This is a genomic window from Vibrio sp. 1641, from assembly GCF_033339995.1.
Classification (GTDB): domain Bacteria; phylum Pseudomonadota; class Gammaproteobacteria; order Enterobacterales; family Vibrionaceae; genus Vibrio; species Vibrio alginolyticus.
Genome location: NZ_JAWOVP010000001.1, coordinates 112729 through 170399, shown reverse-complemented (window position 1 = coordinate 170399; position 57671 = coordinate 112729). Strand labels below are relative to the sequence as shown.

Sequence of the window (57671 nt, the reverse complement as noted above, 5' to 3'; positions counted from 1 at the left end):
CACGTTAGCCGCAACACTATTGGCATGTTGGCAGCACTTTAAACAGCGAGTGCGCCAGCCGCTCTCCTCTCATGGTGGATTTTATCAAGCACCTGAAGCCTCTAACGAAAACCAATTGTTCTTGATAGGTGCTGCGTTAACGATTCTTGCGCTTGCGGGTTTGTGGCTGAGTGAGCACCACCGATTTACCATGGCGTGGCTCGGCGTGCTTGTGGTGTCGATTCCTTTGTATCTACCCAAAACACTCAGCGTATTAGCCAATTGGTGTGAAAAACGCACCAGTTCCGGTTTGATGCAGTATCTGTTTGCTGAGCTGCGCGAGCTGATTTCTCCGCTTTCTCTCGCCATGATGGCACTGCTACTCGCCGTTACAGCCAATATGGGCATGAACACGCTAGTTGGCAGCTTTGAGTCCACCCTAAAGCAGTGGTTAGAACAAAGGTTACACGCTGATATTTACGTCAGCCCTGCCCAAGGGGAAATCGCAGATGTAGAGCGCGCATTAGGACAGTTCGATAAGGTTGAGACCGTCTACAAGCAATACTACGTCGATGATAACCTGCAAGGTTTACCGATTTTGCTTGGCACTAAAGACAAAGACACCTTAGAGCAAACCATGGTGTTCAAATCGCATTTGGAGAACTTCTGGCCGCGCTTTTACCAAGGTGAGTTAGTCGCTATTAGTGAGCCAACCGCGGTCAAACTGGGTTTATCACTGGGTAGCGAGCTCACGCTTGATGCCGTTCCAAATAAGAACCTACTTGTGGGTGCGGTATTCCATGATTACGGCTCACCCAACGGTGAAGTCTTATTAGCACCAAAGTTATGGCAAGAGAGTGGCTTTACCGACCTGCCAACAAGCCTTGGCATTAAAGTCTCAGGTGACCCACAAATCGTCTACGACCAACTGCGCGAGCAATTGAATCTGCATCCAAGTCAGCTCTACGATCAGGCGCAAATCAAATCCATCGCGTTAGATATTTTCTCGCAGACCTTCGCCATTACACGCGCGCTCAACGGCGTGACGTTGATGGTCGCGGTGATTGGTTTGTTCAGTGCTTGCTTCATGTTGCTCGACGCGCGCAAAGCCGCCATTGCAAGGCTGTATGCACTTGGTGTCAGCCGTCGTAAATTAATGACCATGGTGGTCGGACAGATCGTCGCTCTGGTCAGTTTTATTCTGGTAATCGCCCTGCCCCTCGGTGCCATGGTGGGTTATGTACTGACAGACATCGTCACCTTGCGCGCTTTTGGTTGGAGCTTAAATTATCTGTGGAATTGGAGTGACGCCCTCAGCATTGCGGCGATCACCATCTTGGTGGCAGTGATTGCGACCTTGATTCCGCTGTGGCGATTGGTCAGCAAGCCTGTCGTATCCAGTTTGCAAAGCGAGGTGTTGTGATGGTTCGATTGGCAAGCAAACTTACTCTACTCATAAGCAGCTTATTCCTATTCGGTTGTGAAGATGCCCAACAAAAAAATATGGGCACGCAAAATATGGGCACGTTGCTGGGCAGTGGAGAAACACAAAGCGAGAGCAACCTATTCACACCCGTAGAAAAAGGGGTTGAACTCACCTTCCCAGCAGACCATCAAGCGCACCCGAACTTTCGTCATGAATGGTGGTACTTAACCGCTAACTTAATTGATGAAGATGGCAACCCACTTGGCGTCCAGTGGACACAATTTCGCTTTGCTGCTGCGCCGCCAAGGGGCGAAGATGACGTGAAGAAAACCGAGTGGCAAACTCAGCAAATCTACATGGCGCACAGCGCGGTCACTACAACGGACAAACACTACGCCGATGAAAAATGGTCACGCGCTCAAGCCTCTCTAGCCGGCGTCGACACTTCACCCTTTCGTGTTTACCTCGATGATTGGCAGTGGACTTCTTCAACCAACGACCTCTTCCCTGCCACATTGAAGGCAAACTCCGAACAGTTTGGCTACTCGCTGACGCTTACCAGCAGCGCACCTTATCAAAAGCAAGGCGAACAAGGTTACAGCACCAAAAGTGCCGATGGTCAGGTGGCTTCGTATTACTACAGCCAACCGTTTATTGATGTGTCTGGTGAGGTCACTATCGACGGCGAAACCCATCAAGTATCCGGCAAAGGTTGGATAGACCGAGAGTGGAGCTCGCAGTTCTTACTCGACTCACAACAAGGCTGGGACTGGTTTGCCCTAAGGTTGAGTGACGACACCAGCTTGGTGGTGTTCCAATTGCGGGATTCCAAAACCGGAGCAGCCAGTTACTCCAGTGCAAGACTGATGCAGCAAGACGGCTCTGGCATCGCTATCTCACAAAAAGACATTCAGTTAGAGGCGACTAAGCAAACTGAAATCCAAGGGCGAAAGTATCCAACCCAGTGGCAAGTATCGATTCCTAACCAGCAAATCGAACTTACGGTTTCTGCCCTCAACCCGAACGCGAAAATGCCCCTTTCTGTGCCTTATTGGGAAGGCCCAGTGCGTATTGATGGCTCTCATTCTGGGACTGGTTATATGGAACTAACGGGGTATTGAAATATTGCGCGGGAGCCCCAATTATTCTGCTAGAACAAATACTGGCAACCAAGTCATACACTGATTGAAAGGAAATATGATGAACCCAATTATCGCCTTGCTGAAAGAGAACAACATCAGCGATGAACAGATCAACGAAATCTTCCAGACTCTGACGCAAAACCCGCTCGCAGCAATGGCAACCATCAGCCAACTAGGTCTGCCACAAGAGAAGCTACAAATGCTGATGGCACAAGTGATGCAAAACCCTGCGCTAATTAAAGAAGCCGTAGACGAGTTGGGATTGGATTTCTCAAAGGTTGAAGAAGCAAAAGAGAAGCTTCAAAGCCAAAACCAAGGCAACTAAGTCTTAGCCATTTAGCGCTGAATATAGAAAAGGCCGTTAACCCGAGCATTTGGGTTAACGGCCTTTTTTATTGGCTACTTTTTTGTCGGCTAATAATCAGCGATTTAAAGACGCGAATTGTTCTGCGGTTATGCCATAGTAGAGCTTGTCGTCAAAGCCTTGCTCTGGTGGCGTAAAGAGTAAATGAGCACGCGGGTTTGGAATAAGGTGCGGCTTGGGGTCAATGACTTCACCCTCTGGCACTTCCAAGTACCAAATTTGATGAATAAGCCAGTTGTACTCTGGCAGAGACTGTTTCCAAGCTATCATGATTGTCCTAGCGGTTAGTAAAGATAATAAGCGCGACGTTTTTGCTTCAACATCTGTTCGTTGAGTGTGACTGATTGACGCTCATCTCGCCACGCATTTCTCACCCTGCTCCCTTGCAAGCTTGTTGGATTGCGGTAGGCTTTGAGCAGAGAAAACAAGCTGAACAGAACAAGGAAATACCACGATGCGCGTCGACTACCACCAACGACTGGTTCCTGTGATTCGTTATTTAGAACAACACTTTAATGAACCACTCAACCTGCCAGAAGTGGCCGCGCTGGCGAACCTTTCCCCTTATCACTTTCATCGCACCTTCAAAGCCGTGCAAGGCGAGACATTGGCCGACTTCATTCGACGTTTACGTTTAGAAGCCGCTGCCGATGACTTATTCAAATCCAAGCAACCGGTATTAAACATTGCCCTAGAGTACGGATTTTCTAGCTCACAGAGCTTAGCCAAAGCCTTCAAACAACATTATGGCGTTACACCTACGGCCTTTCGTGACTGTGAGAACTACCAGCAGTTTTCTGAATCAGCACGAAACAGCAAGATTGGACACACGTTGCGCAAGAATGGAAACGAAGTAACACCAAGCGATTCATATACTGGCTCTGAACTCACCAAATGGAGCACGACAATGGAAACGCAAAACTTTGAAAAAGCAAAACTGGCTTACATTCGCGTAAACGGCCCTTACGGCCAAGGCTATGAAGAGCCATCAGGTCGCCTGTATCAATGGGCAGGAATGAAAGGTTTGGCAGGCAATACCTGCATCTTCATCTACCATGACAATCCTGAAATCACGCCAGACGAGAAGTGTCGCACTGATATCTGCTTGATGGTGCCAGAAGATACCGAAGTTCCGAAAGGCATTGAGCTGCAAGACTTCCCCGGCGGTCAGTATGCGGTGATGCGCCAGCACATTACTGACCAGAGCCAATACTCAAAAGCGTGGGATGATGTCATGAGCAAGGTAATTGAATCCGGTATTGAGAACGACGACCGCCCTTGCTTTGAGCTTTACCACAGCTTCGACCCTCAAACGCACCATGCAGACGTTAGCTTCTGCACCGCCATCAAATAAACCAAAAGCCTGCATCGTTGCAGGCTTTTTCATTTCTTACTCTGGTTGCTTAAATTCGTTCTTCCAAACGCTGTTTATCTTTTAATCCAATTACTTAGAACACGAACGAATACCTCATTATTTTCGTGATCCTACTTCGCGTTTTGGCCACGCGCATTCATTCGCTCGGCTGAGTTGGGATTCATTTCACAGATTATTCATGAAGCGAACCTAGACTGAAAAAATTCCATCGACCCCGTTCGACCTGCAACGCTAGGCACAATAAAAACTAGGTACTACAACACCTCTAGGACATTCCATGAAGAAGAACTTACTTGCCATTGCTCTTGGTAGCGTGATTGCGCTGACTGCTGCCCCATACTCTATAGCGGCTAACGATGCTGCTGTCCAATCTTCCGCCGACTACTCACAGATCGTCACCAAACGTCAGGTTGTCGACCAACTGCTGAATGACACGGTACAAGCATTCAAATCCCCTGCGCGTATCTCGCATGCGGGTTTTACCGCCAAAATGCCGAGCAACATGGAGATTGTTACCGACCGCTTACTAGAAGCCTATAAACTTGAGCCGTACCGTACTGACCTACTGATTTCTGCGGCCAACGCGCAGATCTACAACAAGAATGCAGACCGCGCGATTGAACTGTTTGAACAAGCCCTTTCTGTTGCACCAGACGATGTGGATTTGCACGCTTACTTAGCGGTATGGCAACGCTTTGAGGGCAACCAAGCAGAATCAGCGAAACACATGGCGACGCTCACTAAGCTCAATGCAGGTAAAGCGGCAGACATCCAACGCATCTTCGACACCGTTGACCGCGTACTTGCCACGCCGCTAAAAGAGAAAGCCGACAAAGGCAAATTGGATGACAAAGGCGCAATCGTCACGCTGGGATACGCGCTGAACCCAGATGGTTCGATGCACCAGATCTTGGTTGAGCGTTTGGAAACCACGCTAGCCATGGCAAAAGCAAAACCAGACGCGTTGATCGTATTGACGGGCGGCGTACCAAAGAACCACAAAACCGAAGGCAAGTTAATGGCAGATTGGCTGATTGAAAAAGGCATCAGCAAAGATCGCATCATTGAAGAAAACTACGCCACCAGCACGGTAGGTAACGCCCTATTCAGCAGCTACGCGTTGGCGCGTCATAACATCAAACACGCGACCATCATCAGTTCCGCGAGCCATGTGCGCCGTGGTCAAACCTTGTTTGAAATTGCAAGCTGGCAAACTGGCCCACAAGGCATCACTTTCGACACAGTGAGCTACCCAGACAAACCACTTAAAGACTTAGCCAAAGCCAGCGATAGCGAACTGCTTGGTATCTACCGCGATGCTCTGCGTACTTACGGCATGTGGAGCTACCGCTCTTACCCGCTAGAGTCGCGTTAAGTATTCTCGACTCATACCAATCAAAAAAGCCTGCGTACTTGCAGGCTTTCTTGTCTTTGTGCAGTGGTAAGAACCGCTTAAATTGCTTCGCCGTTTACCGTTACTACCACATCAATGTTGCCACGAACTGCGTTTGAATATGGGCAAACTTGATGTGCAATGCGCGTTAGCTCTAGCGCTTGTTCTTGTGGCATGTCTAGCTCTACCGCTAGGCTAACTGTCAGTGCAAAGCCGCCGTTGTCGTTAGGACCAATGCCCACTTCCGCTGTTACGGGTGCACTTTTCAGATTTACTTTACCTTCACGTGCTACGTGCAAAATCGCGTTAGAAAAACACGCTGAATAGCCCGCTGCGAACAGCTGTTCTGGGTTAGTTGCTGCGCCTGTGCCGCCCATTTCCTTCGGGTATGACAGCTCTAGATCGAGAAGACCGTCATCTGTTTTTACTTGACCATTACGACCAGCCAAAGCGGTAGCTTGAGTTTTGTATAGAGTAGTCATGCGAGTGTCCTTCTTAATTTAAGTTGTGCGCAATTTAATTGCTTGCAATCTTATATCGAAGTAAAGATCGTTTGCAACTATATTGTGCACAATTTATTTTATGACTCTCTTTCTCTGTGAGCAGGTAGGCAACGCCAATGAGCCAGTGTTACACCGACAACACCATGACCGACGACGATAAACTCTTACTCGAAAACCAAGTTTGCTTCCCGCTCTATAGCGCAGCAAACGCAGTGATCCGAGCTTACCGCCCGTTGCTGGACGAGCTTGATCTGACTTATTCGCAGTACTTAGTGATGATGGTGCTGTGGGAGAAAGACGGTGCCAGTGTGAAAGAGTTGGGGTCACAACTGCATTTGGACTCAGGCACACTCACGCCGCTGCTTAAACGCTTAGAAGCAAAAGGCTATGTAGAGCGTGGTCGCAGTGAAACCGATGAGCGTGTTCGCGTACTCAACCTAACAGAACAAGGTCGTGATCTTAAGGAACAAGCCAAGTCAGTGCCAAACGCCATGATGTGTAAAATCACCTTAGAGCTAGATGAAATGATCATGCTGAAGAAGCTGTGTGGCAAAGTGCTCGACAATCTGAGCTAACAAAATAGAAGCATCCGCTTCCTCACTTCCTATTAGAAGGAGCCTGCCGAGATGCAGGCTCTTTCGATCTTAGCGAGAAGATCTACTCAAAGTAATCATCGGTATTCTCTATTGCTAATCCGCCTTCATCTTCAATAAAACCTATCAAAGCAAACTCACTTACATCGGATTTCCCTATCAAGTGAAATAGGAAATGACTATCAATAGGATAGTTACAAGCGATTTTCCTTAAACACACTCCGATGAGAATATACTTTCCGAAAGCAACAACAGCTCAGCTTAAAACATTCAAAGGAAAGTAAATTATGATTAATACTCAAATCAAACCATTTGCAGCTACAGCGTACAAAAACGGCGAATTCGTTGAAGTAACAGAACAAGACGTTCTAGGTAAATGGGCAGTATTCTTCTTCTACCCAGCAGACTTTACGTTTGTATGTCCAACAGAACTGGGCGACCTAGCAGACCACTACGAAGAGCTACAAAAACGTGGCGTAGAAGTTTACTCAGTATCAACTGACACACACTTCACTCACAAAGCATGGCACGACAGCTCAGACACAATCGGTAAGATTCAGTACTACATGCTTGGCGACCAAACAGGCAACATCACAAACAACTTCGGTGTGATGCGTGAAGGTCAAGGTCTTGCAGACCGTGCAACGTTCCTAATCGACCCAGAAGGTACTATCCAAGCAATGGAAATCACTGCTGAAGGTATCGGTCGTGACGCAGAAGACCTACTACGCAAAGTGAAAGCAGCTCAATACGTAGCAGCGCACCCAGGCGAAGTTTGCCCAGCTAAATGGAAAGAAGGTGAAGAGACACTAGCTCCATCACTAGACCTAGTTGGCAAAATCTAAACTACTGAAATTTAAGTTCTAATCAGGTCCCGATTTCCTTTTTCTGATTAGAACTGAATTAGAGAGCACTTCAGGTTAGATACCTTGACGACCTTCTGCCTGATTTGCTCTCTCCCCCTCAGGTTTTATCTACAGTAACCACTTTTTATTACCTATCTGAATAAGTAGGTGTGCAGTAATTGCGTAGAAAAAATCGTTTAGAACCAGGCATAGATTTTCGATAGCTAGTTCCTCTAACTACAAAATCTATAACGCAGTTATCAACGATTTTAGCTAGCAAGAATGAACAAATACTTGTTTTGATTGGTAACTATTTAATTAAGGTAGTAACAACTATGTTAGACCAAGCGATCCAACAACAACTCAAACAATATCTGGCTAATGTAAAAGAAGAAGTTCGTTTAGTGGTTAGTCTAGATGAAAGCAAAGCATCGAATGACATTTTGTCTCTAGCGAACCAAATCGCAGAGATGAGCGACCTAATCACCGTTGAACGTGACGACAACGCAAGCGCACGTAAACCAGTGATGGCGGTAACTAACCCAGCAAAAGGCACGGCACTACGCTTTGCAGGCTTGCCAATGGGTCACGAATTTACCTCTCTAGTATTGGCTCTGCTTCATTCTGGCGGTCACCCAATCAAACTAGAACCAGAAGTGATTGAGCAAATCGCAGCACTAGACAACGATCTAGACGTAGAAATCTTCATTTCACTGTCGTGTCAAAACTGTCCGGACGTGGTTCAAGCGTTCAACATGATGGCGGCGATCAACCCGAAAGTAAAAGCAACCATGATCGACGGTGGTTTGTTCCAAGATGAAGTGAAACAACGCGACATCATGGCCGTACCAAGCGTATTCGTGAACGGTGAGCTATTCGGTCAAGGCCGTATGTCTCTGACTGAAATCCTAAACAAAGTGGATGACGGCGCGAGCGAGAAAGCCGCGAAAGCACTGAGCGAAAAAGACCCATACGATGTACTTGTTGTCGGCGGTGGTCCTGGTGGTAGCGCAGCTGCACTATACGCTGCTCGTAAAGGTATTCGTACTGGCGTTGTTGCTAAGCGTTTTGGTGGTCAGGTTATGGACACCATGGCAATCGAGAACTTCATTTCGGTAAAACGCACTGAAGGTCCAAAACTGGCAACAGACCTAGCAGAACACCTAAAAGAATACGACGTAGACGTAGTGACTGAGCAACAAGCTGAGAAGCTAATGGGTGCAGCACACACAGAAGATGGTTTGATTCACATCCAACTTGAAAGCGGCGCAACGCTGAAGAGTAAGAGTGTCATCTTAAGCCCTGGTGCACGCTGGCGTGAAATGAACGTTCCGGGTGAGCAAGAGTACCGCAACAAAGGTGTCGCGTACTGCCCACACTGTGACGGCCCACTGTTCAAAGGCAAGAAAACCGCAGTTATCGGTGGTGGTAACTCAGGCATCGAAGCTGCTATCGACCTTGCTGGTATTGTAGAACATGTAACGGTTCTTGAATTTGCAGACGTACTTCGTGCAGACCAAGTGCTTATCGACAAAGCGAACTCACTACCAAACGTAGACATCATCACGATGGCGCAAACAACAGAAGTAGTGGGTGACGGTACTCGCGTAACAAGCTTGAAGTACAAAGATCGCAACACAGATGAGATCAAAGAGATTGAATTGTCAGGTATCTTTGTTCAAATCGGTCTAGTACCAAACACAGAATGGCTAAAAGATTCAGAAGTAGCCCTATCTGAGCGCGGCGAGATTGAAGTCGGTAGCCGTGGCGATACTAGCTTAGAAGGTGTGTTCGCAGCGGGTGACGCAACAACCGTTCCTTACAAGCAGATCATCATTGCGATGGGTGAAGGTGCAAAAGCAAGCTTAGGCGCATTTGACTACCTAATCCGTAAGCAAGGCTAATCTCCAAATTTCTTGGACACAAAGCGCACGGTGCTGTGTTTTCTTCCCCGGAAAACCAATCGGGGCACCGTGACAGCGATGAGTAACAAGAAATAAAATCAAAAAACTAGAAGCCCAAAGACTTTGCCAGCAGGTATTAACTGCTGGCTTTTTTTGTTTGGGGAGAGGTGTAAGCAAATCTCTCAGCGCTCCGAGTTCAAACTGGAGGGAATGGCTCTACAATCACGGATAATTCAGTTCACTCCACCAGCATCACAACGCGCTGCGAATAGATTCTGAATACTCGCTTAGGCTCCTTCAGAATGACGCGGTTCGTTTAGCTTTCTCTTCCCGTCATTCCCGCGAACCTAGGTGAGACTGGGAATCTACTCACCGTAAACTCGATCGAAAATGAGTAGCACGAACAAACAAAAGGTGAAACAAGGTTGCAAGCACCTTACCCAACATTCAACCAGCAACCCCACCTAACCTCCCCTTGTATCAAACTCCGAAGCTCTCAACACGCAGAGCTCAAAAGGGAGGAACTGGTTCTGTGCTCGCGGATAATTCAATTCACAACGCAACATAACAACACACTGAAAGTAGATTCTGAATACTCGCTTAGGCTCTTGCAGAATGACGCTGTTCGTTTAGCGTTCTCTCCCCGTCATTCCCGCGAACCTAGGTGAGACTCGGAATCTACTCACCGTAAACTCGATCGAAAATGAGTAGCACGAACAAACAAAGGGTGAAACAAGGTTGCAAGCCCCGAACCCAGCTCTCAGATTCAAAGCACCAAACCCACCGAATCTCTCAATGTATCCAGACCCAAAGATATCAACCCTAAAAAATTTTAAAAAAGCCCTTTACCTAAACTTAACTTGAGGTTTTAGCATATTCATCGTTGGCTAGAAAATGACAAAAAGGAGCACATCATGATCCAACTAGAACATATTAACTTAGTCGTGAAAGATATCCCTGAAATGCTGAAGTTTTACCAAACTGCATTTCCACATTGGTACGTGCGTGATGAAGGTAAAGGCGAATGGAGTGGCAAGCCAAGAAACTGGCTACATTTTGGCGACGAGTATCAATACATAGCCATGAGTGACCATGGCGAAGGAGAAAACCGCGAGTTGAGCGGGCACCAAGTTGGGCTAGCGCATTTTGCTTATGTGACCAACAACGTCGATGCAATCATCAAAAGACTAACCGATGCAGGTTATCCGATTGCCCAACCTGGTGCTGATGAACCATACCGCAAAAATGTGTATTTTGTTGACCCTGCCGGTTTTGAGATTGAATTTGTTGAATACCTGGCGGATGACCCAAAACTTCGTAACCTGACAAGCTAAAAGAGATGTAAATAATAAAACGCCAGCAGATAGTGACTGCTGGCGTTTTATTTTTTATCTATCGGGCTTCTTTATCGCATTAGCGCTGTTTGGCAAAAACCTGAGTCCAGTAATACCCGTAGCGTGCAGAGTGATTTTCGACAAGCGACGCGCCCATCTGATCAAAATCCGCACTCATGATATTAAGGCAGTGACCTTCACTCGATAACCAAGCATTAATGACGGCGTTAATGCTGCTTTGCCCTGCGGCGACATTCTCACCAATGGCGCTCCAAGCATAGCCCGTTGCGTTAACTCGATCTGACATCTTGCTGCCATCAGAGCCTGTGTGGCTCATGAAATCGCTGTTCGCCATGTCGCTTGAATGTCGATAAGCGGCGCTTTCCAAATCGTAGCTCCAAGTCAGGGTCCCAACAGGTGGCATGGTGGTTGCGCCACACTGCTGTGTAGTAGAGCGGGCGCTGTTGACCGCTGCAAGCATCTGCTCGGCAAATGTGCCTTGTGACGATGTGGAACCTGTGTTTTGTGAGCCGCTTTCTACTGGGGATGACGACTCCCCGTCGCCGCCACATGCGCTGAGAAGCAGGGCCAAAGCAGGCACTAAGATCTTAGTTGGCATTGTCTTTCCTTTATGAGTGACGAAGAGCAAACTGCGCTTTTCGATAATAACGCCCAATAAACTAACAAAAACCAATAAAAGCACCATATAGCTTAGGGGGTTTTAACCAAAGACTCACATGAAGTTTTCAATCGCCTTGGTTCGGTCGATAAATCGGCAACGTTTCAGCCCAAGTATGGAATGGCGTTTCATCCATATCCTGTATTGCTTGAGTGATAAAATCGATGAACACCCTCACTCGGGCAGGCACATATTCCCGGTTGGCATAGAGAAGATACACGCCATTTCCTGCTTGGCGCATACTCGGAAATATCGGCACTAAACGCCCCGCTTTAAGCCAGTCTCTCGCGATAAAATGAGGGATCTGAGTTAATCCTAAGCCTTCTGCGCAAAGCTCTGCCATGGATTCACCGTCATTTACAATATAGTTTCTTTCGGGGTCATATTCACTCGCCCCGTCTGGTTCTGGCATCCGAATCGGCAACAGTTTCCCCGTTTGTTTAAAACGAAAACGAACCCAAGAATGGTCATTGAATACATCCGGGCCACTCGGAACACCATGGCGCGCTAAGTAATCCTGACTGGCACAAATGATAAAATCGATAGGGCTCAGCTGACGCACAATCAATTGACTATCGTGAACGACACCAGAGCGAATCGACACATCAATACCTTGCTCAATAATATCAACGTAGGCGTCATCGTAATGAATATCGATAGTGATGTTAGGGTAGCGGCGACAAAACTCTTTTAATAAAGGACGAATATAGAGGCGACCGTACGAGACTGGCACATTAATCTTAAGCTGCCCTGAAAGCGCATCATTGTGACTTTTTAATGAATCCTCACATGCCGCCAGCTCCTCCAGTACAAACCTAGCAGTATTTGCGTACCTACGACCAGCTTCTGTCAGGCGGCTCTGTCGCGTAGAACGTTGAAAAAGCTGTATACCCAAATCGCTTTCAAGACGATGTATGGCTTTACTCACGGTCGAAGGGTCAGTGCCATACACTTTGGCAGCCGCAGCAAAACTACCGCCATCTAAAGTGGCAATAAAAAATCGTAGGGACCGTATCTTATCCATATAACCAATGAACTCCATTCATGAATTTTATTCACTTTAGTAAAGACCAAGTGGCTCTTCAATCACTAATTAGCCTAAATATAATGAACCTCAATAACTTGATGCTCTGTTAGCGAGGAAAAAACCATGGGTAAAAACGGATTGAAGAATGCACTACAACTATTGATAGCGACACTAGTCCTATTCTTTGGGGTGCTTCAAACAGCACATGCCGCAGATAAACGAATTGGTATTCTGGTTTACGATGGCGTACTGACCTCTGATGTTACTGCGCCTTTAGAGGTTTTTGGCGTCGCAAGTCGTCTCACCTGGTTTAGTGATTATGACGTGCTCACCATTTCCGTCTCCGATCAGAAAACCATCACCACTGAAGAAGGATTAAAAATTGGTGTGGATGCTTGGATTGGTGATCTGCCGGAACTCGACGTATTGGTTTTAACATCCAGCTATGACATGGATGCACTAATCGAAAATAAAGATCTCATTCACTTTATTAAAACTACCTCAAAGGCGGCAGATTGGATGGCAAGTAATTGCTCTGGCGCGTATTTGTTAGCCGAAGCTGGCCTTTTAAACGGCAAAAAAGCAACAACTTGGGCCGGAGGTGAAAACGACTTTCAAAGAGATTACCCAGCAGTCAAAGTACAAGTCGACCAGAATTTTGTCATTGATGATGGCGTTATCACTTCGAACGGTAGCCTAGTTAGCTATCAAGCTGCTCTTAAGCTACTTCACCTTATGACTTCAGAGTCTAAAGCTCAGGAAGTCGCAGATGCCATCCAGTACTCACGTTTTTCCAACCAACCATTTTAAGCGTGTAAGAAAGTAATCAGAGTCACCCTTCGATATTTGGAAGGTTAACTCTTCGAATTTGTCTTCCTAATCGAACAACCCTTTTTATCACTGTAAAAGCGATAAAAAGGGTTGTCGTTCATCTGGCAGACACAACGTGCTCTCCAAACTTTTTATCTTAATGCTATGGAAAAACATAAACGTTACGAAGCACTGACGAAAGAGCGATACCAAGAGATCTACCGTCTCGCGTATTGGTTATGCAAAGATCACCACCTTGCTCAAGATTTAGCGCAAGAAACCTTCCTGAAAGCGTGGCGATTCTTTGATAATTTAAATGATCCCAACGCCGCGAAGTCTTGGCTCATTACTATTTTGCGTCGTGAGAATGCTCGGCGCTTTGATAGAAAACAGTACGATTTTGTCGACATTGATGAGTGTGCAATACAGACAAAAACCTACCCTGGCAGTGACTACGACATGGCCCAAGATTGGCTTCAAAAACAAATGATGATTCTCGAACCCAAATACCGAGAGCCGTTGCTCTTGAGCTTAGTGGCTGGGTTGAATCATGATGAAATTGCCCAAGCCTTGAGGCTCAACCACAACACAGTGGCGACTCGATTATTCAGAGCGCGTAATCAGATCATCGCACAGAAGGAGAGTCATTAAGACACAAAAAGTAGTCAACCATGTAAACTAACTGGCTATGCTCCGGTCTATTTCATAAGTCGTTACACAACTCGACGCTTTAACGCTTTACATCAAGCGCGACTAGATGAACACTTCTTGTCAAAGTACAATAACAGCCGACATAGAGTAGAGTCAGTAAAACATTATGAGTAACACGACGGCGAAAAAGCCGAATCCCTTATTTGAAATCCTTTTCAACGTATTTATCCCTTCCTTCATTTTGATGAAGTTTAGTGGCGATGAGCATCTAGGGACAGCAATGGCGCTGGTTGTCGCTTTGCTATTTCCTATCATTTATGGCGGTATGGACCTTGTCCGTAACAAGAAATTTAACTTTATTTCTGCTCTGGGCTTTATCAGTGTTCTACTAACTGGTGGCATCGGCTTGTTAGAGCTTGATACACGCTGGTTAGCACTAAAAGAAGCCCTGATTCCTGGCCTGATCGGTTTAGCGGTTTTGGGTTCAACGTTTACCCGCTACCCACTGATGCAGAAGTTAGTACTGAATGACACAGTGTTGAATCTCGCGTTGATTAACCAACGTTTAAAAGAAAATGGTAAAACCGATGCGTTCGAACGTTGCCTTATGTCTTCTAACTACCTGTTTGCAAGTACTTTTGCGTTCTCATCTGCAATGAACTACTTCCTTGCGACTTGGATTGTGACTAGCCCTTCTGGTACTGCTGCCTTTAACGAAGAGTTAGGGAAAATGACGCTGTACAGTTACCCAATGATTGCCATCCCAAGTATGTTGATGATGTTCGGTATTTTTTATTACATTTGGCGTCAAGTACGTGCGATGACATCGCTCGAAACAGAGCAAATCTTCCATCTAAAATAGCCCAATCATTACAAGTAAACCCATAAAAAAGGGAGGATTTTATCCTCCCTTTTCTCAACAGGCTCACTGTAATTCACAGCGTCAAAATGATTTTTCCTGACACTGCTGACGAGCGTCGCTCAACCATTTCAATCGCTGTTTGAAAGTCCTCTAACGGCAGATAATATGCAACGTTTAACTTTATGTCGCTGCTAATAAAATGTTCTAACATTTCAGCGAACACCGTCTTTCTCCCGCCTTTACCTACCGATTCTTCCCAATACCGCAAAAAGAATGTACTAAAGTCGATGTTGTTGGCCTTCATCGATTCAAAAAACTCAGGCGTATAAGGCGTTAACGACAATGTTCCGTAGTTGATGTATTGGCCGTTTTCTTTCAAGGTACGAATAAGATCCGTGCCAGCCTCACCACCTATCGCGTCCAGAGCGACCGTTGGTTGTGGCAGTTGGCGCGTTTGCAGCTGCGCTTGTAAGTCTTTCTTCGCGTCCAACACTGGAATGGTATCGTACGGATACTCGTCTCGCTTTGAGGTCACAGCAATCAGTGCAAAACCCAGTGAATGGGCGAGCTGGGCAAATATCTTACCGATCGCTGACCCTGCCGCATTGATGATCACCACATCACTTTTGTTCAACTTAGCCACTTTAGTGGTGATCACCCACGCGGTTAGCGCGTTGATGTACAACTGGCAGGCATAGCCGTTATCCAAACTTTCAGGTAGCGGAAAAAGATTCTCAGGCGAGGCATCTATGTAGTATTGCCAAGTCCCACTCATCGCCACCAACACCTTTTGCCCAACTTGAAGGTCAGTTTGATCAACTGCACTGACTTCCACCACACGCCCAACCGCTTCAAATCCCGGCACGCGAGGTGGTACGTGAACGCGGCGGTATTGCCCAACACCATGAATGGAAAGCAAGTCACTTGGGTTAATATTGGTGGCTTCCAGTCGCACCCGAACCTTGCCCTGAGCAAGCGGTTTGAGGGGCTCTTTTTCCAACGACAGCGACGTTTTGGGTTGACCAAAACAGAATTGATTCACTCGAGTATTTATCGTTGGTGCCATTGTTATTCATACCATGTAATTGAAATTCAAAAAGGAAGTTTCGCGACTTCTACTCAAAAGCATTAAGTGAAGTCGAAGCTCTGTATTTCTACCTGCGCAATGCGCCGTTCACTCTAAACTGTTGTGGCGTCATATCAAAATAGGCTTTAAATGCTTTGATGTAGGATGAGTCGTTTTGATAACCCACTAGGTCTGCAATGGCTTGGATTGGCAACGATTCATCTAACAAAGAAAGCGAGTAAATTAGCCGAATTTGTTGCCGCCAAAGTAGAAATGAAGTGTTGAATTCCTTGGCGAACAGCCGTGATAAAGTACGCTCAGAAGCCCCAATTTTCTCCCCCCACTCTTTTAGCGAACAGCTCAACGCGGGCTCGTCGGTCAACTGCTCGAAAATCAGTTTTAGTCGTCTGTCTTGTGGCAGCAATAACTGAAATGTCTGCACGTTGCGTTTCAAAATTTGATCATGCAGCACCGCCAGCAAATGCAGCACTTCTTCGTGGCTTGTCTCACCTTCACACTGTCTGCGGATCTCTTGTAAAAGCTCATTTAAAAACGACGTTAAAGCAATGGTTCTCACTTGTGGCTCGTACGTTGCGCCAAACTCAGGGTTGAGGTAAATACCAACAAATATCGTGTTGCTTAGAGCAATCGACTCGTGTTGAACACCCGCAGGAACAAATAACGCAGAAGTGTGCGGAACCAAATGCTGATAATGCTCCGTTTGCGTTTGCAATAACCCTTTGATAGGAAAGATGATTTGATGCCAAGTGTGTCGATGCAGCGCATCAATGTAACCTTTTGGCATGTCGATGGTTTTCACTAAAACAGGAGAATGGGAATTCGCGGCCATCATCTCATTGGAGGTGACGACGCCTGACTTCGAATCAATTTGGCGAGTTAGCATTGTTAGTTGTCTTTTCATCCCTATACCGACACAAGTTTACTAGGCTATCATGCTCCGCATCGCGAATGAAGGTAAACACTTTATCTCTCATTCAAATAATAAGGAGGTTACATGAAGAAAATCGGCGTCGTAAAAGCTGTGCTAGCAGGGAAAACCGTCCCTTATGCTCATGGAGCGCAAAGCGCAATCAACAAACAAGTGCAGCCTGAGCGCCAGCATGCAACAGAGCTCGGTTTTATCAGTGATGAGCAAGGTGATCCGCGCTTTCATGGTGGCATTCAAAAAGCGCTTCATATTTACCCAAGCGAGCACTACCCAATCTGGCAACAAGAATTAGGCGAAAGAACCATTTTCCAATCCGCCGGCGGCTTTGGCGAAAACATCAGCTCCGAAGGCGTAACCGAATCCACGATTTGCTTGAAAGATAAAATTCGCATCGGCTCAACACTACTGGAAGTGTCGCAAGGTCGCATGCCTTGTTGGAAACTTAACGTACGCTTTGACCAACACGATATGGCGAGAAGACTGCAAGATACGCTTCGAACAGGCTGGTATTTCCGAGTGTTGGAAGAAGGCGATATCGGTGCAGGTGACGAGATTATTCTGTGCGAAAGACCTTATCCAGAATGGCCACTGGCTCGCATCATGGGCGCGGTTTTCACTGGCTGTTTAGATAGAAAAGAACTCACTAAGCTGTCTGAGCTGCCGTTAGTCGAGTCTTGGGGCAAGCTGGTCGAGCGCCGTCTAGAAACTGGTGAAGTCGAAGATTGGGAAATGCGCTTGATTGGCCCAACTGCCGTTAATACTCAAAAGTAAAATTTGTAAGCCACGCTCTGAACCGACTATGCCGTCAAGAGCGTGTTTTTTGTTTTACTTCGCACTCGGGGCTGGGCGTTTCGACTTACCTTGAAACTGCTTAATGCTCTTCTTAGCATGAGTTCGACGGTTGGCTTTTTTATCACGTGGCGCGCGTTTGCTCTCGCCAGTTGATGGCTTATCCGTTACTGGAAAACCTGCCATATCTTGCACTGGTAATGCACGTTGAGTCAGGTGACGAATCGCGCTTAGTGCGTCCATTTCACCATGACAAACCAATGACACCGCCACACCTTGTTCGCCTGCGCGAGCGGTGCGTCCTACCCGGTGAACATAGGTTTCTGCATGCATTGGCAGTTCAAAGTTGATCACTACAGGCAATTGCTCAATGTGAATGCCGCGCGCTAGTAGATCGGTGGCAATCAACACCTGAATTTGCCCAGATTTAAACTGCGCCAGTGCTTCTTCTCGCTCATCTTGACTCTTATTGCCATGCAGCGCATTGGTTGAGATGCCCGCTTTATTCAGCTTCTTCGCTAAGCCATCGGCGTTCTCTTTCGCACCAATAAAGACTAATGCCTGAGTCCACGCGTTTTTTTGAATCAGTTCAATCAATGCCTTGGTTTTACTGCCTTTGTTAACGAGGTACAGCGTTTCAGCAATATCTTGGTTGGTGCTGTTTTCTTGATGCGCTGCAACTTGCTTTGGTGCCGGCATAAGCAGCTTCGCTTTACCCTTCAACTCATCTGAAAACGTTGCCGAGAACATCGCGGTTTGACGCTGGTTTGAAATAAGCCCCGCAATATTTTGCACGTCAGGCCAAAAGCCCATATCCAACAGACGATCCGCCTCATCCAACACTAGGTAATGGATATTGCTTAAGTCTAAACCGTTGTTTGCCAGATCAACCAAACGACCTGTCGTCGCGACAAGGATATGAGGATTTGTCGCTAGCGCCTGCTGTTGTTGCTCTTTATCAACGCCGCCACACAAACACACTGCGTTGAGTTCAAGAACTTGACCAACTTGGTTAATTGCTTCACTCACTTGCATTGCCAGCTCACGAGTTGGCACAAGAATCAGCGCTTTTTGCTCTGGATTGACACCCAGCTTTTCCAACAAAGGCAAACCATAAGCAAGGGTTTTGCCGCTGCCTGTATTTGCCAAAGCCAATAGATCTTGACCAGCCAACAGCTCAGGAATGGCCAACGCTTGAATATCGGTCGGTTTCTTGAAGTCTTTTGGCAGGGCGTGAATCAGCTCAGAACTCAATGAGAGAGTAGAAAATGGCATTAGCGAAACCTTGTACTTTTGGTTGAAGAGGCAATAAAAACAATGAAGATGCGGTAAAACGCAGGCGCGGACTTTACCACAATCTGCTAGGTGAACCATCCTATTTTAGGCGCTTAAACCAAGCGTCGCCTACGCAAATCTTCAGAAAACTAAAAAGCGCAAAAAAGCCGTTAGTCTGTACTGCCACAGAGCTAACGGCTAAAAACCCTTGAAGAGAACGCTTCGTCAGCCTTTCACTGCGGCTGAAAAGAAATGTGCAGTTTATTAAAGCACAGCTTTACGATTCGGTAAGAACACTTCACCCAACATGCAACGAACCGAACCACCACCAATAGATTCTATGGTAGAAACGTCGAATGGCAGCAATTTACCGTGCGTTGCCAATTGGTTTCTTTGTGCTGGTGAGAATGCATCGTACGCCGATTGCGACATCGCAATCACCTTGTCGCCGTTGATCGTTTCCAGTTGCAGAATGTTACCGCAGAACTGGTTCATCTGTTCAAGCGAAATTGAGATGACTTGCTTGTCTTTGGCGAGTGACTTCATTACAAAACGACGCTCAAATTCTGGGATCACTTCGTCACAAATCACGCAAAACTGTTCGCCAACCGCCATCATCACATTGGTGTGATAAATCGGCGCACCAGACGGCAAACGAGTTTGGAAAGAAATCACTCGTTCATAGCCAATACGATCGGCGTAATCTTCTAAAACCAGACGATCACAACGTTGTGAGAGTGCGGCATAGACCGTTTTATTTAGGTGGTCAAACACCATCACACCCGTGCTTTCTAAATACGCTTGCTCGTCAAGATATTCAGTTAGACTGCTGCGTCGATGAACTTCTCGCCCTGCTTGCGCTAGTGCTGCCACAAGCGCATCGGGACGTACTTCTTTTTGACGGTTTTCACAGGCCATTGGAAAGGTGTACAACGTGCCATCTGGCGTAGTGCTAAACCAATTGTTTGGAAATACCGCGTCTGGCGTCGCAACATCTGAAGTTGGATAATCAAACTCAACAACTTGAACGCCCTCTTGACGCAGCGTTGCAACCATACTCGCGAACTCGGCCATTACTCGACGTGAGACTTCTTCTTGGCTGAGTGACACTTTATGTTGGAACTCATTATCTTGTGCGGTTTCTTCATTAAAACGAAACTCTTTCGGTGGCACCATCACTACGCAGTTTGCGGTTTGGCGCTGAGCACTTTGCGTGCTTTCTTCTTTCCCATTAGCAAATTGGGTCACTGATTCGTGTAATAGCATCCAATATATTCCTTATCACTAGAATGAGGAGATTGTAAATTTATTGTTAACTTCAGTTTTGCTGTTTTGACAATTAATTTAATTGCACAAAAGTGTTTTTTGCTGCATTAAGTTTATTTTTCCCTAAATTTTATTGTCACTTTGCAGGTTTAAGATTTTATGGCACCGTGATGAACATGATAAGAATTCATCATAAGAATCAGAACCATAGACAATCACACTCATAACCAACTAGTTACATTTAAGACACAATCGGTTAGACTATTTTTTCGCCCCTCTCGTCAATCGGTCTGCTTTATCGAGGAGCAGGCAAGAAACTCTCATACACGCGGTTTCGTCCAAAGCAGCGTGAATCGATGGATTTAGCCACCCCAAATGGCACTGTTTTAACTTTAGGATGAGTTATGTTTAAACGATTTGAAGGCTTTACAGAGCCGTTCCCCAAATCTACACCGGATCAGCCTCCTTCAGGGATGTTCGCTTTTCTGCGTTATTACACTCGTGGTTATGAAAAGCCTTTGATCATCATGTCTTTGATGGCCACAATTGTGGCTGTTGTTGAGGTAATGTTGTTTGGCGCCATGGGACAACTGGTTGATTGGTTGTCTACCAGCAATCCAGAAACGTTCTTACAAGACAATAAATCGGATTTGATTTTCTACGGAGCCTTATTGCTGGTTGTCATGCCTATATTGGTGATCTTGTACTCGTTGCTCGTTCATCAAACGTTATTGGGCAACTACCCAATGTCTATCCGCTGGCTTGCACACCGGTATTTGCTCAATCAAAGCTTGAACTTCTATCAAGATGATTTTGCAGGTCGAGTCGCAACGAAAGTCATGCAAACCTCATTAGCTGTGCGCGAAACCGTGATGAAAGCTATGGATGTGTTTGTTTACGTTACGGTTTACTTCACCAGCATGATCATTATGTTAGCGACGGCAGACTGGCGTTTGATGATCCCAATGATTGTCTGGCTACTCGCTTACATCGCTATCCAAATCTATTTTGTCCCTAAGCTCAAAGACGTCGCTTCAGCGCAGGCCGATGCACGTTCGACAATGACAGGGCGCATCGTCGACAGTTATACCAATATTCAAACCGTCAAACTGTTTTCTCATAGCCAGCGCGAAACCCAATATGCCGAGCAAGGCATGAAAGGATTTTTAAATACGGTCTATCGTCAAATGCGCCTAGTGACCGGCTTCGACGTCGCTGTAGAGATCTCAAACTATATTTTGGTATTTTCCGTTGCTGCTTTATCGATTTACCTGTGGTTGGATAGTGCCATTAGCGTTGGCGCGATTGCGATTGCTGTTAGTCTTGCATTGCGCGTAAACGGTATGTCGATGTGGATAATGTGGGAAGTTGGCGCCCTCTTTGAAAACATGGGAACCGTTGTCGATGGAATGAAAACGCTCTCTAAGCCTATTGATATTAAAGATAAACCAGGTGCAAAAGACTTGGTTGTCACTGAAGGAGGCATTCACTTTGATAACGTCAGCTTCCATTACGGTGAGAACAAAGGCGTAATTAGCCATCTCGATCTCAACATCAAACCAGGAGAGAAAGTCGGCTTGGTTGGGCGCTCCGGCGCCGGAAAATCGACTTTGGTGAACTTGTTACTTCGTTTCCACGATGTCGAAGACGGCAGCATTAAGATCGATGGACAGAACATCTCAGAAGTTACACAAGACTCTTTGCGTTCAAAGATCGGTATGGTGACCCAAGATACTTCTCTGCTACACCGTTCAATTCGAGACAATATTTTGTATGGCAATCCAGATGCGACAGAAGAAGATTTGCTGAAAGCCACTAAGCAAGCGCATGCCCATGAGTTTATCGAAACTCTGACCGACCCATTTGGTAATGTCGGATACGATGCGCAAGTTGGTGAACGTGGTGTAAAACTGTCTGGCGGCCAACGTCAGCGTATCGCAATATCTCGTGTGCTACTCAAAGACGCACCATTGCTGGTATTGGATGAAGCCACATCGGCTCTGGATTCAGAAGTCGAAGCAGCGATTCAGGAAAGCTTGAATGAGTTAATGCAAGGGAAAACGGTTATTGCTATCGCTCACCGATTATCGACCATCGCACAAATGGATCGCCTCATCGTGCTAGATAAAGGCAGCATCGTTGAACAAGGTTCTCATCAAGAACTCATTGCGAATAACGGCATTTACGCCCAGCTTTGGGCGCATCAAACTGGCGGATTTATCGCTGAAGAACTAGACAATCAACACGCTTCTTAACGAGTGATAAGCTCAATAAAAACGGCGCTTTAAGCGCCGTTTTTTATTTTAATCCATGGCTAGACGCTCATATAGCCATTGTGGTTTCTCATATATGAAACACTCTCCATGATAAAGCTCACACTTTTTCTGCTAATATACCGCCTCGTTGCGTATCCATTGCAATGAACACAATACAGAGTATTGAGCCGTCTTCATTTGTCATTTCACTTTTTGAGAAACAGCTATACTCAATAGATGGCTTAGTTATTATATTAACAATAAGGTAATTAGCTTATGTGTAAATGTGGTTCAATGCAGATCGTACAACTCAAACCAAGTTGGGCTGACAAGCTATTTGGCTACTCAGAAAGATGGAAATGCCAACTTTGTTGTAAGATCTACCGCATCTAAAATTAAAAATAGAATCTTAGTTTTTCTAAGAAAAAGCAGTGGCCCGACAATGATTGTCGGGTTTTGTTTTTCTGAACATTCATTTTTTGTCCCTTCTCTACAAGACTACTCATCACGGCAAAACCTAGCATCTTAATGTGACTTAGGTATAGAATCAGGCCCACTTATTCTTTCCGATATTCATATATAACTGGTCACTATGAACAAAAGTTTGCTAACGAATGTCCTCGCTATCGCTTTGATGGCTGGAGGTCATCAATTACAAAACGACTATCTTTGGTATGCAGGGCTGTTTGCGTTCTCAGGCGCCATCACCAACTGGCTTGCCATCCATATGCTGTTTGAGAAAGTGCCTGGATTATACGGTTCTGGCGTGATCCCAGCGCGATTTGAAGAGTTTAAACTGGCTATCAAAAACCTGATGATGGAACAGTTTTTTACTGAAGCGAACATTGACCGATTCTTGAATAAAGAAATGGCGGGCGGTGTGAACATCGATCTTCAACCAGTAATTGAGAAAGTAGATTTAAATCCAGCATTTGATTCCCTAGTGGAAGTAATTGAAGGCTCTCAGTTTGGTGGCATGCTAGCGATGTTTGGCGGCTCGGAAGCGCTACAACCCATGCGCCAACCTTTCGTCGAAAAGATGCAAGAATCCATCATTGAGTTGAGCAAGAGCGATAACATCAAAGAAGCACTGAAAGAGCAATTCGAATCTCCTGCAATGATGGATGAGATAAAGCAGAACATTGAAAGTATCATCGATCAACGTTTAAGCGAATTAACACCGGCATTAGTTAAAGAAATGGTGCAAAAGATGATCAAAGAACACCTTGGCTGGCTAGTCGTTTGGGGCGGTGTTTTTGGTGGTTTAATTGGCGTTATCAGTACCTTTATCGGGGCATAATCGCTCACCGATTTATTAAAAAAGGAGCTTCGGCTCCTTTTTTTATCTTGAAAAAATAATACGCCAAGTCACGCTCAATAAGGAGACTCAACACATACCTCGCCTAACCAAGGAGCTCGGGATTAACACCAAATCCCGTTTTATGTTCTTCTATGACCACTTCACTACGAGTTTGAATCACGCCCGGAAGCGTGCCTAACTTGCTCGACATAAACTCCTGATACGCTTTCATGCTCTTAACACGAACTTTTATCATGGTATCGAAATCTCCAGAGAGCGAGTAGCACTCTTCAATTTCAGGCATCAATTCCACCGCTTTCGCAAACTTTTCAAAAATAGAAAAACTGGTTTGGTCTAAACGAATATGGATGAATACTTGCACATCCAGCCCCAACTTTTCCGCATTCAACTCTGCATGGTAACCATTGATATACCCTTCTTTTTCTAGTCGCTTTACACGATCAGAACATGGAGAAGTCGTTAAGTTAATCAGCTTTGCTAGTTCTACAACTGGAATTCTGCCTCTCGAATGAAGCACTCTCAAAATATGTAAATCAATCCGGTCCAATTGATAACTCATTAACCCACTTCCTTGTAACCACTTAGAAAGCATCACATTAATCGTTGCTCAAAAAATTGCAAACCATCAAATGCACAGCATGTGAAATTCAGCAGAGAATAACCAGAAAACAACGAAGGAGGGAAAGAGCTATGATTATTGCCGCTCACTTAGTAACCGTGATATGAAGAGAAAAAGCAACCTAGCGGCTCCCGCGGAGTCGCAAATTTGAAAGCGCATGACACGCCTGTATAGATATGTCGTTCGGGCAACGCCGCCCTATTTAGCCATTAATCATGGCTATCACTCAGAGTTAGAGTGCGGCCGATGTATGCCGTGTAGGATGTGGAACAACCTCTCCAATTGCACGATGATTACAACAACGGCAGTAGTATTGAGGCTCCATCTCGTAATAATGTTCACCTGATACAAATTTCGCCATCAGCTGTGTAAAACTCACCATTTTGCCTGTTAACGACTCAACAGACTGAGGCTCGCAACGCTTCATAATCACTTTATGTTGCGTTGATTTTCTACAAGCTGCGCAATATATATCCGGCATTTCTCTTCTCCCTACTTTTTCGTCCTACTGACAATTGACATATTTTGTTCAAAATAATTCCACAATTAAAAAGCTCCTTTAATTTTTTGTGCCCTATCTTCAAAAAATTGAACGAAAGTATCAAAAAACTGAGACATTGGTCAGACCTCAACTTTTGTACCATCAATATGAGCAAACGTGCTTATGTGTGTAATAATACGACACATTACACATAAGCAATTGTTCGGGCTTATTATTTAGTAAGGCGCATGACAACTACACGCCTGGCTAGATCGAGCTTTCGAGACGCCTTGTTATCTCGATTTACCCCGCAAACCAGTTGCTAGCAGCTATAGCCGTCTCATCAAGGAAGAAATGCATGACGATACAACCGATTCTCACTACCGAAAGACTCGTCCTCCGGCCATTCAATATCGATGACTGCCAACAAGTGGCTTTACTCGCTGGAGATAAGCGAATTGCCGACATGACAGCAAACATCCCTCATCCTTATGAGCGACCGATGGCGCAAGCATGGATAGATAGGCACGATCCGATGTATCAGCAGCATCAAGGCGTGGCGTACGCTATTACCTTGCGAAACACTGGGGAGTTACTTGGTGCAGTGAGTTTACCGCGTATCGAAGAGGGCTACGGTACATTAGGCTACTGGGTTGGTGTGCCACATTGGGGGAAAGGCTATGCATTCGAGGCCTCCAAAGCCTTACTCGAATTTGCTCGAATGCACTTTGAGTTAAACGGAATAACCGTGATGCATTTGATGGACAATCAGCGTTCTAAATCGGTGATCCAAAAACTAAATATCCCTTACATCGGTGACAAAACATTGCGCATGCAAGGCAAAGAACGAAAGGTTTGTGTCTACCAACTCACGTTCGTCGCTTCTGAATAAAGTCGAGGGATATGTCGGATGATCATCCATGAAACTTCACAAAATCTGCCCAAGAACAACCCTTTCTTGCTAGGAACTGTATTGTTGTCGCTGTTCTATTTTTCCTACCTAGCAGACAAGATCGTCGAGTTTGGACTCGTAGCACTCACAATAATAGGATTGAAACTTCTCTCAACGTACTTCACGCGCCGCGTGTTCAATCCTAAAACGCTAGATATCGATGCAAGCACCAACACCTTGAAGTACCGCCAGGGCTCAACAGTTTACTTCCGTCTACCTCTTGATGACATTGTCAAAGTCCAAATACAGAAAGAGTTCTTCTCTAGCAAAAGTTTGATGCTCTACACAGTCAACGACGCTTACCAAGTGCCGAATTCAAACAATTTCGATTCTCTACAGTTAAAGGATTTAATGAAACAACTTGAAGAGAGAATTGATGATCAATCTCGCTAAAACGAAAAGAGAAGACATTCTAGAATGTGTTGCCAATTTGGTCTCTAAATAGAAAGACAAAAAAGCCAGCAATAACGCTGGCTTTTCTCTGTGTTAGTCTTGTGCGACTTTCACGCGAATTTTGCTTTTTTCTACGTTCGTCAAATTCAGTGCTTCAAGAGCAGAAATGGCTTCTGCTTCGTCCGGCATGATGACAAAACCGAAGCCTTTCGACAAACCCGTGTCTTGATCAAGCACTAGCGAACACAGTTCTACTTTGCCGTACGCTGAGAATAATTTGCGGATATCTTGCTCGGTCATGTGACGAGCCAAGTTTCTTACTAAAAGTTTCATAATGAACCTAGTTGGTTTGATAACGGTTCGATTCTCTCAGTTTCTCTCTGGCAAACCAAGTGAATAATATGACGGCGTTGACTAGATCATTCTAAGTACATCTGTTTAAATGATTTTCCGTTCATTTTTCACCCATAGGAGAGTCGGCATGGAAACGAAACGTCTCAAACTCATCCCTGCTTGTTTAGAACGAGCCGAAGAGGCGCATCAAGCTGTCGTTCGCAGCCAAAAGACTCTCGAAGTCTATCTGCCGTGGGTGCCTCATGTGCTGACATTAGAAGCGATGATAGAAGGGACAGAGAAAGCCATCGCAAACTTTGAAAACTTCGAAGAAGAGCTGCGTTACTACATCATTGAAAAGGAAAGCGATCGCTTACTGGGTGCGGTCGGCTTGATGATTCGAGATCCCGACGTACCATCCTTTGAGATAGGTTATTGGTTAGATGATGCTGCCGTTGGCAATGGTTATGTTGCCGAGGCTGTGCTCGAAGTTGAGCGCTATGCGTTTGATGACTTGGGTGCCAAGAGAATCGCAATTCATGCTGATAGCACCAACCAAAAGAGCCGGGCTGTAGCCGAGCGCTGTGGTTATGAGTTCGAAGGAGAGCTCAGAAACGAACGTCTTACCACATCGGGAGAGCTGAGTAACACCGTTATTTACGCCAAAATTCGTCGCGACTAACATTCCAATCTAACCGAGCAATGCTAAGCTCTGATCTCAAGCTACCACCATTAACGTTAATTAAGTTTCGGATAAAACAAAGCCCGCTAAAATAGCGGGCTTTGTGTTCATATAAGGGAAGTTACTAGTCTAGTTCAACCAGTTTTTTCTCGAACGACTGGTGTTGGTCTAACACGTCTTGCGCAGCACCGCCCGTTGCTTTACTTACCACAATGATAGCAAGCGTAGAGAAGATGATGCCCGGTACGATTTCGTACACATCAAACCAACCGCCAGTTAGCTGCTTCCAAACCACGATAGTGATACCACCAACAAGAATACCTGCTAACGCGCCGTTACGGTTCATACCGCTCCAGTAAAGGCTAAGTACAACCGCAGGACCAAATGCCGCACCAAAACCAGCCCAAGCGTAAGATACAAGACCAAGTACTGAGCTATCAGGCGTCATCGCTAGGAATAGCGCAACAAGCGAAATAACGATAACACCGATACGACCAATCATTACGATTTCTTCAGAAGACGCTTCTGGCTTGAATACTTGCTTGTAGAAATCTTCTGCAAGCGCTGAAGATGAAACAAGGAGCTGTGAGTCAGCGGTACTCATTACCGCCGCTAGGATTGCTGCTAACAACATACCCGCAACGACAGGGTGGAATACTGCGTTAACCAATAGCATGAAGATCTTCTCACCGTCTTCTAGTTGAGTACCCGGATGACCCGTAACCCAAACCAGACCAACAAGACCAACAAGCATTGCACCAACCATAGATAGTGCCGTCCAAATCACTGCGATACGACGTGCAGTCGTTAGATCTTTGTTTGAACGAGACGCTTTAAAACGCGCTAGGATGTGTGGCTGACCAAAGTAACCAAGGCCCCACGCCGCTAGAGAGATAATAGCAATCGCAGATAATGGTTCGCCTTTCGCGTCATTCCATAGCGTTGCAAGTTCTGGGTTGATGTCATGTAGATCAGAACTTAGCTGACCTAAACCACCGTCCATTACCGCTATAGGAACAATCATTAGCGCAGCCGCCATTAGCAGACCTTGCACTAAGTCAGTCCAAGATACCGCTAGGAAACCACCGAATAGTGTGTAAGAAACGACACACACCGTACCGATGATAACAGCGTAGGTGTAATCTAGACCGAATACCGTCTCAAACAGTTTGCCCCCTGCGACCAAACCTGAGCTGGTGTAGAAAAGGAAAAATAGAAGAATGAAAAACGCAGAGATTGTCTGAATCAGTTTCGACTTATCGTTGAAGCGACGTGACAGGAACTCTGGCAACGTTAGCGCGTCAGTTTGGATACTGTAGGTACGTAGGCGTTTTGCACTGATGAGCCAGTTTGCCCATGTACCAAGAAGTAGACCGCCGGCTAACCAGAAGGCCTCGATACCCGCAGCGTACGCATAGCCAGGCAAACCTAGCAGCAACCAACCACTCATGTCTGAAGCACCTGCAGATAATGCAGCAGGCCACGGACCTAGGCTACGGCCACCTAGGAAGTAGTCAGATGAATTGGAAGTCCTCTTATACGCGTAAACGCCAATAGCAACCATAATCAGTAAATACGCCACAAAAGTGGACGTGATAGCAAAGCTATTTTCTATCATTAGATAGTCCTCGTTATAATTATTTCCTTCCTTGCCTGCCCTGATATTTTACCGTCTCAGCAATACATCAGAGTATAAAAAACCAATCTGGACCGGCTCTCAGTCCAGTTACTCCAGATTGGCATTACAAGTCAGGTTAGTGAGTTTCGTTCCCCAACTCGAGTAGAGTTGCGTTACCACCCACCGCGGTAATATTTATCGTTCGAGTGCGCTCAGTAATGAAGCGCAACGAGAGATGAGGATCATGAGCCAATTTCGGTGACTCTAAATCCGTTTCAGAAACTAAGCCGACGATTGCACCGTCACGCTTAGCTAGTTGAAGATTGAGCGCATGCTCAATCTGTGAACGCCCAACATAACCCACACTACGTACATCGCTCTCAAGCAACGGGGCAGACGCATCGTACGCAACAACCTGGACTAAGTTAGATGGGAAGTTTGCCAACGCTACAGCTTGCTTAACCAATTGGTTTAGCTCTGCATTGTCACTGCAAACGACCACACTGTTTCCTGCAATTAAGGCACAGGTGATCATCGCAAAAGCACTGTATAACGCATTATCAGCAGGCTCGATGTTGTTTTCACAAATCACCAAAGCCACACCGCGTCCTGCGGCATACAGTTCGTTAGTTTCCCCTGTAGGGCCAACTAACTGGTGAGTTTCTGCAAGAAGAGCTGATGCTTGTTGCAAGTGGTAAGAAACCACTTTGGCAACGGTAGACTGCTGCCCTTCTAGTGCAGATTTAAATGCCAGAACATGCTCGCATTTGTAATCAAAATCAGTCAGATTCCACTGCTCCCACGCAGAGAATGCATCTTTAAAATAGGTGATCTGATGAACCATAATGCGACTCCTTATGCGTTTTCTGCTTGAGCAAGAAGATGTTGAGTAAATCGGAATAGGTAGTGTGGACCACCAGCTTTCGGGCCAGTACCCGACAAGCCTTGACCACCAAACGGCTGTACACCAACCACAGCGCCAACTTGGTCTCGGTTGATGTAGCAGTTACCTACTCGTGCATGTTTCTCAATCCAACGGTACGTGGTTTCGTTACGGCTATGGATACCCATCGTCAAGCCAAAACCCGTTCTGTTGATCTGCGCAACCACGTTCGGTAATTCAGACGCTTTAAAGCGAACAATGTGCAAGATTGGACCAAATTGTTCTTCTTTCAGCACATCGATGCCCGAGATTTCAAACGCACTTGGTGAGACAAAGTCACCATGCTGGCACGATTCATCCAGCTGTAGCTGAGCGACTTTAGTCTGTGTTTTGCTCATTTGCTCAAGGTGAGCAAGGAGTTTTTGTTTTGCATTGCTGTCGATAACCGGACCAACATCCGTTTTGTGTAGGTAAGGTAAACCAACATGCAGCTCATTCATCGCACCTTGAATCAGGTTGATCATACGGTCTGCTACATCTTCTTGTACAAATAGAACACGAAGGGCAGAACAACGCTGACCTGCAGATGCAAACGCCGAACGAATCACATCACGCACCACCTGCTCTGGCAATGCAGTACTGTCCACGATCATTGCGTTTTGACCACCTGTTTCCGCAATAAACGGAACCGGTTTCGCGCTGCGCTCCGCAAGCGTGACGTTAATGCGTTGCGCCGTTGCCGTTGAACCAGTGAATGCCACACCAGCAATGGCATCATGAGAAGTCAGTGCATGACCGATCTCAGCGCCGCGACCAGTAAGTAACTGAATCACACCAGCAGGGAAACCCGCATCAAGCATTAATTCAATAGCGCGAGCGGCAATTAAGCTTGTTTGCTCAGCAGGTTTTGCAACCACAGTGTTACCTGCAATCAGTGCTGCCGTTACCTGACCAAGGAAGATAGCCAACGGGAAGTTCCAAGGGCTAATACACACAAACACACCAAGACCTTCACGGCTAGAAATGCGTTTCACACCGTCATAACCTTCTAGCTCAAATGGCTGTAGGTTTTGCGCTTGTTTCGCGTAATAACGACAGAAATCCACTGCTTCACGAACTTCATCAATACTATCGTGAATCGTCTTGCCCGCTTCTTTGTGACAAATCGCCACCAGCTCAGCCAGATTTTCTTCCATTAAGTCAGCAAGCTTTTCTAAACAAGCCGCTTTTTGCTCAACAGGAACACCTTTCCAATCAGAGAAAGCAGTTTGCGCCGCATCAATTGCAGCGGAAACATGATCAAGTGTTGCAAATGCCACTTTGCCGACTTCAATTCGGCGATCGTACGGTGCGGTGATGATCTCAGCCGCATTTTCCTTGATCATGCTTTCGGCAAAACACTCACCATTGATCATCGGGCCTGCAACCCACTGATTGTCCATGAAGCTTTCTACCTGCGCTTCAAATGGCTTCGCTTCACTGTCGATGTCAATGTTGACGCCATATGAGTTCTTACGCTCAGGGAAAATATCGGCAGGCAATGGAATTTTGTCGTTGTGTAGCGTGTCAAAACCCGTCAACACATCCACAGGGTGATGGGTCAACTCATAAATCGGACAACGCGCATCAACTAGACGGTGTACAAACGAGCTGTTCGCACCATTTTCAAGCAGACGACGAACCAAGTACGGAAGAAGATCAGCATGGCTACCGACAGGAGCATAAATACGTACTGGCTGACCGTACATTTTCATAACATGGTTATACAGTGAATCACCCATACCATGCAGGCGCTGGAACTCGTATTCTTTGTGCTCCGCCATGACAGCAATTGCCGTAACTGTGTGAGCATTGTGGCTTGCAAATTGTGGGTAGATATTACCGCGAACACCTTCGCTAAGTAGGAAACGAGCACAAGCTAGGTATGCAACGTCCGTCGCTTCTTTGCGAGTGTATACTGGGTAGTTTGCATAACCCGCTTGTTGAGACCACTTGATTTCGCTGTCCCAGTACGCGCCTTTAACCAAACGCAGAGGAATAACGTCACCTTGCTCTTTTGCGAGTGCATTTAGCCACACCAAGACTGGTAGCGCACGTTTTGAGTAGGCTTGAATAACCAAACCAAACTTGCCCCAACCTTTCACAAGATCGCTACGGTACACTTTCTCAAATAGCTTCAGGGAAAGCTCAAGGCGATCCGCTTCTTCTGCATCGATTGTGATTGCAACGTCGACTTCAATTGCACGTTTCAATAGCTGCATTAGTGAGTCATACAACTCTGTCATTACACGTTCTTCATTTGCGACTTCGTAGCGCGGGTGTAATGCAGAAAGCTTGATGGAAATCGAAGGCGCTGGACTAGTGTCGTTACCGTAAGTCTCGCGACCCACCGCTTCGATCGCCATTAGGTAATCTTTGAAGTACTTGTTCGCGTCCGCTGTAGTTAACGCCGCCTCACCCAACATATCAAACGAGTAGGTGAAACCTTTGTCGCGCATTGGGCGACCGTTCTTCTGCGCTTCTTCGATCGTACGACCACGAACAAACTGGTGACCCATGATCTTCATTGCCTGATACATGGCTTTACGAATCACGGGCTCAGAGAATTTATTTACCAGACGGTTTACAGCCTGACCTGGGCTCTGGGTGCCTTGCTCACCAAGACCAACCACTTTACCTGTTAGCATAAGGCCCCATGTTGATGCGTTAACAAACACAGAGTCAGAGTTTTTCAGGTGAGATTTCCAGTCTGCGACACTCAACTTATCTTTAATCAAAGAATCTGCTGTCGCGGCATCTGGGATGCGCATTAATGCTTCTGCAAGACACATCAGCAAGATACCTTCTTGAGTATCTAAGCTGTATTCCAGCAATAAAGCATCAATCATCTGGATTGACTTCTTATCGGCACGAATGGCTTCGATAAGGTGGGTCGTTTGGGTAGTGATCGCCGATTTTTCATCCTCTGTCGGCGTCGCTAGTGGCAATAGTTGCTCTAGCCATTGAGACTCGTCCACCATATATAATGGCGAGATCAGTGACCACAACTTATCAAGCGGCTGCCCGATAAATTCCGGTGTCAACACGTTCGTAGCTGTAAACATGTGTGTTCCTCAATCTCACTCCTCGAAAACCGCTTCGAGGATTATCAATGGCTGGCAGTGTATTTTGAGGCCGATAAGAATACTTGTCAAAAACTACGACATTTTTGCCAAAAACTCGCTTTTATAACAAAACATCCACATAGTCACATTCAAATAGGTAATATTTTGTGTTGTAAATTTTAATTTTTTCATTGCATTCACAACAAAATATCAAGAATATCAATAAGATTTTTGTGAAGAGCTCGTTCTAAGAGAAAATGTAGGATCAAGTGGCATATCAACCACTGCAAAGAACAGAGAATTTAAAAAAACGAGAGATAGGTCACGTGAATAAAACATAAAAAAACCATGCATAGTGCATGGCTTTATTCTGATTGATGATTATTTGACCTAAAAAAACGCGTTGTTATCCAACTTGTTTTTTATAACGGGAAGGTGATATTCCCTGTAAGCGAGTAAAAGTATGAGTAAAAGTACTCTGGCTTGAGAAGCCAGTAAACTCGGCAATTTGCCCTAAAGAAAGGTGCCCTTGCTCGATTAATTCACGAGCCATGTCGATACGCTTTCCGAGAACATATTGATGAGGTGTAATCCCCATCTGCTCTTTAAACAAGCAATGGAACTGACTTTCCCCAAGAAACACTCGCCCGGCCAATTGAGCCACACTAATCTTATGACTCAGGTGCTGCTCAATGTAACGATCAATCGCCTCCAAATCAAAGCGCGACTCTTTTCGACTGGTCTCAAATGCCGAGATATGGCGCTGCATTAATGCAATCACAGTGTCGTTACACGCACGACTTAACAGCAGGTCATCCGGATGGTTTCGCATTTCCTGAACCAACATCTGTATCAGCTTCTGAATTTGACTATCTAACTGGAAGTAGACATGGTCTCTCTCCAGGTTATTGATTTTTTGAAGCATTTCAGGATCATCATTTGTCGGTTTGGGCATATTCAGCACCAAAATATCCGATTGATTGATGACGCCACCGAAAGCATGATCAGAGCATGCGGTAACCACACAACCTTGACCAGGGCCGACAAGATTACCTCGCCCGCGCACTTCAAATTCGGCTTGCCCTTTTAAACCAATCACGATCTGCGTATAAGAATGATCGTGGCAATCCATATAAGACGGAAGTGTGATCAGCTCCGCCGGCTTTGGCAGCATAATCTCTTGATATGAAAGGATTTTTTGGTTATCTGAGTCACTCATTTTAAACAGTCGTCTTTACACGGTCAGCTTACGTCTTCGCATCATATACCTTCTTTGTTGGGTTGCAACTTTTACCCAACTCAATCGACAAGATCAAATCAGCATGATCAAGTTCATTTACATGATCATAGTTCCGGAACGATGATCATGTGAGGTTAATTTACGGTCAGTGAGCAACCAATTTTATTAACAAAAACGGATAGATAGGCAACGCCTTACGTATACATAATCAATCAATGTAAAGATCCTTATTACCGAACAATCCGTTATTTTGTAAAACATCGTGCTCCATATTAGATAGGTCGTCCCTGAAACGGATCGAAACCCACGCTTAAACTCAACATAGAGGGATTTCCCCCCTTACTAATATGCTTCTGATTCAATACATTAGTTATCGAGCTTTAAGATGCATACGATCTAAAGCTCTCGGTATCTCATTGATACCTCTAACTTACTTAGCAGACCCTCGCTAGGTAATTTAGAACCTCTTCTACACGTCGACAAGATTATATCTTGTGTTGCCAGCCCGTCTTCAGGCTGGCTTTTTTTTCGCTTCTCAACAATGAAAACAATGGCATAAGCTGATATCATAGCTTTTGTCTCACTGTCCCTCTCATATGCTTAGGTGCTGCTCTTTCACTCACAAGTGATATGAACGTCAACCACACTACAACTGAGTTGTAGGAAGCATGATCAAGGACGATACGAGTTGTAAGCCGAACATTAGGCGGACATCCGTGAGCGCACATATCTGTAATGAAACAGACCATTTTCCCAATTAAACTCTTCGTTCCATTTCGTCGTTGTCTATGACTACCTGACGAAAACATCGAACACCATGAATTTAATTGGATTGAGCGCCAATCAACGAACGTGTTCTAGCAACGTAACTGCCTACTTGGCAACATCAATACGAGCCATATAACACGGACGTCTCTGTATTGGTATAAGCAGTATGTAGTGAGTCCTTTTGTGAATATTTCAGTCGATACCATAGAACAATCCCTCCTTAAACAGCTACCAGGTTGTTGGGGATGCAAAGATAAAGATTCGGTATTCCTATACGTAAACCAGGAATACGCAGAACTGTTAGGGCACACGTCGCCCGAGGAGTGCTTGGGTAAAACTGATTTTGATATGGCCAGCCCAACCACTGAATGCGCGCAAGAATTTCAACGCCAGGATAAACACGTTCTCGAAACTGGCGAGTCACTAAAAATTCTGGATATCCACCCTTATCCAGATGGCCGCTGGCGAGCACATATATTTACTAAAACACCGTGGCGAGATGACAAAGGCGACATCGTAGGCACCATTTTCTACGGAAGGGAACTCACCGACACTGCCGTGATTGAAGTCGGGTATTGGGTTTGTCGTGCTATCAGTACCAACCCAAATCAACAATCCATCTTTCGTTTTTCTGACTTACAACCAAAACCAGAGAAGCTCACATGCCGCGAGCAAGAAACGCTGTTCCTCTTGCTCTATGGCAAAAAGCCTCAATTTATCTCTCAGGTCATGGGCATATCAACAAAAACCGTTGAAGGTCACGTCGCACGCTTACGTAATAAGTTTGCAGCGAACAGCAAGAACGAGCTAATAGATAAAGCAATGGAAGCAGGCTACGGCTCTGTTGTACCCAAAACGCTGCTTAAGCATCAATTATCGGTTGTGTTGAATGGAGAGCGATAATTCGCATCGCTTCTACCTACAAAAACACCGCCCCAATTCGGCGGTGTTTGTTTATTCATGAGGAACCATAAGCCTATGGCGCTAAACGATCAATGTCCCAACTTCCATCATGCTGGGAGAAAAGAAAACGATCGTGAAGGCGATGTTCGCCACCTTGCCAAAATTCGATGCTCTTTGGTTTTACGCGAAAGCCACCCCAAAAGGTTGGTACTGGTATTTCACCCTTAGCAAACTTCTGTTTTAGCTCTAAAAACTTACCTTCCAACACACCTCTGGCAGAAATACGGCTACTTTGTTTGCTCGCGATTGCGGCCAACTGGCTCTCTTTAGGACGAGAAGTAAAGTATTTCATATTCTCTACGGCGGTAAGCTTTTCAGCCACACCAGTAATATGAACTTGGCGCTCTAACGGGTGCCAAGGGAAGTGCAAACTAATATTGCTGTTATGCTCTAGCTGCTGGGCCTTGCGACTGCCTAGGTTGGTGTAAAACACAAAACCATCTTTGTCGACGTTTTTCAATAGAACAATGCGTTGAAACGGCATGCCATTTTCATCAACCGTTGCAACTGTCATCGCAGTCGGGTCCGTTAAACCCGCTTCAACTGCTTGCTCTAGCCACAGATTAAATTGATCAATAGGATCAGCTTTCAAATCTTTACGACGCAGCCCACCTTTGGTGTACTCACGACGAATATCAGCAAGTTCCATCTTTACTCCTTCACTCGTTTTTGTCGATTGTGCTCCCGATACTGAGGAAATACAAGGACATCATTGTGCTTGTTATCGTTGCCGCTCACAGCATCACAGTGCTTCATTTGATACCATGACACAAAAAACCAGTGAGCCGATCGTGAACTTACTCAACCCCAAAGCCCTACGTCATTTTTTACTGCTACTGTGTGCCGTTGGCATTTCAGGGCTTGCGCTTACTCATCATTACGCAACTCAATACCAACATGATCAATGGCAACAAAAGCTAGAGAGACAAGCCGCGCAAGTGTCACAAGAAGTGGACTACGAACTGGCAAAGTTTGAACAGATACCAAACCTATTAAGTCACGACCCAAGACTACTCAAAGCAGTAGAGCGCGGAACGCCCTCTCAAGAGCTCAACCTACTGTTATCAGATTGGTTGAAGCAAAGTTTGGCCGATACGATTTACGTTCATGACCGCACCGGGTTAGTCATTGCCTCAAGTAACTTTCAGCAAGAAGATACGTTTGTTGGCTCTAGCTTTAGCTATCGCCCCTATTTTAAAAATGCGCGACGCGGTGAGCCCGCTCAATACGTTGGATTAGGCGTGCGCTCGAATAAACGTGGGTACTTCTTCTCATCTCCGCTGTGGGTAAATGAGGAAGTCGTTGGCGTGATCACAGTAAAAGTGAACTTGGAGCAATTAGAACAGCGCCTTTCGCAAACCACGACTGACGTACTCATTACAGATAAACACAATGTCGTGTTTATGAGCAATTTACCAGACTGGCGCTATCGTGCACTTTTCCCACTGTCATCGAGTGCAATAATTGAACTTACCGAAACGCGTCAATATGGCGATACCTTGCCCGAATATTTTGGTGAGTTGACGGCACACAGTGGTGTCACGGAGTTTGATGACAATCAATTGCTTCTATCACCAAATTACCTCGCATACGCAACACACTTATTGGATAAAGGGTTTCGCGTCGTTGCCTTAATTAACCACAACAGCGTTCTTGCCGCCGTTTTACAGGCCGATATCGTCTTCCTGATCTTATATGCGCTCATTGCTCTAATTGCGTTAGCGTGGTTCCAAACCCTAGTTAACAAAGCACGCCTTGCCCATCTCAATGTGAGCCTAGAAGAAAAAGTAGTGCAACGGACACTAGTTCTGAGTGAAGCCAACCAAAAACTACAACAGACCATCCGCCAATATGAGCAAAGCCAACAAGAGCTTAAACAAACACAACAAGAACTGACGCAAGCCGCGAAATTGGCACTGTTGGGCGAGCTATCAGCCAGTATTAATCATGAGATAAATCAGCCACTTTCCGCACTAAGAACCTATACCGAAAACTCGCAGCGTTTGTTGGCAATGGAAAAATACCCAATGGTCGCTGACAATTTGGGCAAAATGCTGACACTCAATGACACCATTTCGGAAGTCATTGCCCGCTTAAAAGTCTTTACTCGGAAAGCCACGCACGATTCACACAATGAAATCTCAGTACTGCACGACGCGGTACATACTGCCACCAGCATTTTGAGCAACAAGCTTATTAAGCAAGGAGTAACACTAAAAGTTCCGGCCATCGACTATGATGTGAAGCTGGCCATTCACAGCGTTGAATTAGAACAAGTGCTGATAAACCTCTTCCACAACGCCGCACAAGCGATGGAAAACCACTGTATCGATCCGCAAATATCCATTGCTGTTCAGTGTCATGATGACAGTTGCGACATTCTTGTTTCCGATAACGGACCAGGGATGTCAGACGAAGCCCTAGCAAAAGTGTTCGACCCATTTTTTACGACTAAGCCGGAGGGTCTTGGATTAGGTTTAACAATCTCCAAGCGGATTATAGAGAGCTATCACGGCTCCCTCTGTGCCTATAAACATCAGAACACAGAACAACAAGCAGGAGGGATGACCTTTATCGTGACGCTACCAATAGTCAATCAGAATAAACGTCCCCCAGAAGTGGAAAACGACCATGAATAACCCAGTTTTCTTTGTTGATGACGAACCACACATTCGTGATGCCGTGTCTCAAGCCCTGCTGATTGAAGGGATAGACGTCACCTGCTTACCAAACGCAGTAGAAGCCTTACGCGTAATCGACTCAAATACGCCTGCGATTATCATTACCGATATCCATATGCCCGTGATGGATGGCTTGGAGTTTATGCGAACTTTGCGAAGCAAAAACGATCACTTTCAATTCATCGTACTTACTGGACATGGAGATGTGAAAACCGCGGTAGATGCGATGAAAAGCGGCGCGTACGACTTTCTAGAAAAACCGTTTTCAACGGAACAGCTCATGAAATCGCTCAACAATGCCAGCGATAAACTGAACTTGTTGCAAGAAAACATCTGGCTTAAGAAAGAGCTCGACATGCAAACTCATGTTGGTCCGAAAATGATTGGTCACAGTAAGGCCATGGTGAGCATTCGTCGCGCCTTGATCAGTGCGCCCACAAGCCAGCCGCTCATTTTTGTAGGTCAAGATGGTACGGGTCGGCGACTCGCTGCACAATTTGCCCACGACATACATGCAACACCGGATAGTGAGCTAATCGCCGCTTCTGGTGAAGACCTCTATGAGCTTTCATTAGAAGCGCTCGACAAAGCCATACACCGCTTAAGTGAAGGAAAACGCCACTGCAGTTTGTACTTACATAGCGCAGAGCATGTATCATTTGAGCAATGGGAATACTTATTCAAGCACCCAAAACTTGAGCGTGTTTTTGGCGCGACCACCCAAGCCGAGCCACCTCTAAAATCCCTGGCGACTCTAATTCACTTACCGACGCTCGATGAAAGAAAGGAAGATATAGGGCCTTTATACAAGCACTTTGTGCGCCACACAGCGAGTCGATATCAGTTACAGCCGCCACATATCAGCCTAGAAGAGGTCAAACACCTCACCAGTCTCGAATGGCCAGAAAACGTTAAGCAGCTACGCCAATTTGCTGAACTTCGTGCCCTCAAGCCAGATACTTTTAGAATGGAAGATTGGAACAGTGAGAAAAGTCTTGAAATTCAGAGTATGACTCAGCGCACAGAATACTTTGAATATTGCTTGTTATTCGATGCATTGCAAAGACATCGCGGCAGACTCAAAGAGGTTCAACTAGAATTACAGGTATCACGCAAAACCTTGTACGACAAACTAAAAAAACATCAGTTGGATAAAGCCAAGTTCAAGGCGTAATAGCTATACTCCGGCGCTAATTATGCTTTTGTTTGATTTAGAAAGTGTAAGAAAGCTCATTTGAAGAGAGAATAACCCTCTTCTCATATTTTATTAGCCGAGCATGCTGACATGATCGGTTAATAATAATAAGATCAAAAAGATAATCCGTAATTATATAAGCAGGGACTGTGATGAGCCGAGATAACTACAACAAACTCAACGATGAAGAGTTGGATTTTGTTGATGACAAAACTGCAGCATTGCTCCTCAATACCCCCAACAGCGCGCGTTTTATGCTCTGGGTTATGGTGCTATTTTTCATTGCAGCAATAGGTTGGGCATCTTGGGCTGAAATCGACAAAGTCACGGTTGGTCAAGGCAAAGTGATTCCCTCCTCACAGATACAAGTAGTCCAAAACTTAGAAGGTGGCTTAGTCAAAGAAATCTTGGTCAAAGAAGGTCAGTTGGTTGAAAAAGGCCAACAGTTACTGCTTATCGATGACACCCGCTTTCGCTCAGATTTTCGTGAACGTGAGCAACAAGTTGCCAACCTTACCGCATCTGTGCTGCAACTATCCGCTTCTATTAACAGTGTTGCCGTTAATCGTGATTTTGAAACGGAAAACTGGCGTCAAAGTGTACTACTTGATTACGGTAAACTGACCTTCCCACCAACCTTGGAAGAGACTCGACCTCAACTCACACAGCGTCAAAAAGCAGAATATCGCGAAGATCTAGATAATTTACGCAACCAACTTTCTGTTATTGACCAACAAGTGCAGCAAAAACAGCAGGACTTGGTAGAGATCCAAGCGCGAGTAAGGAACTTGCGTCAAAGCTACCAATACGCGAAAAAAGAACTCGATATCACCAAACCTTTGGCAGACGAGGGCGTTGTTCCTCGTATTGAACTGCTCAAATTACAGCGCCAAGTCAACGATACCCGTCGTGAAATGACGTCCAGTGAGCTCAAAATTCCCGTATTGCAATCAGCGATTCGAGAATCCATGCTCAACCGTATTGATGTTGCACTCAAATTCCGCTCTGAACAGCAAGAGAAACTCAACAGCGCCCAAGACCAGTTATCTGCTTTGGTTGAATCAGCGGTGGGCTTGGAAGATAGAGTAAACCGAACGGTTGTGAATTCGCCAGTAACAGGCAAAATCAAAACACTGAACATCAATACTGTCGGTGGTGTTATCCAACCTGGTATGGATATCGTCGAGATCGTACCAACAGAAGACACACTATTGGTAGAGGCGAAAATTGCGCCAAAAGACATCGCATTTTTACGCCCAGATCTTCATGCTATCGTGAAATTTACAGCTTACGACTTCACAAAGTACGGCGGTTTAGAGGGAGAGTTGGAACATATCAGCGCGGATACCACTCAAGATGAAGAAGGCAACAGCTTCTACATTGTTCGTGTACGCACCGAAAAAACAAACTTTGGTCAAGATGCAGATTTACCAATCATTCCAGGAATGACAGCATCGGTCGATATCATCACAGGGAAGCGAACCGTTTTGGAATATCTACTTAAACCGATTTTAAGTGCCAAAACGAACGCCTTGAAGGAGTAAACCACATTAAGATACTCGCGATAGGGAGTATTGAGCGATAAGTGATTAAATAAAAAGCACTTATTTCTCACTGACGAACTCTCTAGAAGAGTATACTTGTGATACGAGTCGAATATGCGATCCAATTTGCAGCGTAAAGTTACATTATTAATCAGCTTAAGTTGTTTGTCGTTCCAACTTGGTGCGCTGAACAGTAAAGAACAACGATGGGTCAATACGGTCACAGCGGTGTACGGCGAACGTGCGGGATTGCGCGTAAATACATGGCGAAAGAACCTCGACTTATTTAAACAATTAGAGACTCATGAACAGCTCGCTGGCGTTAACGACTTTTTTAATCAGCTGTATTTCGTTGACGACATAAAACTGTGGGGAAAGACAGATTATTGGGCTACGCCACTCGAATTTTTAGGGAGTAACGCAGGAGACTGTGAAGATTTCACTATTGCTAAGTACTTCTCTTTACTCGAGCTAGGAATACCAGATTCAAAGATGCGGTTAATATACGTAAAAGCCATCGAACTGAATCAGTTTCACATGGTATTAGCTTACTACCCTACCCCAAGTTCTGAGCCGCTCATTCTCGATAATATCAATCCTGACATTGTCCGAGCCTCTAAGCGTAGCGACTTGCTACCGATATACAGTTTTAATGGTACAAACCTGTGGTTGATGAAGTCATCTGCTAGCACTGGAGAGCTGGCAGGGAAAGCATCACGGTTGAGCCTTTGGAATGACTTACGCTCGCGCGAACGTAAGTTGCAGTTAAATAAACCTAAAATTAACTATGACGAGTGAGAAACATGACCCTATATAAGAAGCTTGTGGTGGGGATGGTTACGGTCTTTATACTCTTGTTGGCATCAGTATTCGTAATCCAATTCAACACGACTCGAGACAGCTTGGAGCAACAGCAACGTTCAGAGGTCAACAACACTATTAACACCGTAGGTTTGGCATTGGCTCCTTACCTAAAGGACAAAGATAAAGTCGCGGTTGAGTCCGTGATTAATGCTCTATTTGACGGCAGCACCTACTCAGTTGTTCGTCTTACAGCATTAGATTCTGACTACCAGATCGTGCGTACTTACCCAGTTAAACCAAGTACGGTGCCACAATGGTTTATCGACATGAATCTATTTAAAGCGATTCACGATAAGCGTGTTGTGACCAGTGGTTGGATGCAGCTCGCCGAAGTAGAAATCATTAGCCACCCAGGCGCAGCTTACGAGCAGCTCTGGCAAGGTTTTATTGGCTTGCTGTCTGTATTCAGTGTCATTTTTCTGGCTGGTTTAGTGGCAATTTCATACATCCTACGTCGCTCGCTAAAACCATTAACGGCCATCGTGAATAAAATGCATGAAATCGCGAATAACCAATTTGGTGAACCGCTTGCTCGTCCAAGAACCAAAGATCTTATCGCGGTGGTAGATGGCATTAACATGATGTCTGCTCAAATCGAGCTATCATTCAAAGAGCAAGCCAAAGAGGCGCAACGTCTGCGTGCTCAGGCTTACCTCGATCCTATATCTAAATTGGGTAACCGCTCATTCTACATCAACCAAATCGACCAATGGCTTGCAGAGCAAACGCAAGGGGGTATCGCGCTACTCCATGCTGAATACATTGGGGACATTTACGAGACCAAAGATTACCAACGCGCAGATGCCCACGTTAAAGAACTGTCTCAACGTTTGAAAAACACCATTGATGTACCGGGAGCCACTATTGCTCGCTTGTCTAGTGATGAGTTCGGCTTGCTTTTCCCTCATATGGATGAGAGCGAGTTACGCATTTTATCGGACAGCATCGTCAATTGTGTGAACGGCCTAAATACTGACCCAACAGGCTTAGCAAAACCTAAAGCGTCACTAGGGGTTGCACACAGCAAAGATCAGAAAACGCGCTCTGAAATCCTCTCGATGGTGGACAACGCACTATCGAAAGCCAAAGCGCAACCAGACAAGCCATACGGCTTCATTGGCAGTGATACACCTTCTAGTTTGATGGGTAAACAGCAATGGAAAGCGTTGGTTGAAGAAGCCATTCATAGTGATTGGGTTAAATTCCGTTTCCAAGCTGCGAAAAACACATGGGGTAAAGTATTCCACAACGAAGTATTTTCAAGCATCGAAAAAGATGGTGAAACGTATCGTGCGAATCAATACCTATTCGCACTAGAACAGTTAGACGCCACCAACATCTTTGACCAGTATGTCATTGAATCAATGATTAAGATGCTAGAAAGTGGTGAACTTAATGACCCAATCGCGATTAACATCGCGCAAAGCAGCTTGTCTCAACCATCGTTTATTCGCTGGACAACTAGCATGCTGGAAAAACACGCCAAAGTGGCCTCTAAGCTACACTTTGAAATTCCAGAGGAATGCTTTATCGATCAGCCTCACCACACAGCACTGTTATGTAATGCCATTCGCCAATCAGGTGCTGAGTTCGGCGTAGATAACTACGGACGTAACTTCCAATCTTTGGAATACATCCAAGAGTTCCGCCCGAACTATGTGAAGCTCGATTACCTATTCACACACAACTTGCACGACGAAAAACAGAAATTCACGCTAACGTCGATCTCTCGTACTGCCCACAACCTTGGTATTACGACTATCGCATCGCGTATCGAAACTCAAATCCAGTTGGACTTCCTCACTGAACATTTTGTTGAGGTATTCCAAGGATTCATCGTCGACAAGGAATAAAAAGGTTTATCAACGATGAAAGACCCTTTACTGAATTCGCTCATCTACGTTAGCCGTTACTATGGGTTAGCTAACTCGCCAGAAGCGCTAGTCAACGGACTACCGCTATCTGACGGTAAACTGACCCCATTTTTGCTACCAAGAGCAGCGGAAAGGGCCGGATTGGTTGCCAAGGAAAACCGCGCAGAGCTGGAGAGCATCTCTAGCCTAATTCTGCCGGCAATCTTAGTTCTTAAAGGCGGTGACTCTTGCGTTCTCAACAGCATCAATATGGAGAAACGCGAGGCCGAAGTCACCACCCTAGAAAGTGGAATGGTGCCGATCTCTATTCCATTAGAAGACCTACTTGAGCAATACACTGGTCGGTACTTTTTAGTTAAAAAGCAATTCCGTTTCGATGAGCGCTCTCCCGAAGTGCTCAAAACCAACGAAAGCCACTGGTTCTGGTCCACCTTGTGGCAGTCAAAACGCATCTACCGTGATGTTTTAATCGCATCACTTCTCATCAACCTCTTTGCGGTTGCCGCTCCGCTATTCACTCGCTTGGTGTACGACAAAGTGGTTCCGAATCTTGCGTTTGAAACCCTATGGGTACTAGCAAGTGGCATCTTTGTCGTGTTCCTGTTCGACTTCATTCTCAAGTCGCTGAGAAATTACTTCATTGATGTGGCGGGCAAGAAGTCTGACATTCTAATTTCATCCAAACTGTTCAGCAAAGTGATGGGGATTAGAATGGAATCAAAGCCGCCTTCGGTCGGTGCCTTCGCTCGCCATTTACAAGAATTCGAATCTATTCGAGAGTTTTTTACTTCAGCGACCGTCAGTGCTCTCATTGATTTGCCTTTTGCCATTTTGTTCTTAGTGATTATATGGCTAATGGCTGGCGATCTTGTGTATGTACCGATGGTGGGCGTGGTCATTTTGATTATTCATTCGCTACTGATACAAGGACCGCTGCGTCGCTCCATTGAGGAGGGTTCACGCCTAGCATCGCAAAAATATGCCAATTTGATAGAGAGCTTGGCTGGGTTAGAAACCGTAAAAATGCTCAGTGCGCAAAGCCAATTCCAATACCGCTGGGAAGAGGCAGTTGCACACATGGCGAACTGGAATATAAAAAGCCGCCGAATTACGGATAGCATTCAAAACGCGGCAGGTTTTGTGCAGCAAAGTAGTAACGTAGGGATGATCATCCTAGGCGTTTACTTAATTGCAGAAGGCGACTTAACCATGGGTGGTTTGATTGCCGCAACCATGCTTAGCGGCCGCGCGATTGGTCCTTTGGTTCAGTTATCCTTACTCTCTACGCGCTACAACCAAGCGAAGTCTTCTATGACAATTATCAATCAAGTCATGGAAATGCCGGATGAACAAGAAGAAGGTAAACGTTACATTCACCGTCCAATAGTACAAGGCAAAATTGAACTTGAACGCGTGACCTTCCACTACCCAGACTCACCGGTGGCGTCGATTCGAGATTTGAGCTTGACCATTAACCCAGGCGAAAAAGTAGCGATCATAGGCCGTATCGGTTCGGGTAAAACCACGTTAGAGCGTCTCATCATGGGCTTGTATCAGCCGACGGAAGGTCATGTTCGCATTGATGATACCGACATCGCACAGCTGCATCATGTCGACATTCGCCGTAATATTGGTTGTGTGCCGCAAGATTCGAATCTGTTCTTTGGTTCTATCCGCGACAACATTACGCTAGGTCGCCCATTAACCGATGACCGTGACGTACTAGACGCAGCGAATCGTGCCGGTGTTACTGCGTTTACGCAATCTGACCCAGCGGGCTTAGAACGCCAAGTTGGTGAAGGTGGTGCAATGCTATCGGGTGGTCAACGTCAAGCAGTCACGATCGCTCGTGCATTTTTGGGTCGTCCTCCTATTCTACTCATGGATGAACCAACCAGTGCGATGGATAATCGCTCAGAGATGCACATTAAACATCAATTAGCACAGTTGAAACCTAGTGAAACGCTGATTCTGATTACGCACAAAACGTCTATGCTCGACATCGTTGATCGCGTAATTGTGATGGAGAAAGGCAGCATCATCGCAGATGGCCCTAAAGCGCAAGTGCTGAACGATTTGAAACAAGGCAAAGTGCGTGCGGTTAGCTAGCCTGAATTCACATTGATAAAAGACAAGGGCCCCGTTTAACTTGTGTTTAACGGGGCTTATTTTATTGGGAGCCCGAGATAATTAAGTTCTTCAAGCGCGACCCAAACGAGTACAAGGCCAACAATCACGAATAAAATCATAATCGCCTTTTCATCTTCTTCCATTTTTCAACGCCCTAAAAGCTATTTCAATTAATACACCTTAGATTATCAGGACAAAAGTCATATTCAGCTCGTTTATAAGGAACTAGCGTCATAGAATGTCGGATATGGGATACAGCTCAAAGATTGCTCTCTTCAAAATCACGTCAGCTTTGATTGAATATAAGTAATGAAGCCAAAGAGTTCGTAATGCTCACTAAGTCTTTGATTAACTTATACAGTACTCTGTGGTACCTCAACACAGAGACAAATGGTGTAAAGAAAAATTGTGATTACTTACAGCAAAAAATCAGCTATAAAAGCCGCTTTCTAGATATCGTCGAGATGAAGAAATGAATGATTGGATCCAATTAGAGCAAGTGAGCCAGTATTTCACTACGGGCTCCCTCGGTTACAAACTATTGATGGGCATTTTTGTCCTGATCGCGTATCGCATCCTGAAGAGGATTGTAAATCGAGCCATCCTAAATTTGGCAACAACGAAAGGTGTAAAAAAGGCTCGTTTGAGTTTTATTCAGCGCTGTTTCAATGTCGCGCTGCTATTTTTGACCGCCTCTATTTTTGCCATTATCACAGGTATTGGCTATGGCGATGTGTCTTTGTTCCTATCGTCCATTTTTGCCGTATTAGGTGTGGCGTTTATTGCGCAGTGGTCAATTCTGAGCAACATCACTGCCAGCTTTTTGATCTTTTTTGTCTTCCCATACCGAGTGGGTGACCGAATTAAAGTCGTAGATAAAGATGAAGACATCTGCGGTGAGATTCAAGAAATCAGTATGTTTCACGTGTTAATTAAGCACGACAACGGAAACTTAATCACTTACCCAAACAACCAGATTTTGCAAAAAGCAGTGCTAAAGCTGGCGAAAAACAAGCCAGAGCCAAGTAAAGTAAAATCTCGGATTTATACTCGCAGAAAGAAATAACCCACTAAAAAGCCGATGTATCTACATCGGCTTTTTAATGCACTTCTTTTTAAGTTTTAGTGTTGACCTCAACCTAGCTTGAGGTTTTAGCCTTAGTCGCACGATTAAAAATCAACAATGAAAAAAGGAACCATTGTGTCCAAAATTGCGATTATTTATTTCTCTAAAACCGACGTTACTGGTCAGCTTGCTCGCGCGATTGCCGCAGGTGTTGAACAACAAGGCATTAAACAGCAAGATGAATGTGAAATCCTCTCTCACCGAATTGAAGGCAGTGAGATTATTGAGGGACGTTTTGTGAACCCTAAACTAATGGATGAACTTGCTGAGTGTGATGCGATTATCTTTGGCTCACCGACCTATATGGGCGGTGTAGCAGCGCAGTTTAAAGCATTTGCAGATGCAAGCAGTGAATCTTGGTATTACCAAAAATGGGCGAGCAAAATCGCGGCTGGCTTTACCAGTGGTGGGGCAATGAATGGCGACCAATCTTGCACATTACAATATCTACAAACGCTCGCTAACCAACACGGCATGATGTGGGTCGGGTTGGATAAGATCAGCAATTCTGGGGAGCAAAACCTGAATCGTTATGGTGTACAAGGTGGTATTGTTGCACAAGGTGGTGAAGGTGGTCAGTTGCATGCTTCTGATGTTGCAACAGCGGAGTATCTTGGCAAACGAGTCGCTATGCTCGTGAACAAGCTCTCCACTCGCTAACAATAAAAAGAAGCCCCGTAAGATACATCTTCGGGGCTTCATATTTATCGCTTGTTTTGAGCGCTACTTCTTGATGTAGAGGTCTTTCGAGTAGATACGACCTTCTACGTTGTTCTTGGCAAAACCGCCAACCGTAGGACGAACCAAACGCGCTTGCATGTAGTAGTAAATCGGTGCGATTGGCATATCCGCCGCCAACAATTGCTCGGCTTGATCATAGAAACCTTGGCGCGCTTTCTCATTGGTTGCGGCCAATGCACTGTTCATCGCGTTGTCGTACGTTTCACTGCTGTAACGTGCAAAGTTACCCGAGGAACCTGAGCGAAGTAAGCTCAGGAAAGTAGACGCTTCATTGTAATCACCACACCAGGAAGCGCGCATCACATCGAAATTGCCTTGTTTACGCGCCACTAAGTATGACTTCCACTCTTGGTTTTCTAACTCCACGTTTGCACCGAGATTTTTTTGTAGCATCGACGCTATCGCAACCGCGATCGATTTGTTTGCCTCACTGGTGTTGTACAACAATTTAAAATCGAGCGGCTTGTCTTGGCTGTAACCCGCTTCTTTTAACAACTGACGCGCTTTCTCGTCACGTTGTTGCTGACTCCACTTACTGTATTCAGGCGGCGTCGCATCAAACCCTGCGGTGTACTGATGCGCAAAAGTATAAGCAGGAAGGTTGCCCACTTGCGTGACACCATTCGTAATCACATCGCGCATGATGGAGTACGACACCGCTTGACGCACTCGCACATCATCAAATGGCGGACGAGTGGTATTGAACGCGTAGTAATACGTGCACAATAATGGCACCACCGTGTAAGCCTGCTTGTAATCTTGTTTAAGCTTCTGCGCCATATGAGTCGGCACATCTGACGTGATATCCAGCTCTCCTGCCGCATAACGATTGATCGACGCGTTTTGGTTTTCAAACGGAATATAAGTCACTCTGTTTAGATGCGTATCTGCGCTGTCCCAATAACTTGGACTCTTAACCAGTTCAATGCGCTCATTCACGACCCACTTATCCAATGTGAATGCACCGTTGCTAACAAATTGGTCTGGATCACTCCACGGCTTGTCGCGGTTTTCCACTGTCGCTTGATGCACTGGCATCATGGACGTGTGCCCAGTCATAGCAACAAAGTACGGCACTTGACTGTCCAACTCAAAACGTAGGGTGTATTTATCCACTGCCTTGATACCGAGATCGTCCAAAGGCTTTTTGCCCTCTGCTACATCAGTGATGTTTTTGATCTTGGTGAGTTTGAGATACCAAACATTTGGAGAAGCGGTTTTCGGATCTACCGCTCGGCGCAGTGAATAGACAAAATCATCCGCCGTCACAGGCTCGCCATTCGACCATTTCGCGTCTTTGCGCAAGTGAAAAGTAAAGGTTTGGTTATCCTTGGTTTCCCATGATTCTGCCACACCGGGAATGATGTTTCCGTCACGATCTTGAATCACAAGCCCTTCAAATAAGTCACGAATCACATGCATTTCTGGCAGACCTTCGGCTTTCGCTGGGTCAAGCGTCGCCGCCTCTGCGTCATTCGCACGTACTAAATGCTGTTCTGCGGCAAGTTGAATGCCTTTAGGTAAGGTCTCCGCAGCAACTGATGTAGCAAGAAAAGGGGTGAATAAAGAGGAAATCAGCAACGCCGTTGAATGTTTTTTAAAATCCATATCGTTTTTCGTTCTCCTAACGCGTCTTGTGAAGCAAGTGCCACAATTAACATTTCAACCGTTGACGAGTTTAAACGGTTCAGTTTAGCTAGGTGTAATTAGCTTAGATATTGATACTACTTCATCAATCAGGAGATTACGGTGAGTCTAATTCCAAGAACGGAAAGAGCGGCATTTTTAATTCGGCCAACATCATACGGTCAATCCGTGCTTGGTGCGCCATTACTGTATTTTCCGGCTCAAGTCGAAAGTGCTTCACGAGGTTTGATTTTGGCAGGCACTCACGGGGATGAGACAGCCTCGATTGCAGGTTTGTCCTGCGCGCTAAGAAGCTTGCCTGCTGAAAACTTACGACATGATGTGATTCTGTCAATGAATCCTGACGGCAACCAGCTAGGCACACGCGCAAATGCAAACCAAGTGGATCTCAATCGCGCGTTTCCAACCCAAAATTGGACTGAGCATGGCACAGTGTATCGATGGAGCTCTCACACACCCGTTCGAGACGTACAGGTGAAAACCGGCACTAAAAACCAACTAGAGCCTGAAGTTAGCGCATTAATTAACTTGATTGAACTGCGCAAGCCAAAGTTTGTGGTGTCGTTTCATGAACCGCTTGCTTTTGTGGATGATCCCAAACATTCCGACCTTGCCAAATGGCTCCACGAGCAGTTCCAACTGCCAATCGTTGACGATGTCGACTACGAAACACCCGGCTCATTCGGCACTTGGTGTAGTGAACGTGATTTACCTTGCATCACGTTGGAATTGCCCGCGATTTCTGCCGATCTCACCATTGAAAAACATCTCTCTGCTTTTATTGCTTTGCTGAGGCACGATCCGGATCTCTAGTCCGCTGTTAAACAAGCGATCATGTGAGGATCTGTTTGATGTCGGTACTGATATCGCTGATCAACTGACGGGCACTGTCGTCTCTTTGCTGAACCAAGATGATAAACAGCAAATCGGTGATCACGTTTTGCGCGGTACGCGAAGCAATGGATGAGCTGCGATGTTCCGTTTCATTGGCAATCGTATCAAACGTAATATCGGCAATACCGCGCAAGCGACTTCTTCCAGGCGCAGATAACGCAATCACCTTCGCGCCCTGCTCTTTTGCCGCTTCTGCCGCGACGAGAATTTCTTTGCGCTCACCCGAAAACGAGATTGCGATCTGAACATCTTCTGGAGAGAGCGTGCGGGCAACAGCAATCTGCACGTGGCTGTCTTGTTCAGAAAGCGCCGTAATACCAAGTTTAAGCAGTTTAAAGCTTAAATCCTTCGCGGTCAGTGCAGAGCCCCCAATCCCGACCACTTGCACTCGACGCGCTTCACTCAACCATTTCACCGCTTGGTGACACGCTTCGTAAGACAGCGTATTGGTGGTTTGAAACATAGCATCTGTTTTTGCTTTCACCAGTTTCTGTGAAATTACCGCAATGGGGTCGTCAGCCAAAATATCACTGTGCAGCGGTGTCGACTGCATCGCATGCTTACGGCCAATCTCTTCATTCAGAGCTAACTTAAACTCGCTGTAACCTTTAAAGCCGATACGCTGAGTAAATTTCACAATGCTCGATTGACTCACTTTTACTTGCGCCGCAAGTTCTTGGCTGGTGAGCAGCGCCGCCTTTTCTGCGTTTTCAACAATCCAATCGCCAACCAAACGACCACTTTGCGAAAGCTGAGTACGCCTCGCGACTATCCTATTGATAACTGACACAACAAAAACCTCAAAAATTTTAAATAAATTATTCCAAAACAGAAATAATAGGCGTTTGATTTAACCCCCTGATTATTCTAACCAAGACAGTTAATCCCGGATGTAATAGACGTATATTTTCTCTCATTATTCCAAATTTCTCCTGCATAAAGAATAACCTCAAGTGTGATTTTTATCACCAAACCTGAATATTTTATTCCATAAAATCGCCCTCAGATTGAACATTACGAAGAGTGCAAAACATGAAAATTGATTTAAGCAGATTGGTGACAGAAAGCCGTAACCCAGCCAGTGCCGAGATCGATACGCTTTCGACCATCGAGATGCTGCAAGTCATTAATGAAGAGGATCAAAAAGTCCCGCTCGCGGTAAAAGCGGTGCTACCACAAATTGCAGAGACAGTTGACGCAATTACCCAAGCTTTTGCAAATGGTGGCCGTTTAATTTACATGGGAGCTGGTACGTCAGGTCGCTTAGGCATTCTTGATGCAAGCGAGTGTCCTCCTACCTACGGCACGCATCCAGATATGGTGATTGGCTTAATTGCTGGTGGACATCAAGCGATTTTAAAAGCGGTAGAAAACGCAGAAGACAACGCGAAAATGGGTCAAGACGACTTAAAAGCACTTCACCTCACCAAGCATGACGTGGTTGTAGGCATTGCAGCGAGTGGCCGTACACCTTATGTAATAGGTGGTTTGGACTACGCTAAATCCATCGGAGCCACGACCGCATCTATCGCCTGTAATCCAGAATGTGCCATGGCAGAAGCGGCCGACATCGCGATTCTGCCGATAGTTGGCGCAGAGGTTGTCACTGGATCTTCTCGCATGAAAGCTGGCACCGCACAAAAACTGGTGCTAAACATGCTCACGACAGGCGCAATGATTCGTAGCGGTAAGGTATTTGGCAACTTAATGGTGGATGTAGAAGCCACTAACGCCAAGCTCATCCAACGCCAAACCAACATTGTTGTGGAAGCAACCGACGCATCAAAAGAAGAAGCAGAGCGAGCATTAAATGCCTGCGGTCGCCACTGCAAAACCGCCATCTTAATGATTTTGGCCGATTTGGATGCCGAACAAGCCAAATCACGCCTCGCCGCGCACAACGGCTTTATTCGCGCAGCACTAAATAATAACTAAATAATCCGAGTTCTGAAGGATAGACCCTATGGCAAAAATAACTTCAAACACAGTATCGCAGTTGCTGTCCGCAGTAGGTGGCAGTAGCAACGTAAGCAAATGTGGTAACTGTATGACGCGTTTGCGTTTATCGCTCGCCAACAATGGCTTGGCTGATCAATCAGTTATCAAGCAAATTCCCGGCGTAATGGGTGTGGTGGAAAGCGATGAGCAGTTTCAGATCATTCTCGGTCCCGGAAAAGCTCAACAAGCAGCTGAGATGATGAATCAATTGATCGACAGCTTAACCTCTGGTGATAGTGAAGAACCAGATAAGCCGCAACAAGATCTTTCTGCCGTCGCGGCCGAGCAGAAAAAACAGATGAAGAGCAAACAAACCAGTGCGGTTCAGCGTTTTTTAAGCAAGTTTGCCACCATCTTTACGCCGTTGATCCCTGGTTTTATTGCCGCTGGTTTGTTGCTAGGTTTTGCGACGTTATTGGAACAAATGTTTGTTCTCGACCAGACACCAAGCCAGTTTATGTTGGATCTGATCGCCTACATGAAAGTCTTTGGTAAGGGTCTGTTTGCTTTCCTAAGTATTCTGATTGGTTACAACGCGCAGCAAGCATTTGGCGGCTCTGGTGTTAATGGTGCCATTCTCGCCTCTTTGTTTGTGCTGGGTTACAACCCAGAGGCGACATCCGGCATTTACTCTGGCATGAACGAGTTTTTCGGCTTTGCGATTGATCCGCGCGGCAACATTATCGGCGTACTTTTAGCAGCGATCATCGGTGCACAAGTCGAGCGTAAGGTTCGTCAATACATGCCAGATGATCTGGACATGATCTTAACGTCCGTTATCACTCTATTGATCATGGGTGCGGTAACCTTCTTGATCATCATGCCGATCGGCGGCGAGCTGTTTAAAGGGATGTCTTGGTTGTTCCTCAACTTGAACGATAACCCATTAGGCGCTGCAATCTTGGCAGGTTTGTTCTTAATTTCTGTGGTATTTGGCATCCACCAGGGTTTTGTTCCAGTGTACTTCGCATTGATGGAAGCACAGGGCTTTAACTCGCTATTCCCTATCCTGGCGATGGCAGGTGGCGGTCAGGTTGGCGCGTCAATGGCGCTGTATTTCAAAGCCAAAAAAGACGCTCTACTGCGCACTCAAGTTAAAGGCGCTATTATTCCGGGTCTTCTAGGCATTGGCGAACCATTGATTTACGGCGTGACATTACCACGCGTAAAACCATTCGTTACCGCTTGTATTGGTGGTGCTGCGGGCGGCTTCTTTATCGGTTTAGTTTCTTACCTTGGCTTACCAGTTGGTCTTAATACGGTGTTTGGCCCATCCGGTATCGTGGCGATTCCTCTCATGACATCTGAAAATGGCATCTTCCCGGGCATGATGGTGTTTGTTGCTGGCCTGCTTATCTCTTACATCGTCGGCTTCCTCGCGACTTACTTCTTTGGCTGCAAAGACGTCGATTTAAGCTAAATCATTCTTCCCCTATAGGAATGGACTAGCTCGCGCCCTTGGCAAACAAGGGCGCACCCTCTCTCTACTTCACGACAGTTTTTCTTATTCCGTTACTCGGAAGGGGCTTTGTCGTACCTAAAACAATAGAAATGAAAGGTCGTTAATCATGAAAAAGCACATTTTGACTCTACTTCTCCCAACATTGATGGCATCAAACGCAATGGCAGCGCAGCTGTATCAAGCGGAAGATGGGTCAGTTTTAAATATTTACTCTCGTCTTGGTTTCAATGTCACCAGTAAAAATGATGAGCATGGCGATGCAAATGGCGAGTTTGATGGCCGTATTGGTTTAAACGGTTCACAAACCATCAACGAGTACGCGTCGATCATCGGCCAAGCGCAATACCAAGTGGGTGCCGCTGAATACGCAAACCAAGTAAACGACAAACCGTCTCTGACCGCACGTTATGTATGGGCGGGTATTGATGCGAAAGATTATGGTCGCATTACTGGTGGTCGCGTGGCATCTGGATTGATTATGTTTACCGACATTGGTGATGTGTTCGCCTCTTCCGATGTTTCTATGGCGCGCCAAGCGAATAAAGTCGACAACACCGCGACGCAAGTTTTCCGTCAAGATGGCACGCTGCAATATCAAAACAGCCTAGGTAATTTCGACTTTTCTGTCGCGTACATTTTAGGAAACAACACTTCTGAGCTTGACTACGGTTACAACGCTGCACTGCGTTATACGCTAGACATGGGGAATTTGGGTACCTTGGCGCCAGTGGTGGCGATGCAGAAAAATAAAGGTGATGCACGTGAAAGCAACGACACCGATTACACATTCTGGGGCGCAGGTACGCGTTACTACCTAGGTGATTTGATGTTGGGTGCGTTGTACTCGGAAGATGAACTAGAGGGCCATTACTCACAAACCAGTACCGACAAAGTGATGGAACTAACGGCGGTTTACAGTGTAAATGACAAATGGGTACTGCGTGCTGGTTATCGTTCTTTAGAAAACAGTGATGGTGACGAGCTAGAGCTGAAAGATACAACGCTAGAAGTGCAATACAAACTGACGCCTCGTTCTTCTATCTACACAAACTACGTTGATCGTAACGGCTCGCGTGGCTACAGCAATGGACAAGAAGTCTCATTTGGCGGTGCGCACGCAGACGAAAGCTACTACCACTTAGGTCTACGTTACGAGCTGTAAGCACGATACTTAATGTAAGTTAGCTGAATCCATGAGCTTCTTCTGTGTCCGGTCAGTAGTTATTGCCTTTAATGCTGATTTGAAGAAGCTCACCCTCGCCATATGTTTTCTTCGTTACCTATTTTAACCAATACGCCTGCATCAGGGAAGCTGGTGACAGTAGCTAACAATTTTCCATCAACAAAGTGCAATGCCGCATAATCGTGAATGCCATAACAAGTGATGCTCGGTTGAGAACGAGCAAAGGCTTGGAAAACCTCGAACTTCTCACCTACATGAGAAAAATGCGCCGCAGCCAAACCGTCAATAAATCCAAGACAACGCATAACTTGGTATGCTTCGGGATCACTGTCTGTCACCGCAAACTCAAACCAACAAATTGCACCTGCGCTCATGCCACAAATGATGATGCCTTGTTCATAACACTGCTTGAGTATTCTATCGATTCCCCATTCGCGCCAAATGGCCAACATCGAACGCGTATTACCGCCACCGACGTAAATGATGTCTTGTTCAAATAGCGTTTCTTTCCAACCAGCTTCAAACTTAAACAGCGGAAAATGGGTCACGTTTTCACTAAGCTTCGCATCGTAAAAACGTTCAATCACTTCATCGGCGTCTCCCGTGGCTGTCGGTAGAAAACAAATGTTTGGATTCTCCTTACCAGACAAAGACAAAATGTATTGATCGAGCGGGCTCGGATTCTCTCCCATCATCCAGCCCCCACCGCCAATCGCAATACAGTGTTTTCGCATTCCTTTGCTTCCTCAATTGTTGCTAAGTTTGTTGTTGCTACTCGCCGACAGAATATATGTTCCTAAAGTGTTCGATGAACGCTCGCGTTCTTCTTGGTAAGTGCTCACGTTTTGGGTAAAGCAGATAAAGCGGCAAAATCGCATCCGTTTGCCATTCTGGCAGCAAACTCACGAGTTGTTCTTTTTGTACAGGGTCGAGTTTAGCCAGTGCAAATTCATCTAACATGGCTACACCACAGCCAGCCAAAGTAGCATCCAACATGGACTGGACAAGATTAAAACTCAGCGTACTTTCTAACTCAATGCAGCACTGCTGTTGAGTTTGCTTATGCGTAAACGTCCACTTGTCTAACACCAAGTCGCGACTTTTATAAAGGATGTGCTTTAAGTCACCAAGATCCTCTGGCGTACTTACATTTGGTTTATCAGCTAAATACGAGCGATGAGCGATCGGTTTACAGTGTAAAGTGCGTAGCTGATGGCCGACGTATCCCTCTGGGGGAGTATCGGTAAAGTAGAATGCGATATCAAACCCGGCCTCAATCAAGTCGAGAGGTGTCTCTGTGAAGATCACTTCGACGCTCACTTGTGGATGTTGCAATCGAAACTCGATCAATGTTTGGCTGAGTAACGCGGCTCCGAAAGAAGCGGACGCCGCTATTCTCAATTTTCCCGATACGATCTCGTTTGCCATGACTTGCTCATTGATCTGCTCAGCGCTTTCGAGCAGTTGCTTTACCTGCTGATAAAACCGCAAACCGTCGTAGGTCAAATTAAACTGGCGCGTAGTTCGCTGAATAAGCTGCACCGACAATATCTCTTCAAGCTGTTTAAGTTGCCGACTTACATGCGCATTCGAACAATTCAGGCGCTTTGCCGCGCCAGCAATACTTCGCTCCTCGCACAAAGCGACGTAAAGTGGCACGTAGCTGAGCCATTTTATTTCCATACAGTAATTCTGAATCTCTAAAATCAAACTACTGGAAATAATAGAAAGCCTCTAAACTCTGTACAACCTAAATTTGAAAGGATGAGTTATGAGTGTTTTCGACACGTGGTTAAAAGGTCAAGTCATTAAAGATCACATCACTAATCCCAATATCATCGTTGGCGATTACAGCTATTACTCGGGCTTCTATCATCAAAAAAGCTTCGAAGAGCAAGCGGTACGCTACTTGTTGGGTGACCCCGTCACACTTCAAGAATGGCAAAGTAGAGAACCCGATAGCATCGACAAATTAATCATTGGCAAGTTTTGTTCCATCGCTTCTGGAGCCACCTTCATGATGGCAGGAAATCAAGGTCATCGCATTGACTGGATTTCGACCTTCCCCTTCTCTCCTGAAGAATTTGGAGAAGGCGTACAAGACGGCTTCGAGCGTGCCGGAGACACGGTGGTGGGGAACGATGTTTGGATTGGCAGCGAGGCGATGATCATGCCCGGAGTAAACATCGGCGATGGAGCCGTCATCGGAGCACGCGCAGTAGTGACGAAAGACGTCCAACCTTATTCGGTGGTGGTTGGAAACAACCAAGTCGTACGTCAACGATTCAGCGATAAAGAGATTGAAACTCTACTCAATATCCAATGGTGGAACTGGCCAATAGAACACATTAAACAAGCAATGAAAGTAATGTGTAGCAGCCAAGTCGGTGCGCTTGCGGACTACTATCAAGAGCACATTGTCGATTTGTAGATAAACAAAAGCCCACACATCTTGTTGCGACGTGTGGGCTCAGTGAATAAGAAAGCT

At 45.7% G+C, this 57671-nt stretch carries 52 protein-coding genes and 1 pseudogene (2 of these 53 only partly in view); 32 read left to right on the top strand and 21 right to left on the bottom strand.

Going from position 1 to position 57671, the window contains the following annotated elements:
* The 3 genes from R7Z47_RS00825 to R7Z47_RS00815 all read left to right on the top strand — a co-directional run.
* A protein-coding gene (locus R7Z47_RS00825; RefSeq protein WP_318129758.1) for an ABC transporter permease crosses the window boundary here: on the top strand, positions 1-1402 show its 3' portion. Its footprint begins 1109 nt before the window's first position; only the last 1402 of its 2511 coding nucleotides appear in the window; its start codon lies beyond the left edge, outside the window; its stop codon occupies positions 1400-1402.
* Positions 1402-2526 carry a lipocalin-like domain-containing protein gene (locus R7Z47_RS00820; RefSeq protein WP_318129757.1) on the top strand — a complete coding sequence of 375 codons (1125 nt, stop codon included), beginning with the start codon at positions 1402-1404 and terminating at the stop codon, positions 2524-2526. The genes R7Z47_RS00825 and R7Z47_RS00820 overlap by 1 nt, the downstream gene beginning before the upstream one ends.
* A gap of 79 nt (positions 2527-2605) precedes the next feature.
* The gene (locus tag R7Z47_RS00815; RefSeq protein ID WP_038135740.1) at positions 2606-2872 is read left to right on the top strand and encodes a DUF2999 family protein; all 267 of its coding nucleotides are present in this window, start codon (positions 2606-2608) and stop codon (positions 2870-2872) included.
* Positions 2873-3025: 153 nt separating this feature from the next.
* Here R7Z47_RS00815 and R7Z47_RS00810 read toward each other — a convergent pair.
* Positions 3026-3181 (bottom strand): annotated as a pseudogene (locus R7Z47_RS00810) (AraC family transcriptional regulator); the annotation flags it as partial.
* A gap of 184 nt (positions 3182-3365) precedes the next feature.
* Between R7Z47_RS00810 and R7Z47_RS00805 the strand changes: the two are divergent.
* Positions 3366-4265, top strand: coding sequence for an AraC family transcriptional regulator (locus tag R7Z47_RS00805; protein WP_318129755.1), 900 nt, complete (start codon positions 3366-3368; stop codon positions 4263-4265).
* A 298-nt stretch (positions 4266-4563) separates the two neighbouring features.
* On the top strand, positions 4564-5661 hold the full coding sequence (locus tag R7Z47_RS00800; RefSeq protein ID WP_318129754.1) for an ElyC/SanA/YdcF family protein: 1098 nt from the start codon (positions 4564-4566) through the stop codon (positions 5659-5661).
* Between the two features lie 77 nt (positions 5662-5738).
* On the opposite strand, the gene R7Z47_RS00795 is transcribed toward R7Z47_RS00800, so the two are convergent.
* Positions 5739-6161, bottom strand: a complete 423-nt coding sequence (locus tag R7Z47_RS00795) for an organic hydroperoxide resistance protein (RefSeq protein WP_064369558.1) — start codon at positions 6159-6161, stop codon at positions 5739-5741.
* Between the two features lie 137 nt (positions 6162-6298).
* Here R7Z47_RS00795 and R7Z47_RS00790 point away from each other — a divergent pair, with 137 nt between their 5' ends.
* The 4 genes from R7Z47_RS00790 to R7Z47_RS00775 all read left to right on the top strand — a co-directional run bounded on the left by R7Z47_RS00790 (position 6299) and on the right by R7Z47_RS00775 (position 10858).
* Positions 6299-6757, top strand: a complete 459-nt coding sequence (locus R7Z47_RS00790; protein ID WP_005383518.1) for a MarR family winged helix-turn-helix transcriptional regulator — start codon at positions 6299-6301, stop codon at positions 6755-6757.
* A gap of 305 nt (positions 6758-7062) precedes the next feature.
* Positions 7063-7620, top strand: coding sequence for an alkyl hydroperoxide reductase subunit C (gene ahpC / locus R7Z47_RS00785; protein WP_005374632.1), 558 nt, complete (start codon positions 7063-7065; stop codon positions 7618-7620).
* 335 nt (positions 7621-7955) lie between these two features.
* Complete coding sequence (gene ahpF / locus R7Z47_RS00780) at positions 7956-9524, top strand: alkyl hydroperoxide reductase subunit F (RefSeq protein ID WP_213873690.1); 1569 nt, start codon at positions 7956-7958, stop codon at positions 9522-9524.
* A 914-nt stretch (positions 9525-10438) separates the two neighbouring features.
* Positions 10439-10858 (top strand): VOC family protein, encoded by a 420-nt coding sequence (locus R7Z47_RS00775; RefSeq protein WP_005374615.1) that lies wholly within the window; start codon positions 10439-10441, stop codon positions 10856-10858.
* A gap of 79 nt (positions 10859-10937) precedes the next feature.
* Here R7Z47_RS00775 and R7Z47_RS00770 read toward each other — a convergent pair whose 3' ends face one another.
* Positions 10938-11477, bottom strand: a complete 540-nt coding sequence (locus tag R7Z47_RS00770; protein WP_262606654.1) for a CAP domain-containing protein — start codon at positions 11475-11477, stop codon at positions 10938-10940.
* Positions 11478-11604: 127 nt separating this feature from the next.
* The gene (locus tag R7Z47_RS00765; RefSeq protein WP_017820076.1) at positions 11605-12561 is read right to left on the bottom strand and encodes a LysR family transcriptional regulator; all 957 of its coding nucleotides are present in this window, start codon (positions 12559-12561) and stop codon (positions 11605-11607) included.
* A gap of 126 nt (positions 12562-12687) precedes the next feature.
* Here R7Z47_RS00765 and R7Z47_RS00760 point away from each other — a divergent pair, with 126 nt between their 5' ends.
* From R7Z47_RS00760 to R7Z47_RS00750, 3 genes are all read left to right on the top strand, one after another.
* Entirely contained in the window at positions 12688-13374 is a 687-nt protein-coding gene (locus tag R7Z47_RS00760) for a DJ-1/PfpI family protein (protein WP_262606655.1), read from the top strand.
* A gap of 120 nt (positions 13375-13494) precedes the next feature.
* Positions 13495-14025 (top strand): sigma-70 family RNA polymerase sigma factor, encoded by a 531-nt coding sequence (locus R7Z47_RS00755; RefSeq protein ID WP_258458155.1) that lies wholly within the window; start codon positions 13495-13497, stop codon positions 14023-14025.
* A 166-nt stretch (positions 14026-14191) separates the two neighbouring features.
* Positions 14192-14887 carry a VC0807 family protein gene (locus tag R7Z47_RS00750; protein ID WP_005383527.1) on the top strand — a complete coding sequence of 232 codons (696 nt, stop codon included), beginning with the start codon at positions 14192-14194 and terminating at the stop codon, positions 14885-14887.
* Positions 14888-14960: 73 nt separating this feature from the next.
* Here the strand turns inward: R7Z47_RS00750 and R7Z47_RS00745 are convergent, their stop codons facing one another.
* Both R7Z47_RS00745 and R7Z47_RS00740 read right to left on the bottom strand, forming a co-directional pair.
* On the bottom strand, positions 14961-15953 hold the full coding sequence (locus R7Z47_RS00745) for a zinc-dependent alcohol dehydrogenase family protein (protein WP_262591117.1): 993 nt from the start codon (positions 15951-15953) through the stop codon (positions 14961-14963).
* Between the two features lie 88 nt (positions 15954-16041).
* On the bottom strand, positions 16042-16857 hold the full coding sequence (locus R7Z47_RS00740; RefSeq protein WP_262606671.1) for an AraC family transcriptional regulator: 816 nt from the start codon (positions 16855-16857) through the stop codon (positions 16042-16044).
* Between the two features lie 111 nt (positions 16858-16968).
* On the opposite strand from R7Z47_RS00740, the gene R7Z47_RS00735 reads away from it, so the two are divergent.
* Positions 16969-17673 (top strand): MOSC domain-containing protein, encoded by a 705-nt coding sequence (locus R7Z47_RS00735; protein WP_064355016.1) that lies wholly within the window; start codon positions 16969-16971, stop codon positions 17671-17673.
* Positions 17674-17727: 54 nt separating this feature from the next.
* Here the strand turns inward: R7Z47_RS00735 and R7Z47_RS00730 are convergent, their stop codons facing one another.
* Together R7Z47_RS00730 and R7Z47_RS00725 are read right to left on the bottom strand one after the other, a co-directional pair.
* On the bottom strand, positions 17728-18966 hold the full coding sequence (locus R7Z47_RS00730; protein WP_262606656.1) for a DEAD/DEAH box helicase: 1239 nt from the start codon (positions 18964-18966) through the stop codon (positions 17728-17730).
* 264 nt (positions 18967-19230) lie between these two features.
* The gene (locus R7Z47_RS00725) at positions 19231-20232 is read right to left on the bottom strand and encodes an arginine deiminase-related protein (protein WP_005383547.1); all 1002 of its coding nucleotides are present in this window, start codon (positions 20230-20232) and stop codon (positions 19231-19233) included.
* A 404-nt stretch (positions 20233-20636) separates the two neighbouring features.
* On the opposite strand from R7Z47_RS00725, the gene R7Z47_RS00720 reads away from it, so the two are divergent.
* Together R7Z47_RS00720 and R7Z47_RS00715 are read left to right on the top strand one after the other, a co-directional pair.
* The gene (locus R7Z47_RS00720; protein WP_005374597.1) at positions 20637-22487 is read left to right on the top strand and encodes an ABC transporter ATP-binding protein; all 1851 of its coding nucleotides are present in this window, start codon (positions 20637-20639) and stop codon (positions 22485-22487) included.
* Positions 22488-23079: 592 nt separating this feature from the next.
* Positions 23080-23787 (top strand): DUF445 domain-containing protein, encoded by a 708-nt coding sequence (locus R7Z47_RS00715; protein ID WP_262606657.1) that lies wholly within the window; start codon positions 23080-23082, stop codon positions 23785-23787.
* A 103-nt stretch (positions 23788-23890) separates the two neighbouring features.
* Here the strand turns inward: R7Z47_RS00715 and R7Z47_RS00710 are convergent, their stop codons facing one another.
* Both R7Z47_RS00710 and R7Z47_RS00705 read right to left on the bottom strand, forming a co-directional pair.
* Positions 23891-24367: an Lrp/AsnC family transcriptional regulator gene (locus R7Z47_RS00710; protein WP_005374595.1), complete on the bottom strand. Its 477-nt coding sequence runs from the start codon at positions 24365-24367 to the stop codon at positions 23891-23893.
* Between the two features lie 292 nt (positions 24368-24659).
* Positions 24660-24908, bottom strand: coding sequence for a hypothetical protein (locus R7Z47_RS00705; protein WP_130545664.1), 249 nt, complete (start codon positions 24906-24908; stop codon positions 24660-24662).
* A 358-nt stretch (positions 24909-25266) separates the two neighbouring features.
* On the opposite strand from R7Z47_RS00705, the gene R7Z47_RS00700 reads away from it, so the two are divergent.
* Together R7Z47_RS00700 and R7Z47_RS00695 are read left to right on the top strand one after the other, a co-directional pair.
* Complete coding sequence (locus tag R7Z47_RS00700) at positions 25267-25800, top strand: GNAT family N-acetyltransferase (RefSeq protein WP_064376339.1); 534 nt, start codon at positions 25267-25269, stop codon at positions 25798-25800.
* Positions 25801-25818: 18 nt separating this feature from the next.
* Entirely contained in the window at positions 25819-26253 is a 435-nt protein-coding gene (locus R7Z47_RS00695; protein WP_262606658.1) for a hypothetical protein, read from the top strand.
* A gap of 93 nt (positions 26254-26346) precedes the next feature.
* Here the strand turns inward: R7Z47_RS00695 and R7Z47_RS00690 are convergent, their stop codons facing one another.
* Positions 26347-26586: an RNA recognition motif domain-containing protein gene (locus R7Z47_RS00690; protein ID WP_005374587.1), complete on the bottom strand. Its 240-nt coding sequence runs from the start codon at positions 26584-26586 to the stop codon at positions 26347-26349.
* Positions 26587-26734: 148 nt separating this feature from the next.
* Between R7Z47_RS00690 and R7Z47_RS00685 the strand changes: the two genes are divergently transcribed.
* Positions 26735-27268: a GNAT family N-acetyltransferase gene (locus R7Z47_RS00685; protein ID WP_053350135.1), complete on the top strand. Its 534-nt coding sequence runs from the start codon at positions 26735-26737 to the stop codon at positions 27266-27268.
* A gap of 124 nt (positions 27269-27392) precedes the next feature.
* On the opposite strand, the gene putP is transcribed toward R7Z47_RS00685, so the two are convergent.
* The 4 genes from putP to R7Z47_RS00665 all read right to left on the bottom strand — a co-directional run bounded on the left by putP (position 27393) and on the right by R7Z47_RS00665 (position 34092).
* On the bottom strand, positions 27393-28886 hold the full coding sequence (putP, locus tag R7Z47_RS00680) for a sodium/proline symporter PutP (RefSeq protein ID WP_005374582.1): 1494 nt from the start codon (positions 28884-28886) through the stop codon (positions 27393-27395).
* A gap of 136 nt (positions 28887-29022) precedes the next feature.
* Positions 29023-29730 carry a delta-1-pyrroline-5-carboxylate dehydrogenase gene (locus tag R7Z47_RS00675; protein WP_005392153.1) on the bottom strand — a complete coding sequence of 236 codons (708 nt, stop codon included), beginning with the start codon at positions 29728-29730 and terminating at the stop codon, positions 29023-29025.
* A gap of 11 nt (positions 29731-29741) precedes the next feature.
* Entirely contained in the window at positions 29742-32873 is a 3132-nt protein-coding gene (putA, locus tag R7Z47_RS00670; protein ID WP_262606659.1) for a bifunctional proline dehydrogenase/L-glutamate gamma-semialdehyde dehydrogenase PutA, read from the bottom strand.
* Between the two features lie 406 nt (positions 32874-33279).
* Positions 33280-34092, bottom strand: a complete 813-nt coding sequence (locus tag R7Z47_RS00665; RefSeq protein ID WP_025768702.1) for an AraC family transcriptional regulator — start codon at positions 34090-34092, stop codon at positions 33280-33282.
* 972 nt (positions 34093-35064) lie between these two features.
* On the opposite strand from R7Z47_RS00665, the gene R7Z47_RS00660 reads away from it, so the two are divergent.
* On the top strand, positions 35065-35784 hold the full coding sequence (locus R7Z47_RS00660) for a PAS domain-containing protein (protein WP_017820063.1): 720 nt from the start codon (positions 35065-35067) through the stop codon (positions 35782-35784).
* 73 nt (positions 35785-35857) lie between these two features.
* Here the strand turns inward: R7Z47_RS00660 and pdxH are convergent, their stop codons facing one another.
* Positions 35858-36493 (bottom strand): pyridoxamine 5'-phosphate oxidase, encoded by a 636-nt coding sequence (pdxH, locus tag R7Z47_RS00655; protein WP_005374570.1) that lies wholly within the window; start codon positions 36491-36493, stop codon positions 35858-35860.
* Positions 36494-36608: 115 nt separating this feature from the next.
* On the opposite strand from pdxH, the gene R7Z47_RS00650 reads away from it, so the two are divergent.
* The 8 genes from R7Z47_RS00650 to R7Z47_RS00615 all read left to right on the top strand — a co-directional run bounded on the left by R7Z47_RS00650 (position 36609) and on the right by R7Z47_RS00615 (position 47918).
* Positions 36609-38483 (top strand): ATP-binding protein, encoded by a 1875-nt coding sequence (locus tag R7Z47_RS00650; protein WP_318129751.1) that lies wholly within the window; start codon positions 36609-36611, stop codon positions 38481-38483.
* On the top strand, positions 38476-39699 hold the full coding sequence (locus tag R7Z47_RS00645; RefSeq protein ID WP_005383565.1) for a sigma-54-dependent transcriptional regulator: 1224 nt from the start codon (positions 38476-38478) through the stop codon (positions 39697-39699). The genes R7Z47_RS00650 and R7Z47_RS00645 overlap by 8 nt, the downstream gene beginning before the upstream one ends.
* Positions 39700-39872: 173 nt before the next feature.
* Positions 39873-41264, top strand: a complete 1392-nt coding sequence (locus tag R7Z47_RS00640) for an HlyD family type I secretion periplasmic adaptor subunit (RefSeq protein ID WP_005374562.1) — start codon at positions 39873-39875, stop codon at positions 41262-41264.
* A 114-nt stretch (positions 41265-41378) separates the two neighbouring features.
* The gene (locus R7Z47_RS00635; RefSeq protein ID WP_005374561.1) at positions 41379-42062 is read left to right on the top strand and encodes a transglutaminase-like cysteine peptidase; all 684 of its coding nucleotides are present in this window, start codon (positions 41379-41381) and stop codon (positions 42060-42062) included.
* Between the two features lie 5 nt (positions 42063-42067).
* A complete protein-coding gene (locus R7Z47_RS00630; RefSeq protein WP_262606660.1) occupies positions 42068-43981 on the top strand; it encodes an EAL domain-containing protein in 1914 nt (637 codons plus the stop codon).
* 15 nt (positions 43982-43996) lie between these two features.
* Positions 43997-46111 carry a type I secretion system permease/ATPase gene (locus tag R7Z47_RS00625; protein WP_258645239.1) on the top strand — a complete coding sequence of 705 codons (2115 nt, stop codon included), beginning with the start codon at positions 43997-43999 and terminating at the stop codon, positions 46109-46111.
* 493 nt (positions 46112-46604) lie between these two features.
* Positions 46605-47198: a mechanosensitive ion channel family protein gene (locus R7Z47_RS00620; RefSeq protein WP_042522270.1), complete on the top strand. Its 594-nt coding sequence runs from the start codon at positions 46605-46607 to the stop codon at positions 47196-47198.
* Between the two features lie 135 nt (positions 47199-47333).
* The gene (locus tag R7Z47_RS00615) at positions 47334-47918 is read left to right on the top strand and encodes a flavodoxin family protein (RefSeq protein WP_017821885.1); all 585 of its coding nucleotides are present in this window, start codon (positions 47334-47336) and stop codon (positions 47916-47918) included.
* A 63-nt stretch (positions 47919-47981) separates the two neighbouring features.
* Here the strand turns inward: R7Z47_RS00615 and R7Z47_RS00610 are convergent, their stop codons facing one another.
* A complete protein-coding gene (locus R7Z47_RS00610) occupies positions 47982-49607 on the bottom strand; it encodes an ABC transporter substrate-binding protein (RefSeq protein ID WP_258660417.1) in 1626 nt (541 codons plus the stop codon).
* 141 nt (positions 49608-49748) lie between these two features.
* On the opposite strand from R7Z47_RS00610, the gene mpaA reads away from it, so the two are divergent.
* Positions 49749-50459, top strand: a complete 711-nt coding sequence (gene mpaA, locus R7Z47_RS00605; RefSeq protein WP_104980274.1) for a murein tripeptide amidase MpaA — start codon at positions 49749-49751, stop codon at positions 50457-50459.
* 19 nt (positions 50460-50478) lie between these two features.
* Here the strand turns inward: mpaA and R7Z47_RS00600 are convergent, their stop codons facing one another.
* Positions 50479-51330 carry an SIS domain-containing protein gene (locus R7Z47_RS00600; protein WP_005383578.1) on the bottom strand — a complete coding sequence of 284 codons (852 nt, stop codon included), beginning with the start codon at positions 51328-51330 and terminating at the stop codon, positions 50479-50481.
* Positions 51331-51572: 242 nt separating this feature from the next.
* On the opposite strand from R7Z47_RS00600, the gene murQ reads away from it, so the two are divergent.
* From murQ to R7Z47_RS00585, 3 genes are all read left to right on the top strand, one after another.
* Positions 51573-52475 (top strand): N-acetylmuramic acid 6-phosphate etherase, encoded by a 903-nt coding sequence (gene murQ, locus R7Z47_RS00595; protein ID WP_005383587.1) that lies wholly within the window; start codon positions 51573-51575, stop codon positions 52473-52475.
* A 28-nt stretch (positions 52476-52503) separates the two neighbouring features.
* The gene (gene murP / locus R7Z47_RS00590) at positions 52504-53958 is read left to right on the top strand and encodes a PTS N-acetylmuramic acid transporter subunit IIBC (RefSeq protein WP_005383588.1); all 1455 of its coding nucleotides are present in this window, start codon (positions 52504-52506) and stop codon (positions 53956-53958) included.
* A gap of 148 nt (positions 53959-54106) precedes the next feature.
* Positions 54107-55162 (top strand): porin, encoded by a 1056-nt coding sequence (locus R7Z47_RS00585; protein ID WP_005383589.1) that lies wholly within the window; start codon positions 54107-54109, stop codon positions 55160-55162.
* An 89-nt stretch (positions 55163-55251) separates the two neighbouring features.
* On the opposite strand, the gene R7Z47_RS00580 is transcribed toward R7Z47_RS00585, so the two are convergent.
* Together R7Z47_RS00580 and R7Z47_RS00575 are read right to left on the bottom strand one after the other, a co-directional pair.
* On the bottom strand, positions 55252-55917 hold the full coding sequence (locus R7Z47_RS00580; protein WP_005383590.1) for a peptidase E: 666 nt from the start codon (positions 55915-55917) through the stop codon (positions 55252-55254).
* A gap of 37 nt (positions 55918-55954) precedes the next feature.
* A complete protein-coding gene (locus R7Z47_RS00575; RefSeq protein ID WP_318129748.1) occupies positions 55955-56866 on the bottom strand; it encodes a LysR family transcriptional regulator in 912 nt (303 codons plus the stop codon).
* A gap of 88 nt (positions 56867-56954) precedes the next feature.
* On the opposite strand from R7Z47_RS00575, the gene catC reads away from it, so the two are divergent.
* The gene (catC, locus tag R7Z47_RS00570; protein WP_021821184.1) at positions 56955-57614 is read left to right on the top strand and encodes a type C chloramphenicol O-acetyltransferase; all 660 of its coding nucleotides are present in this window, start codon (positions 56955-56957) and stop codon (positions 57612-57614) included.
* Between the two features lie 56 nt (positions 57615-57670).
* Here the strand turns inward: catC and R7Z47_RS00565 are convergent, their stop codons facing one another.
* Position 57671: a 1-nt sliver of a DUF342 domain-containing protein gene (locus R7Z47_RS00565; RefSeq protein ID WP_258485582.1), read on the bottom strand. 1679 nt of this gene lie beyond the right edge of the window; just 1 of its 1680 coding nucleotides falls inside the window; its start codon lies beyond the right edge, outside the window; its stop codon straddles the right edge of the window (only 1 of its three bases is visible, at position 57671).

What these genes read in the sequence shown, in the direction of transcription:
- R7Z47_RS00710 (WP_005374595.1), bottom strand. Translation starts at nt 24,367, where the DNA reads ATGAGTTATCAATTGGACCGGATTGATTTACATATTTTGAGAGTGCTT.
- R7Z47_RS00740 (WP_262606671.1), bottom strand. Translation starts at nt 16,857, where the DNA reads ATGCTAACTCGCCAAATTGATTCGAAGTCAGGCGTCGTCACCTCCAAT.
- R7Z47_RS00750 (WP_005383527.1), top strand. Translation starts at nt 14,192, where the DNA reads ATGAGTAACACGACGGCGAAAAAGCCGAATCCCTTATTTGAAATCCTT.
- R7Z47_RS00800 (WP_318129754.1), top strand. Translation starts at nt 4,564, where the DNA reads ATGAAGAAGAACTTACTTGCCATTGCTCTTGGTAGCGTGATTGCGCTG.
- R7Z47_RS00730 (WP_262606656.1), bottom strand. Translation starts at nt 18,966, where the DNA reads ATGCCATTTTCTACTCTCTCATTGAGTTCTGAGCTGATTCACGCCCTG.
- R7Z47_RS00650 (WP_318129751.1), top strand. Translation starts at nt 36,609, where the DNA reads ATGACACAAAAAACCAGTGAGCCGATCGTGAACTTACTCAACCCCAAA.
- R7Z47_RS00725 (WP_005383547.1), bottom strand. Translation starts at nt 20,232, where the DNA reads ATGCTATTACACGAATCAGTGACCCAATTTGCTAATGGGAAAGAAGAA.
- murP (WP_005383588.1), top strand. Translation starts at nt 52,504, where the DNA reads ATGGCAAAAATAACTTCAAACACAGTATCGCAGTTGCTGTCCGCAGTA.
- R7Z47_RS00735 (WP_064355016.1), top strand. Translation starts at nt 16,969, where the DNA reads ATGAAGAAAATCGGCGTCGTAAAAGCTGTGCTAGCAGGGAAAACCGTC.
- putA (WP_262606659.1), bottom strand. Translation starts at nt 32,873, where the DNA reads ATGTTTACAGCTACGAACGTGTTGACACCGGAATTTATCGGGCAGCCG.
- R7Z47_RS00580 (WP_005383590.1), bottom strand. Translation starts at nt 55,917, where the DNA reads ATGCGAAAACACTGTATTGCGATTGGCGGTGGGGGCTGGATGATGGGA.
- R7Z47_RS00645 (WP_005383565.1), top strand. Translation starts at nt 38,476, where the DNA reads ATGAATAACCCAGTTTTCTTTGTTGATGACGAACCACACATTCGTGAT.
- R7Z47_RS00700 (WP_064376339.1), top strand. Translation starts at nt 25,267, where the DNA reads ATGACGATACAACCGATTCTCACTACCGAAAGACTCGTCCTCCGGCCA.
- ahpC (WP_005374632.1), top strand. Translation starts at nt 7,063, where the DNA reads ATGATTAATACTCAAATCAAACCATTTGCAGCTACAGCGTACAAAAAC.
- ahpF (WP_213873690.1), top strand. Translation starts at nt 7,956, where the DNA reads ATGTTAGACCAAGCGATCCAACAACAACTCAAACAATATCTGGCTAAT.
- R7Z47_RS00765 (WP_017820076.1), bottom strand. Translation starts at nt 12,561, where the DNA reads ATGGATAAGATACGGTCCCTACGATTTTTTATTGCCACTTTAGATGGC.
- R7Z47_RS00720 (WP_005374597.1), top strand. Translation starts at nt 20,637, where the DNA reads ATGTTTAAACGATTTGAAGGCTTTACAGAGCCGTTCCCCAAATCTACA.
- R7Z47_RS00775 (WP_005374615.1), top strand. Translation starts at nt 10,439, where the DNA reads ATGATCCAACTAGAACATATTAACTTAGTCGTGAAAGATATCCCTGAA.
- R7Z47_RS00815 (WP_038135740.1), top strand. Translation starts at nt 2,606, where the DNA reads ATGAACCCAATTATCGCCTTGCTGAAAGAGAACAACATCAGCGATGAA.
- R7Z47_RS00795 (WP_064369558.1), bottom strand. Translation starts at nt 6,161, where the DNA reads ATGACTACTCTATACAAAACTCAAGCTACCGCTTTGGCTGGTCGTAAT.
- R7Z47_RS00585 (WP_005383589.1), top strand. Translation starts at nt 54,107, where the DNA reads ATGAAAAAGCACATTTTGACTCTACTTCTCCCAACATTGATGGCATCA.
- R7Z47_RS00770 (WP_262606654.1), bottom strand. Translation starts at nt 11,477, where the DNA reads ATGCCAACTAAGATCTTAGTGCCTGCTTTGGCCCTGCTTCTCAGCGCA.
- R7Z47_RS00745 (WP_262591117.1), bottom strand. Translation starts at nt 15,953, where the DNA reads ATGGCACCAACGATAAATACTCGAGTGAATCAATTCTGTTTTGGTCAA.
- R7Z47_RS00685 (WP_053350135.1), top strand. Translation starts at nt 26,735, where the DNA reads ATGGAAACGAAACGTCTCAAACTCATCCCTGCTTGTTTAGAACGAGCC.
- R7Z47_RS00635 (WP_005374561.1), top strand. Translation starts at nt 41,379, where the DNA reads ATGCGATCCAATTTGCAGCGTAAAGTTACATTATTAATCAGCTTAAGT.
- R7Z47_RS00610 (WP_258660417.1), bottom strand. Translation starts at nt 49,607, where the DNA reads ATGGATTTTAAAAAACATTCAACGGCGTTGCTGATTTCCTCTTTATTC.
- R7Z47_RS00665 (WP_025768702.1), bottom strand. Translation starts at nt 34,092, where the DNA reads ATGAGTGACTCAGATAACCAAAAAATCCTTTCATATCAAGAGATTATG.
- R7Z47_RS00630 (WP_262606660.1), top strand. Translation starts at nt 42,068, where the DNA reads ATGACCCTATATAAGAAGCTTGTGGTGGGGATGGTTACGGTCTTTATA.
- R7Z47_RS00575 (WP_318129748.1), bottom strand. Translation starts at nt 56,866, where the DNA reads ATGGAAATAAAATGGCTCAGCTACGTGCCACTTTACGTCGCTTTGTGC.
- R7Z47_RS00805 (WP_318129755.1), top strand. Translation starts at nt 3,366, where the DNA reads ATGCGCGTCGACTACCACCAACGACTGGTTCCTGTGATTCGTTATTTA.
- pdxH (WP_005374570.1), bottom strand. Translation starts at nt 36,493, where the DNA reads ATGGAACTTGCTGATATTCGTCGTGAGTACACCAAAGGTGGGCTGCGT.
- R7Z47_RS00625 (WP_258645239.1), top strand. Translation starts at nt 43,997, where the DNA reads ATGAAAGACCCTTTACTGAATTCGCTCATCTACGTTAGCCGTTACTAT.
- R7Z47_RS00705 (WP_130545664.1), bottom strand. Translation starts at nt 24,908, where the DNA reads ATGCCGGATATATATTGCGCAGCTTGTAGAAAATCAACGCAACATAAA.
- R7Z47_RS00690 (WP_005374587.1), bottom strand. Translation starts at nt 26,586, where the DNA reads ATGAAACTTTTAGTAAGAAACTTGGCTCGTCACATGACCGAGCAAGAT.
- putP (WP_005374582.1), bottom strand. Translation starts at nt 28,886, where the DNA reads ATGATAGAAAATAGCTTTGCTATCACGTCCACTTTTGTGGCGTATTTA.
- R7Z47_RS00675 (WP_005392153.1), bottom strand. Translation starts at nt 29,730, where the DNA reads ATGGTTCATCAGATCACCTATTTTAAAGATGCATTCTCTGCGTGGGAG.
- R7Z47_RS00760 (WP_262606655.1), top strand. Translation starts at nt 12,688, where the DNA reads ATGGGTAAAAACGGATTGAAGAATGCACTACAACTATTGATAGCGACA.
- R7Z47_RS00820 (WP_318129757.1), top strand. Translation starts at nt 1,402, where the DNA reads ATGGTTCGATTGGCAAGCAAACTTACTCTACTCATAAGCAGCTTATTC.
- R7Z47_RS00715 (WP_262606657.1), top strand. Translation starts at nt 23,080, where the DNA reads ATGAACAAAAGTTTGCTAACGAATGTCCTCGCTATCGCTTTGATGGCT.
- murQ (WP_005383587.1), top strand. Translation starts at nt 51,573, where the DNA reads ATGAAAATTGATTTAAGCAGATTGGTGACAGAAAGCCGTAACCCAGCC.
- catC (WP_021821184.1), top strand. Translation starts at nt 56,955, where the DNA reads ATGAGTGTTTTCGACACGTGGTTAAAAGGTCAAGTCATTAAAGATCAC.
- R7Z47_RS00695 (WP_262606658.1), top strand. Translation starts at nt 25,819, where the DNA reads ATGATCATCCATGAAACTTCACAAAATCTGCCCAAGAACAACCCTTTC.
- R7Z47_RS00640 (WP_005374562.1), top strand. Translation starts at nt 39,873, where the DNA reads ATGAGCCGAGATAACTACAACAAACTCAACGATGAAGAGTTGGATTTT.
- R7Z47_RS00790 (WP_005383518.1), top strand. Translation starts at nt 6,299, where the DNA reads ATGAGCCAGTGTTACACCGACAACACCATGACCGACGACGATAAACTC.
- R7Z47_RS00620 (WP_042522270.1), top strand. Translation starts at nt 46,605, where the DNA reads ATGAATGATTGGATCCAATTAGAGCAAGTGAGCCAGTATTTCACTACG.